The sequence below is a fragment of the Pseudoalteromonas sp. ABE4_541 genome (assembly GCF_056312285.1).
The window spans coordinates 517,845-563,272 of sequence record NZ_JBSVEM010000001.1 but is presented as its reverse complement, the minus strand read 5'-3'; the positions used below and the strand labels follow the sequence as shown (position 1 = coordinate 563,272).

35 protein-coding genes and 1 tRNA gene (1 of these 36 only partly in view) are annotated in these 45,428 nt (G+C 42.5%); 7 read left to right on the top strand and 29 right to left on the bottom strand.

All coding sequences use genetic code 11. The features are described 5' to 3' along the window. The first annotated feature begins 531 nt into the window (after nt 1-531). Entirely contained in the window at nt 532-1,950 is a 1,419-nt protein-coding gene (locus ACW689_RS02620; protein WP_476288288.1) for an alanine/glycine:cation symporter family protein, read from the top strand. A gap of 85 nt (nt 1,951-2,035) precedes the next feature. Here ACW689_RS02620 and ACW689_RS02615 read toward each other — a convergent pair whose 3' ends face one another. The 11 genes from ACW689_RS02615 to ACW689_RS02565 all read right to left on the bottom strand — a co-directional run bounded on the left by ACW689_RS02615 (nt 2,036) and on the right by ACW689_RS02565 (nt 10,207). Beyond that, nucleotides 2,036-2,371 (bottom strand): cupin domain-containing protein, encoded by a 336-nt coding sequence (locus ACW689_RS02615; RefSeq protein WP_476288286.1) that lies wholly within the window; start codon nt 2,369-2,371, stop codon nt 2,036-2,038. 64 nt (nt 2,372-2,435) lie between these two features. Then, nucleotides 2,436-3,257: a hypothetical protein gene (locus tag ACW689_RS02610; RefSeq protein WP_476288284.1), complete on the bottom strand. Its 822-nt coding sequence runs from the start codon at nt 3,255-3,257 to the stop codon at nt 2,436-2,438. Between the two features lie 41 nt (nt 3,258-3,298). Then, nucleotides 3,299-4,291 (bottom strand): hypothetical protein, encoded by a 993-nt coding sequence (locus ACW689_RS02605; protein ID WP_476288282.1) that lies wholly within the window; start codon nt 4,289-4,291, stop codon nt 3,299-3,301. Beyond that, nucleotides 4,284-4,865 (bottom strand): GNAT family N-acetyltransferase, encoded by a 582-nt coding sequence (locus ACW689_RS02600; RefSeq protein ID WP_476288280.1) that lies wholly within the window; start codon nt 4,863-4,865, stop codon nt 4,284-4,286. The genes ACW689_RS02605 and ACW689_RS02600 overlap by 8 nt, the downstream gene beginning before the upstream one ends. A 25-nt stretch (nt 4,866-4,890) precedes the next feature. Further along, complete coding sequence (locus ACW689_RS02595) at nt 4,891-5,637, bottom strand: thioesterase II family protein (RefSeq protein WP_476288278.1); 747 nt, start codon at nt 5,635-5,637, stop codon at nt 4,891-4,893. Further along, nucleotides 5,637-5,861 (bottom strand): acyl carrier protein, encoded by a 225-nt coding sequence (locus ACW689_RS02590; protein WP_476288276.1) that lies wholly within the window; start codon nt 5,859-5,861, stop codon nt 5,637-5,639. Before ACW689_RS02590 ends, ACW689_RS02595 begins: the two co-directional genes overlap by 1 nt. Nucleotides 5,862-5,939: 78 nt before the next feature. Then, entirely contained in the window at nt 5,940-6,851 is a 912-nt protein-coding gene (locus ACW689_RS02585; RefSeq protein ID WP_476288274.1) for a chlorinating enzyme, read from the bottom strand. A gap of 16 nt (nt 6,852-6,867) precedes the next feature. Next, complete coding sequence (locus tag ACW689_RS02580; RefSeq protein ID WP_476288272.1) at nt 6,868-7,104, bottom strand: acyl carrier protein; 237 nt, start codon at nt 7,102-7,104, stop codon at nt 6,868-6,870. Nucleotide 7,105: 1 nt separating this feature from the next. After that, nucleotides 7,106-8,581 (bottom strand): AMP-binding protein, encoded by a 1,476-nt coding sequence (locus tag ACW689_RS02575; protein ID WP_476288270.1) that lies wholly within the window; start codon nt 8,579-8,581, stop codon nt 7,106-7,108. Next, nucleotides 8,544-9,386: an alpha/beta fold hydrolase gene (locus ACW689_RS02570; RefSeq protein WP_476288268.1), complete on the bottom strand. Its 843-nt coding sequence runs from the start codon at nt 9,384-9,386 to the stop codon at nt 8,544-8,546. Before ACW689_RS02570 ends, ACW689_RS02575 begins: the two co-directional genes overlap by 38 nt. Nucleotides 9,387-9,397: 11 nt before the next feature. Continuing rightward, a complete protein-coding gene (locus tag ACW689_RS02565) occupies nt 9,398-10,207 on the bottom strand; it encodes a hypothetical protein (protein ID WP_476288266.1) in 810 nt (269 codons plus the stop codon). 1,037 nt (nt 10,208-11,244) lie between these two features. Here ACW689_RS02565 and ACW689_RS02560 point away from each other — a divergent pair. Further along, nucleotides 11,245-11,321 (top strand) — tRNA-Pro (locus tag ACW689_RS02560). A 387-nt stretch (nt 11,322-11,708) separates the two neighbouring features. On the opposite strand, the gene ACW689_RS02555 is transcribed toward ACW689_RS02560, so the two are convergent. Next, nucleotides 11,709-11,984, bottom strand: a complete 276-nt coding sequence (locus tag ACW689_RS02555) for a hypothetical protein (RefSeq protein WP_476288264.1) — start codon at nt 11,982-11,984, stop codon at nt 11,709-11,711. A gap of 153 nt (nt 11,985-12,137) precedes the next feature. Between ACW689_RS02555 and ACW689_RS02550 the strand changes: the two genes are divergently transcribed. The 3 genes from ACW689_RS02550 (at nt 12,138) to ACW689_RS02540 (ending at nt 15,519) form a co-directional block, all read left to right on the top strand. Then, entirely contained in the window at nt 12,138-12,536 is a 399-nt protein-coding gene (locus ACW689_RS02550; RefSeq protein ID WP_476288262.1) for a hypothetical protein, read from the top strand. A 64-nt stretch (nt 12,537-12,600) separates the two neighbouring features. After that, nucleotides 12,601-14,343: a peptidoglycan-binding domain-containing protein gene (locus tag ACW689_RS02545; RefSeq protein WP_476288260.1), complete on the top strand. Its 1,743-nt coding sequence runs from the start codon at nt 12,601-12,603 to the stop codon at nt 14,341-14,343. A gap of 12 nt (nt 14,344-14,355) precedes the next feature. Beyond that, a complete protein-coding gene (locus ACW689_RS02540; protein ID WP_476288258.1) occupies nt 14,356-15,519 on the top strand; it encodes a hypothetical protein in 1,164 nt (387 codons plus the stop codon). Here the strand turns inward: ACW689_RS02540 and ACW689_RS02535 are convergent. The 3 genes from ACW689_RS02535 to ACW689_RS02525 all read right to left on the bottom strand — a co-directional run bounded on the left by ACW689_RS02535 (nt 15,516) and on the right by ACW689_RS02525 (nt 18,272). Beyond that, nucleotides 15,516-17,147, bottom strand: a complete 1,632-nt coding sequence (locus tag ACW689_RS02535) for an ankyrin repeat domain-containing protein (protein WP_476288256.1) — start codon at nt 17,145-17,147, stop codon at nt 15,516-15,518. The two genes, ACW689_RS02540 and ACW689_RS02535, sit on opposite strands and share 4 nt — an antisense overlap. Nucleotides 17,148-17,181: 34 nt before the next feature. Continuing rightward, a complete protein-coding gene (locus tag ACW689_RS02530; RefSeq protein WP_476288254.1) occupies nt 17,182-17,706 on the bottom strand; it encodes a RipA family octameric membrane protein in 525 nt (174 codons plus the stop codon). Between the two features lie 203 nt (nt 17,707-17,909). Next, nucleotides 17,910-18,272: a VOC family protein gene (locus ACW689_RS02525; protein WP_476288252.1), complete on the bottom strand. Its 363-nt coding sequence runs from the start codon at nt 18,270-18,272 to the stop codon at nt 17,910-17,912. 196 nt (nt 18,273-18,468) lie between these two features. On the opposite strand from ACW689_RS02525, the gene ACW689_RS02520 reads away from it, so the two are divergent. Then, entirely contained in the window at nt 18,469-19,026 is a 558-nt protein-coding gene (locus tag ACW689_RS02520) for a TFIIB-type zinc ribbon-containing protein (RefSeq protein ID WP_476288250.1), read from the top strand. A 17-nt stretch (nt 19,027-19,043) separates the two neighbouring features. Continuing rightward, entirely contained in the window at nt 19,044-19,553 is a 510-nt protein-coding gene (locus tag ACW689_RS02515; RefSeq protein WP_476288248.1) for a hypothetical protein, read from the top strand. Between the two features lie 106 nt (nt 19,554-19,659). Here the strand turns inward: ACW689_RS02515 and ACW689_RS02510 are convergent, their stop codons facing one another. From ACW689_RS02510 to ACW689_RS02445, 14 genes are all read right to left on the bottom strand, one after another. Further along, complete coding sequence (locus ACW689_RS02510; RefSeq protein ID WP_476288246.1) at nt 19,660-26,907, bottom strand: amino acid adenylation domain-containing protein; 7,248 nt, start codon at nt 26,905-26,907, stop codon at nt 19,660-19,662. 3 nt (nt 26,908-26,910) lie between these two features. Then, nucleotides 26,911-35,967, bottom strand: a complete 9,057-nt coding sequence (locus ACW689_RS02505; RefSeq protein ID WP_476288244.1) for an amino acid adenylation domain-containing protein — start codon at nt 35,965-35,967, stop codon at nt 26,911-26,913. A gap of 101 nt (nt 35,968-36,068) precedes the next feature. Beyond that, nucleotides 36,069-36,827, bottom strand: coding sequence for an SDR family NAD(P)-dependent oxidoreductase (locus tag ACW689_RS02500; RefSeq protein WP_476288242.1), 759 nt, complete (start codon nt 36,825-36,827; stop codon nt 36,069-36,071). Between the two features lie 73 nt (nt 36,828-36,900). After that, nucleotides 36,901-37,626 (bottom strand): hypothetical protein, encoded by a 726-nt coding sequence (locus ACW689_RS02495; RefSeq protein ID WP_476288240.1) that lies wholly within the window; start codon nt 37,624-37,626, stop codon nt 36,901-36,903. Beyond that, nucleotides 37,623-38,342 (bottom strand): SDR family NAD(P)-dependent oxidoreductase, encoded by a 720-nt coding sequence (locus ACW689_RS02490; protein WP_476288238.1) that lies wholly within the window; start codon nt 38,340-38,342, stop codon nt 37,623-37,625. Before ACW689_RS02490 ends, ACW689_RS02495 begins: the two co-directional genes overlap by 4 nt. Then, nucleotides 38,335-38,754 (bottom strand): 3-hydroxyacyl-ACP dehydratase FabZ, encoded by a 420-nt coding sequence (gene fabZ / locus ACW689_RS02485; protein ID WP_476288236.1) that lies wholly within the window; start codon nt 38,752-38,754, stop codon nt 38,335-38,337. The genes ACW689_RS02490 and fabZ overlap by 8 nt, the downstream gene beginning before the upstream one ends. Next, the gene (locus tag ACW689_RS02480; protein WP_476288234.1) at nt 38,751-39,851 is read right to left on the bottom strand and encodes an ABC transporter permease; all 1,101 of its coding nucleotides are present in this window, start codon (nt 39,849-39,851) and stop codon (nt 38,751-38,753) included. Before ACW689_RS02480 ends, fabZ begins: the two co-directional genes overlap by 4 nt. After that, entirely contained in the window at nt 39,844-40,617 is a 774-nt protein-coding gene (locus ACW689_RS02475; protein ID WP_476288232.1) for an ABC transporter ATP-binding protein, read from the bottom strand. Before ACW689_RS02475 ends, ACW689_RS02480 begins: the two co-directional genes overlap by 8 nt. After that, nucleotides 40,601-41,146: a hypothetical protein gene (locus ACW689_RS02470; protein WP_476288230.1), complete on the bottom strand. Its 546-nt coding sequence runs from the start codon at nt 41,144-41,146 to the stop codon at nt 40,601-40,603. The genes ACW689_RS02475 and ACW689_RS02470 overlap by 17 nt, the downstream gene beginning before the upstream one ends. After that, nucleotides 41,147-42,853: a beta-ketoacyl-[acyl-carrier-protein] synthase family protein gene (locus ACW689_RS02465; protein ID WP_476288228.1), complete on the bottom strand. Its 1,707-nt coding sequence runs from the start codon at nt 42,851-42,853 to the stop codon at nt 41,147-41,149. Beyond that, the gene (locus ACW689_RS02460) at nt 42,840-44,378 is read right to left on the bottom strand and encodes a hypothetical protein (RefSeq protein WP_476288226.1); all 1,539 of its coding nucleotides are present in this window, start codon (nt 44,376-44,378) and stop codon (nt 42,840-42,842) included. Before ACW689_RS02460 ends, ACW689_RS02465 begins: the two co-directional genes overlap by 14 nt. Further along, nucleotides 44,375-44,854, bottom strand: a complete 480-nt coding sequence (locus ACW689_RS02455) for a MaoC family dehydratase (RefSeq protein WP_476288224.1) — start codon at nt 44,852-44,854, stop codon at nt 44,375-44,377. The genes ACW689_RS02460 and ACW689_RS02455 overlap by 4 nt, the downstream gene beginning before the upstream one ends. 14 nt (nt 44,855-44,868) lie before the next feature. Continuing rightward, a complete protein-coding gene (locus tag ACW689_RS02450; RefSeq protein ID WP_476288222.1) occupies nt 44,869-45,141 on the bottom strand; it encodes a phosphopantetheine-binding protein in 273 nt (90 codons plus the stop codon). A gap of 49 nt (nt 45,142-45,190) precedes the next feature. Further along, on the bottom strand, nt 45,191-45,428 hold the final stretch of the coding sequence (locus ACW689_RS02445) for an HAL/PAL/TAL family ammonia-lyase (RefSeq protein WP_476288220.1). Its footprint extends 1,379 nt past the window's final position; 238 of the gene's 1,617 nt are visible here — the last part of the coding sequence; its start codon lies beyond the right edge, outside the window; the stop codon is at nt 45,191-45,193.

Here is a 45,428-nt window from a genome sequence, read left to right as displayed (position 1 = left end):
CGAATTGACTATGAAGTCACTCAGTTACATTTGAGACTCTAAATTTGTTTGCATCCTCTAGCAATGCTAGATTTTGCTGTTAGAACTCAACCTGTACGAGTGCCCACACAGATGATTGCTTCATATTTTTAAAGAACGTTTCGAAACTGTTTGTTGTTTCGAGGGATGTGCATTCTAAGCACTCCCGATTTTTTGTCAACACTTAATTCGAAGTTTTCTTAGTAAGAAGTTTCAAGTTTAAGTTTTACTTGACCCTGACTCGTTTCGTTTTCGCTTTAGTGCGTAGCGCTCCGTGTCAGTGGGGTCGCATTATAGGGCGGCGAATTAAAAGCGCAAGCGTTTTTCTTAAGAAAAACACACTTTTTTTAATCCTTTTTACCTATACACATTTGCACACCAAGGCCACACAACTTACCCACAAAAATCTGTGGATAAGTAACTCTTTGTCGGTGTTTAAAAGACTCTTCTTTTTATATGTGTTAGATTACGCGCCCTGATTTATTCGTTCATATATAAGTAGGCTTTGTAGTTATGGCTGATTTTTTAAACTTTATTAGTGGATTACTTTGGGGACACGTTCTCATCTATCTATTAATAGCAGCAGGTTTGTTCTTTACTCTTCGTTTAGGCTTCATTCAATTTCGTCAATTTCCATACATGGTCAAGGTAATGGCAAATAGTCGCAGTGGCGCTGACACTGGGATCTCCTCTTTTCAGGCTTTCTGTACTTCGTTAGCTGCACGCGTTGGCACAGGTAATATGGCTGGTGTCGCAGTGGCGCTTTATTTAGGTGGCGCAGGTGCCATATTTTGGATGTGGCTTATTGCACTTATCGGTATGGCAACGAGCTTTGCAGAAAGTGCTCTCGCTCAGCTTTATAAAACGAAAGATGACGAAGGTAATTATCGTGGAGGCCCTGCTTATTATATGGAATATGGTTTGGGCAAACGCTGGATGGGTGTATTGTTTTCCCTGTGTTTGATCCTTGCGTTTGGTTTAGTATTTAATGCAGTACAAGCCAATTCAATTGCCGCAGCGTTTGAAGTCGCTTTTAACGTTCCCAAGTACGTAATGGGCATAGTGTTAGTTATTGGTTCTGCATTCATCATTTTTGGTGGTCTAAAAACAATCTCTCGCTTTGCTGAACTTGTTGTGCCGTTTATGGCCCTCGCCTATTTGTTAGTTGCACTATATATATGTGCAACTAACGTAGAATTACTACCCAGTGTGTTCAAGCAGATAATCTACAGTGCTTTTGGTATTGAACAAGCAGGCGCTGGCGCAATTGGCTATGCAGTCACGCAAGCGATGATCCAAGGTATTAAACGCGGTTTATTTTCAAACGAAGCTGGTATGGGTAGCGCCGCAAACGCCGCAGCAACAGCAACACCTAACCCTAACCACCCAGCATCACAAGGTTATGTGCAAATGTTGGGCGTATTCGTCGATACTATTGTGATCTGTAGTGCAACCGCTGCGCTCATTTTATTATCTAATCAGCTTGTGCCTGAATCTGGCATTACTGGTATTGCGCTCACACAAGCCGCATTAGTTGAGCATGTTGGCGAATGGGGCGCGACTTTTATTGCGATTGCGATTTTGTTCTTTGCCTTCACTTCGATTGTTGCGAATTACTCATATGCGGAAACCAACTTAATGTTCTTGGAACATAACCATCAACACGGCATGCTTATTTTCCGTTTATGTGTGTTGGGCATGGTAATGTTTGGTGCTGTAGGAGAGCTAGGTATTATTTGGACCATGGCCGATGTATCAATGGGTATGATGGCGATAGTAAATGTTGTTGCGCTGTTCATGCTTTCTGGCTTTGTAATTTGGTTATATAAAGATTACAACCAGCAATTAAAGTCAGGGATAGAGCCTGTATTTGATCCTGATACGAACCCAAAAATGAAAAAAACGCTGCCTAAAGGGAGTTGGGTTAAATAGCCATATAATAAATTGACGCTTATAGGCTAACAAGCTCATGGGGTATTCATTTGCAATGAAGATGATTGCAAATGAATACCTTTTATTAGTTTGGCTTACCACCTTCGGGTGTGGACGTAATATTTAATCCGACAATAAGAAATTTGGCCTCTTCAGGCGCGACCGCTCTGTGCTCTACCCCTTTGGGCACAATAAACATATCGTCTGGAAGCAATTCAACTACTTGATCCCTTAGTTCAATATTCAACAACCCTTCATAGAGAATGAATAATTCATCTTGATCATCATGCTTGTGCCAGTTTGTTGCCCCTTGACCCTTAGCTACTTTATACAATTGGCCATTCGCTTCACCTAGTGTTTGCTGTGACCAATACTCATGCACTCCCGCAAGCGACTCGCGAATATTAACTTTACTTCTCACTTCTTAAATCTCATTTTTTGTTATTCAAAGTAGCGGGAAGCACTATCACTTCCCATTTAAGCCATTAAGGTTTTACGCGAGGTTTTGCATCAAACTCAGGAAAGGCAGGATACTCATTTAGTAATGTTTCGGCAGGAAAGGAAATCACAGTTCTTGCATTTACTTTAATCTCACCTTCTGTTTTGTCATCCAGCAAAATGGTTGCCAATACCAGACCTTCACCAAACTCTTCGTTACTTAACAAGCTCTGTAGTCTAAAACCATCATCGTCAGCAATTGCGGGAACACGTGAACGATAGTCAATCACAATTTCTCTTTTCGGCTTGCCGCGCTTATTGGTGACAAGAATATTGTAGTTACCATATAAAAGCATTTCACCCTGACGTGCTACACGACCAGAAAACTCACCACCAAGTGTCACACCTTGCGGATCTGTAATAGATAGACTGAAGCCACCATCTCGTACAATCCACCCCTCATCTTGCGCCTTCATACCTGTTGCTATATGTAGACGATACTGAAAATCCGGGTTTAAAGTAAAGGAGCCAAATGTTGCTCGATTATTGGCAACCAAATCCTCTACATTTAAGCCAAAACGTTCCCAGAAAAATGCTTTCGCTTCGTCTTGTACTTGTGCTATTTGTTCATCAGTGCGACCCATAATGACTTTTTGGAAAAAGTCACCGTCACATAGCAAGCCTTGACAACCAATCACACCAGGTCGCGGCTCAGGGTTATGCGCATCAATTGTTCCAGTACCCATCAATACCATGACAGACTCAAAACCATCGGGTGTAGTCACACCTTTTTTTGCCAAAGCTACATTGCTACACAAAGCAAAACATGATGCTGCCAATATAGTCAGCAATTTATTTGGATTTCTCATTTATACTCCTTTAATAGATTTTTCTTTTTTAGTTCAAATGGCTAATCGATTTCCGCCGTAACTTGATGCCGTTCAAAATAATGGACTTGTTTTAATAAGCGGAAAATTTCCACGGGTTTTTTCTCCCCGGGTTTTATGTATTTGGGAAACAATAATGCGCCGTCTATTGCGACGGTGAATGGTGTATCTGACTGCGAATAACCTATCACCTGCCCTTGTTTCACTAATTCAAAATTTTTTAGTCCAGGTTTTAATGAAATGTATTGCTCTGGATATGCTTCAATATGCGCCCAAGTCCACATGGGGTTCATTGAACTAGGGTGATGAGCCTGAATAGCCGCCCATTGCTCTACTGCCAAAAGTGCACGGCTTGCGCACTTAAGACCAAATTCTATTCCTTCTTCATCATATCCTTTTTGACTGATCTCTAAAGCGATGGATACACAGCCACTGTGCGTGCCAAATTCATCACAACGCATCCCTCCCATTTTTGCAGCCGTACTTTGCTTATGTGTGATAACAGGGATCGTTGGCGCGATAAAATTGGCAAACAAAGCCGCATTGTCATTGTAGTAATAAACAAAGAACGGGGAACTTGTTGGCTCGATTGTTTGATGAAAATCCAGCACAAATCTAGAGCGCTTTAAAATAGGCTCAATTTCTTTAGCCCTTTTTTGCTCAATACTCTCACCCTGTGTCGACATGTAAGAACGATTAATATCTCGTTCAACAAATCGCTTGCTTACTTTAGCCGCTTCAACGTTACCCAGTAGCAACGCAATACGCTTATTAACAACCAACGCACCGCTTGCGATTTGAGCACACAAGCGATTTAGAACAACGATGCCACCGACTTCGTCACCATGATTAAGCGCCAAGATTGTTAAATCTACAACATCATCTGTATTCATTGAGTCATGCGGTAAAATCAACATACCCCATGCATCTATTCGCCTAACTTGATAGGCGCCAAGCTTATGAGTATTCAAATTTCTTTCAAAAGTAGCTAATTCATCAACAATACGCTTATCCATAAGCCCTCTCGGAAAGTTTATCTATCATGCTATTTTTATTGGCGTCGAAATAAGATTTGGACACTTCATACAGATATGCGTCTAGTGGTTGCTTAAATATAGGGAGTTCATATTTGCATTCCGACAGTTTTTTTATACCCAAAAACTGTTTGAGTTTATTGGCCCCTACATTGGTTTTCGGGGTCTTAAACAGGATGCGCTGCAATGCAAAATGGTCAAAATACCATTGCATCGCCTTGATGTAAGAAACCTTGCCTATTCCCTTGCCTCGATATTCATTCGACCAGATGTTTGCATGCATTACCGCACTGGCATCACTGGCAATATCAGTAATTTCATGCACCCCAATTGCCTTACCGTCGATTTCTATTGTCACTAATGTGCATTTGTGCGGCATTTTGTCGAGTACGTATAATAGCTGCTCTTTCATTTTATGCGCCGCAGCCAAACGATTGCGGTCCACGCCAAGTACATCTAAAAAGGTATTACTTGGGTTGTGCCAATAATCTAAGTGCATATCTATATCGGCATGGTTGAACGCTCGTACATTCACTCGTTGCCATAAATTATCCATGGTATGTCCTTATTGTTTTGCCTTTTTATGCTGCTGTAGAAGAGATCACGGCATTAAGTGTATTGAAGAACTGACTAGGCGAATTCAAATACTCTAAATGCCCGCCTGGCATATTGATCTGTTGGCATTGTCGATGCTTTTTACTGCGCGTCATCCACATGTGTACCTCATCAGGTACAACGAGTGAATCATCTTCCCAAGCCATCGTATGAATTGGAATATCAAGCTTAAACTCGCTATCTATCTGCCAATCTTCTTTGCAACGAATGTCTGCGAGTAAATAAGGTAAAATCAACTCCATGAGCTTTTTGTTTTCAGCTTGCGCTGGACTCAAGTAACCCCTGCGCATAAATGTATCAAGTACCGCTGACATATCTGCAATATCTATCGTATTTAAAAGTTTTACTTTTTCTAATGCGCTGGCCGATAAGATAAGTTTCTTGGGGCTATTCACACTGTTTTTCTTGGCACACAATGCAGCTATTTCATAGGCTAAAACGGCACCAAAGCTATGGCCAAATATGACGGTTGGTAACTTGGGGAGGTCATCGATCGCTTTAACAATATGTTCAACTAAAACGTTAATATCAGTAATAGGGGCTTCCTTTATGCGTTCACATCGCCCTGGCAAAGAGACCGCAATAACGTCTACTTGGCTGCCAAGGTGTTTATGCCACTGAGTAAAGTCAACGTAACTTGATCCGGCATGGCCACAGCATATGAGCCTAACGTTCCCACTTTGCTGCTCAGCATTTAGAGGCTTTAACCACATTACATATTCCTTGTTATATAGCGCGCTAAATCAGAGAGTGTTTCGCAGCTGTAGTATTCTTGCATAGGTAAAGACAATGAAAATTGTTCCTCAATCTGGCTCACCAGCATGACCGCTTGCATTGAGTTTGCGTTTAAATTGGCGATACCTGTGCTTAAATTTAGTTCAGTGTGTTCATCCATTACGGTTTTAAACACGGCAACGAGCTTTTCTTCTATCTCCATGTGACATCCTAGTTTGCTTACAAAAATAAGTAGCGGCTCTGTGAATTAAGCCGCTATATTTGAATAGTTTAATTTCGATTATTTCTTCGAAAAATCAAAACCACTTAAGCTTGTATCAAGGATACGGTTATGGCTTTCATCTCTGTTACCTGATACAGAAATAACACCGTATTTTTCAAGCGATAGCTCACTGCCGTACTCAACGACCTTGTCGGTATCCGGATAAATTTTTACTGACGCAGGAACATAGCGTGCAGCAAAACCCAATCTTGTTTGGTCTTTTGTAATATTAGGCAAAGACGAGTGCATTAGCGTTGACCAGAATATAACGAATTGGCCCGCTTTCATTTTGATTGGCACAGCTTGAGATTCATTTGGTTTCCAATCAGGATCTTTTTGTAAATTACGATAGTCGTAACCAAAGAAGCCTCTTTTTACGCCGTCTTTTTCTAACGCATTCACTTCGTCTGGCGTATATTGCATCTCTTTCGACTCGTCATAACACATTTCTTCATGTGTACCAGGAATGAAGCATAAGCAACCGGCCTCTTCAGGCACATCTGTTAGTGCCGTCCAAACGGTGATCGCGCCACCAAAGTCGCTATCTCCAGGCCATTGGATCTGCGGCGCTCCCGATGCATGCGCAAATGTATCAGCCTGATGCCAATCTGTTCCCTCATCACCAGGATACTTAGGGAACATTTCAGAGCGCCAACAGATCAGATCCGGACCCAAAACTGAGTTTACTTTATTAACAATAATTGGATTAATAACGTGCTCACTAAGCTCATCAATATCCAAGTGGCGGTCATAACCTGAAACAACACTTGTATGCTCTAAATCATATGCTGCATTTTTTCTATCGAATAATTTCGCTCGAATTTTACGATATTTTTCTAGTATTTCTTCTCTATCGTATAAATCAAATGGACCAATATAGCCATTCTCTCTCATTTGCTTTAGTTCATCTTCCGTTAGATAAAAACTCATTCCGACCTCCTTATTTTTATGCATTAGCGCTTTGGTATAACTCAACCCAACCATTTAAAGTTGAATTAATCATTAATTCTGATGTTTCAACAGTACGTTCAAGTGCTTCTTCAACTGCCATTTGTAACTTAACTACCGCTAAAGAACTAATACCAGCAGAGAAAAAATCTGTATTTTCATCAATTTCTACATTATTGAATGTTGCTTTCGCTTGTTCTAAAACTATATTTCTGATTTCACTATTGCTATTCATATTAAACCTCCATAATTTCCTTTTTAGAAATTTTTCCATTCTTGTTTAAAGTTAAACTTTCTTTCACCTCGATATAATCTGGTAGCATATATTTTGATAAAAGAATGCTTAGATCCTTTTTAATATCTTGAACCTTTACGGGGGAATTAACAGTAACCAATACCGCAAGTGCATTACTGCCAATCAAATCTTTTTTAAGATAAACGAGTGCATTTTCGATATAAGGTAGTTGGTATAGCTTCTCTGTCACAAACTCCAAAGAAACGCGATACCCCCTAATTTTGACTAAATTATCTTCTCGCCCAACAAAATGGATAACGCCGTTTTTGCGTAAAACTTTATCACCCGTTCTGTAAATCAAACCTTCACCAATTTGTGCGTTGTAAAAAAATGCGCCTTTACTATCTCGCTCTCCCAAATAACCCAAAGCCACGCCCTCACCTAAGGCGTAAAGAATGCCAACTTCTTCTTCACCCACTGGTGCTAACTGATCATTTAGGATGGCAACATGAGTTCCTTTAATTGGGTTACCAATAGGCACATTGTCACTTGGCAGGTTATTAATATCCATTTCATAACAGCAGGTAAATGTTGTGTTTTCCGTGGGGCCGTAGCCATTGATAATTTTCAGTTCTGGGCACGCTTTAATCACGGCATTAATCACCGAACTACTTAATACATCTCCGCCAGCAAGAAGCGCACGTAGCCCTTTGAAGATAAATGGCTTATCAGCACCTATCATGTGAAACAACCCAGATGTAAGCCATGCTAGCGTTGCTTTTTTTGCGCCAAGGTTGCGGATAAACTTAGTTGGATTAAATTCAGGGCCATCAATTATCAATCGAGCGCCATTAAGCAAAGCTCCCCATATTTCAAATGTCGCAGCGTCGAATGAAATGTCAGCAGTCATGTAAATAGCGTCTTGTGGCACAATATTTACAAAGTCGGCATCAACAACCAAACGTAATATCGCTCTATCTGGTATTTTTACACCCTTTGGCGCCCCCGTAGATCCAGATGTGTACATCACATAACTACAGTCCTCTTTCGACCTTTGTGGCCAATTAGGCTCGCTACAAATAGGCGAATTACTAAGTAAATCAAAGTTGAGTACATCAATATTTGATAAATCTGAACACTCATCACTATCCGTGATCAGGTACTTCGCTTGCGTTTCTGCAATCATAAATTGCAGCTCGCTATGGCTGAGCTTATTAGAAACCGGTAAGTATGTAGCGCCCACCTTTAGGATCGCCAATATACTAATAATAAAGTCGGGTGAACGCGCTTGCTTAACAAACACAATATCGTGCGCAGCAACACCTTGCTGTAACAAAGTCCCTGCGACATGCTCGACATTTTTAGCAAGTTGTTTGTAACTAATTTCACGCTGTTCGGAATCAATTGCAATACGCTCTGGATGAGCTAATACAATGTCATTAAACCGCTTGATCACATTGCTGGATGAGAGTTTCATTTACCAAATCCTTTTTCACTTGCCTCAATAAAGAAGAGCGCCTACAAAATGCGTAATGATCACCATAATCAGCCTGAAGCAACTCGGCTTGAGGTAGGTATTCACATAGCAGTTCTGAAGGAGCTGTACCGACGTGTAAGTCCTGATCTGAGCTGTAGACATATGTTTGCTTTTTGATTTTGCGCGCACATGCCAAATAATCATGACTAATAAAATCAACGTAATTCAGTGCGTAACGATGTAACAGCACGCCACTAAAATAGGGCTCGTTAAAGTAACTCGCCTCTTTTGCAACCGGTTTGGCTGATTGCGCTCCACGCATTTTGGTACTCAATAAAGTACTCAACTGCACGCTTTTAGCCGCCATTTTTAATATGGTATCTACTTCATGATAATGCTCGGGCACAATCGCTTTGTCGCTTAACACATATTCGCCACAGACCAGATACAACGCTTGATAATTATCGTTTTGTGCAGCAAAGCTCAGGGCGACAGCCGCACCGGAGCAATAGCCCACCACATATGGGTCTTGTAGATCAAAATGAGACTGCAATGCCTTTAGATCTGACACATGCCCCTTCATGTTCACTGCGCTATCATCCACTTCATCATGCTCATCAAGAATGTGCCTGCTTCTCCAAGTAAACACATTGAATTGATCTTGCATTAACTCCATAAAGCTATGTGCAGCATCTAGTTTCGCACCAAACGGCAGCACCAAAATAATATTCGGTTTGGCAGGGTCTATCGTTGAGTGCGCACAATGAATAGGCATGCCTTGGTTATCCAACTTACTTTTGAACATATTAGGCATACTCAGTCAAATATCCGCCAGCCATCTTGTTTGATGAAAAACGAACCAATCGTTTTCCTCAACGAATCACAAGTCTGGATCCCGTGCATTTTTCGACAATTGAAAATACACAACTCACCCTCTTCAGGCTTTATTTCCATGTGATTATACTGATTAAGAAAGTCTAAAGCTTCAGCCTCATCTTGGTTATACAAGCTAATAAAATCATCTAGCTTATCTCGACTCGGCGGAATGTAATCCCACATAACAAATCCAGCATCGTTATCAGAATTTTTCACCGTAATAAATGCCGCTGTTTGCTTATAATTGTCTTTTATTGGCCACTGCTCTTTTGCTCTTGCATAAGCGATTGAATCTGCATGTGGAGGAAAGCTAAAGTGCTTTTCATTCGATGGTGGATATTCTCGTTGTGATGCGATCAACATTTCGCGTTCAGCTTCAACTTCAAGTGTTCGTGCGTTAAGGCCTTGCTCGAAAAATGTGTAATATTGTGTTTGTTTTAGCGCAGCATTAACCACTTTTGCTGAGTCAAAATAAATTTGAGAAGTTGCATCATACTCCTCGCTTGATGCGCGCTGTAGTTTTCCTAATGTCATGCCACTGGTCGTAATGCCACTGTAGTAACGGTGGTGATTCATATCTAATTCACTTTGTTGGCCCCACCAAGAACCGATCCCAGATTCTGTTTCTACTTTTAATAGAATGACATCGTGCTCAGATTCATGAACTAAGTTAAAGGCTTCTTCCAATGACAATTGCTTCTGTGAAACATTTCCCACTAAATCATAAATTCTTGCTCTATATTCCTTCATAACACTCTCTCTTTTATTACAGAAATTAGCTAAAAAACAATGATATAAATTTATTCATATCCTTAAATGTCATCTAAACCAAAAAAACAAAATTAAAAACAAAAACAAAGCCTTTTCACGTCAAAACTGGGCAATAAAAATCAAACCAAAATATTAATTTAAAACACACCCAAGAATTCTCGCATTTAAATTAGGCGCTAGAATGTACCTTTTAGGTAAAATTTTCAACTCGATTTATTGCAGCAAAATGAACTTAGCTTGAAGGTTAGAAATAAAAAATAAAAACCCAAAAAACACAACAAACCACATAAAACAAAAACAAAACAAACGCCGACAACCAACTGAAAACAAATAATTAAAACTCAGATCGAAACAGACTTTAAAACAACACACTATTGTTAAAAACAAACAAAAACCCGTTTTGGAAACATAAATTACCGATTTTAAAAACTCAAAACAAAACACATTAATTTGCAACAAAAGAAACAGAAAAAATTAAAAATCGAATTAATAAAAGTGATTGATATCCATTTTAAATGGCACAGACAGAAGATATAATTCACAACAATTGAACAATGAAAAATCAGGAGATGCAATTTAGTCAACATTTAAAAATTTATAAAAAGCAAAATAACTTTTTGTCATATGGTATTACAAATTTGATACACATCATTTACAGAAACAATTAAATGACAAGATGATGAAATATCTGTAATGCTTATACTGTCATAGCCCACTTTGCCCCTCATTCGCACTTAACCTTTTGTATTTTGTCGACCTACCAGTGAATTTGGGTGCTGAATTTAGATACAGAGAAGGAGTAGGTGAAAATCAAACACGCACTTTGCTCTTAAAACAAAGCGACTTTTCTCGCTGATATGGGATTACTGATGAAGTGTAATAAAAAAAGATTAGTTATGCTCCCGTCACCCTATCTAACAAAAAGCATTAAATTTTAGATAAATGCGCATTAAACATCCAAACAGACCGCTAAACTATTGCCTTTGAAAAAAAAATCATTATAGTGAGCAGCAAGTCGGCATATAGCGCAGCTTGGTAGCGCACTGTCATGGGGTGTCAGGGGTCGCAGGTTCAAATCCTGCTATGCCGACCAGCTTTTCCTTACCCTATTCAATAAGTTATATCATTTCCACGTCTTATTTTTCGCACTAAGCGTCAGCAATATCTAACTCTATATCGCACATTTATCGCACCATATTTATCTAAAATTATTTTCTCATTTTTAGGTTGGATTAGGAGTTGATTGGGGGGATATATAGGAAAACAGCTAATGGCACTTTACTTCACGCAGTAATCTCTAACTGGGTCTTCACATACTAGATGGGCTGTTGATAATGTAGGAGCTATAACACTCTACTATGTATGCAAAGGAAATATTTCTGAGATGAGTAACGACGTGACAAATAAATTGGAATTTAAACTCTATGAAAATCTGCCTTTTAAACAGTTGTTACAATTTGAAAGTGATAAAACTGTATATTTAGGCACCCCGTTCTATGGTTACTTTGGCCGCTTTTTTCTGCCTTTGCTTTATTTCATCACTTGATAACATAACTTTGGGCGTCGTACACAAGTATTCAGGGCGGTAGTCAAGTAAGCCTTCTAGGTATTCAGCTAGCGTGTCTTTTTTGTATTTGTAGAAAGTGCTTTTTGCCGTTTTTGTCAGTCCGTCTAACCCTTCGAGTGAAAAACCTATCAGCTCATCATTTATTTTTACCAGCTTTTCAAAAGCAGTGTCTTTATTTAAATGTTGCAAGGCAACAAATAGAATGAATGCTGTTTGTTAAAAAATAATCAGTATTGTGCAAGTCACAAACTTTGCTTATAGTGGGATTGCAAAACGTAAGGTATCAATTATTTATCAATCAGTTGGCATTCAATAATAACAACTCATATAAGGAATATGATTATGTCGGGCGACACAACTAAAGCCACCTTTGGCTCTATTCTAGAAAACCTCAAAGACACAGCCGTCGATTTTTCAACATTGACTGTAACAACTGCCACCGGCGATATTAACGCCGCACTTTCAAGTGAGGTAGAAGGTGATGATTTAAATAATGTGAACATGGAAGAGCTGTTCAAAAAAGCGGCAAAGGGTGAGATCACAAGCGGTATCACCATCGCTGCGATTGATAGCTATAAGTTAGACGGTGATGCTTTTATATTTAGAAGCAATACCGTGCCAAACGATGACATGAAAACACTTGAGCAAGCGCATAGTAATGCCGTGTTAGCGGGGCAAGCGCTCAGATCGGGGATTTTTGAAATTTTTAAAGACAGCATTCAAGGTTTGGTAAAAAAGTAGCAACGCCAAATCAATATATCCAATTCAGTGACTTAGATAAAGTTAACCAACACATAGAGCGACGATGCAAGGGATCAGTAACGCTGGGAGCGTACTTAAACTCGAACAAGAAATAGCCCGTGGTATTCAAGATGGTTATTTGCCGCATTTGCCAAATACTAAGCCAGGTAAAAACAAAATAGGCATGAATGATGAACTGCGCAAAGTGGTTATCGACAGGCTTGTACACCTGCAGTATTTGGATAGCCGAAGTAAAGTTTCTAACGCAAGGTTCACACAGGCCGTTCGTCAGCTGCAAAGAGAAGCTGGCCTGCACGAAGATGGTTGGTTAGGATTCCAGACTTGGCAGGCAATTCAGCAGGTATTTACCTTTGAAGAACCCACACAATTAGAAAAATGGCTAGATGATGAACGGCCCTGTGATTTTATGTTACGTGCCGCCTATGTTCGCCTACGTGCCCTAGGCATTATTGAAGATAGCCGAATGTTTTTTGCGCAGGCTGCGGTGAATGACAAAGATAACCCTCTGCCCGTCACCCAGCGCGAACAACAACTAAGAAGAACCACAGTGGATGCCGGTTTACGCAAATTCCATCAGTTACTACTTGCGTTGGCACTTGACGCACAAGATCTTCCTCAAGGTAATTCAATCACAGCCCCATTAATGGCGATGTTATTTGATCAAGATCGATTAGTTAAACTCGTTTATGAGCATCGCATAAAACTACGCGCACAGTTAATGAACGTGCCTTTGTATGAAGCGCAATCCGCAGATAAGCACGCGCCTGTATTGAGTCATGCATTGAGGTTTTTAGGCCATTTAGCGAAAATTGAGTTATGGCTGCACGGTTATCACAAAGGTAGTGACGACGACCCAGACAGTACCGTCATCAGCCCTGGTGATGAAAAGCTGATTATTTGCCGCACCTTGTCACAAAAAAGAACCAAGCTCGACAAACATGGCTTTAGCAGACCAAAAAGAGTTTCAAGTGCTGATAAGGTAAGACTCGGCGGCCTACTCTCATTAGCTCGCAGCTTTTTTAGAGAAGCCAGTGTTAATCGTCAGCGCATCGCCTGTTTACACTTGTCTTTAGCAAAAATGCGCCAAGCAATTTTTAATGGCCAAGTAACAAATGCACTAGTGATCATCGATATTTTAGTGTGTGCCCATGCTGAAGAAGAAGCTCTTGAGCCTTCACAACAAAGAGCCATAAACATGGTTAAAGTACTGAGTAATCAAGACAATAAAATTACAGATAAGGATTGGAAGTCTGTTGGTTTTGGTAACTTTTTACTCGATGGTGCCAAACGTATATGGCGCATAATAAAAGGCACGGTAGACTGGGTCGTCAATAAGGTGCGAACCATTGTTGGCAAACTCAGCGATACTGTGGTGCGGGTTTTAAAACTTGCTAAACAACTGGCCTTTAAAGGAATGTTGATTTTTGAGCGTGCAAGTGCCGCGATGTCAGAGGGCTTTAGTTTATTGTTTAATACACTTGTTTCTGGCTCCAATAAGCAAATAGCCATGAAGCGACAATGGGATATGGACTACTACGTCACGATTGACAAAAGCACAACTCAGCACACAATTGCGTCATTTGTGAGTGCGTTATCCATTAAAATTAAAGGCTTTGAATTTTCGGTTGTGCTTTTCAAACTCATTCATGACGTGATTACTTTGGTCAAAAAGCTGCTTGTGAATCCGATTTACGGCGGCCTGTCGTTATTTAGCTACCTTTTAACATTTGATGCCCATATTGATGAAAAGGACGCACAAATACTCCACCAGTCCTTAATGACGTGAGACGATAACAATATGGATAATTTAACAGCACGGTTCAAACATTGTGATTTAAGCCGCTTAGACATAGCGACAAGGGTCGACCAAGCGATAAATGATGGTTTCAGACAAGACGAAATCCTAGGCGTTTTAAACCAACTTGCCCTTGGTCTATCTGCAAGCAAAATTGTGCAACGTGTTGTTGATGCCCAAAACCTTTCAAATTTAGCTGCAAAAATGCGCGAACTTGAACTGGCGGATTATCGCTTAGCTTCTGAACAAGTACTTTCACAGCAATTGCAAAAAGGTCGCTCAGAGCAAGTATTACAAAAACTTGCTCATACTTTACGCCTCAATATTGATTTTCAATCTAAATACCCAAAAAAACTTGAGTTACCTTGTGAGCTATTTCTTAGCGAACGACTATATACACCTAATATGCTTAGAGATCTTAGACTACTATGTGAGTTGCTCTGGTATAAAAATTATCACAATTTAGAATTTGATTTAGAAGCAGAGCTACTTAATGAAGCAATTTCACCCGCTGTTATCAACGAATTTATAAGAACCTCTCAAACAGAAAAAATCACCACCGGCCATGGTAGTGATGAAGCATTGGCTTTACTGCGCAAAACCAAAAACCCGATTCTTTATCTGCGCTCATTTGAAGATGACCAAAAACAACCCAACCTGCTAGATAAAGCTAAAATAAAACTCGGCATGGGCACATCAGAAAAAACCATTGTCAAACAATTGCAAGCCCATGGCGAATTCATCGCACTGGGGGTACCCGGCGAGTCAGGGCAAAGAAAGGCAGAATCTGCGCGCTTATATCTTCCTCACGATAGCTGGCAGAATGTGGTTCGACACCTGCTTGTTAGAGCAAACAAAGTAATACTCAGAGTCAGTGACACCCCCGGCATATTGTGGGAGCTGAATGAATCATTAAAACTAGTTGAACCGCACAGACTTATTATTGTGACACCCCAAGCCAGTGAAGTTAAAAATCAAAGTTACCTCAAAGAGAGCATCATTCAAGCCATAAAACGCATTCATGGTAATGAGTTATCTAAAAACCACTGGCCAATGGTGTTAGCTTTTCAGGCAGATAAATTCCCCAAACATATAAGCAGCTACAAACACCTTCACATGGCGCTGTCGCACAGTGACGCAGAGCAACTCAACAAATTTTTAATCTAAGCTGATTGAGGTTCAGCGTTCCCAACCTCAAAAAAGCCAGCGCTAAACGTTTCAAGTACACCTGGAAACACATCAAACTTTAACCAAGCTCTGAGCAGTACTTCTTCTTTTGTTATTCCAGACATTTGTGCGTCATCAAGTAAATTTAACCACGCAAATCTATTAATATTATTAAATGGCTCTATTTCCTCCATAGGGGGTCCAAAATCTGGGAGTAAACTTGCTCTATCCTCATTTGAGGCCATATCTAAAGATTGAAACCCCGCTTTTTCTATTCCATGTTGCTTTAATTTTTCAATAAATTGCGCTCGGTTATTTGGTTGCGTTTTAACATCAACTAACAGCTGTTTGTAAATTTCATCATTCGTATCCAAACAGTGATAAAACTTATCAACCCCGACAAAAAGCATGGCCTTCAAACGCGCTTCTTGATTTATGATTGCCATATTTACTGAAGCAAGAGCATAATCAAACAATGCGTTAGCATCCTTTTTGCTAACACCTCTACTTATCAAATCATCCACAACGGACAGTTTGCAATCGTCAAGGTTACATGTAATACGAGGAATGATCATATCGAATAGTTGCGATGCACTCACCGGTAAATCACTTATCGTTTGTGTAAGCTTTTCCTTAATAACCTCTTTAAAGATGTCTTCACTTTTTAGCCCTTGTTCGCTACTCCTCAATATTAAAGCTGGTAAATCTAGCGCCTTAACTCTTGCCATATCTTCTAAATAAAGCGCTACAAACAACCTCTCTTCCAAATGCTCATCTTGATCATCTACCTGTGCCCCATTCTTTAACAGTAACCTAACTTTGGCTTGTTTTTCTTCAAGAATATCGTCTTCTTGACTTAATGCTGCCAGCAGTGGAGATAGCTCACCGTGATATTGATTTGGATCTGCCCCCTGACTCAGTAACACTTCCAAACTAGCACTGGTTGCTGCCGACGCTGCAATAACCAGTAAATCTATTGTTTCGTCATATATTTGTGCACTTAATTCAAGCTTTGCGCCGTATTCAAACAGCAGTTTGATAGTCTGTTTTTCTTGTTGCTTAATTGTCTCTAAACACGTCTCACCCATCGCCTCGATAAGCTCACTATTAATTCCTCGGGCAGCGATAAATAAAGGTGTTGCACCATTATTTGAAGGCGCATTGACATCGGCCCCCATGTCTAAGTACATTTTTACGAGATCGACACGCTTCAATATCAGCGCAGCCTTAAACCCATTCATGCCCTCTTCTGGAGAACTCACATCTTCAACATTGTGTTCAATAAGAAATTGTGACAAAGCCATATAATCATCACAGCCCGCCGCCAGCATTAAAAAAGGCGTGTCTGGTGAGTTTAATGACTGTAAATCAACACCTTTTTCAACTAACAGGCGCAAAAGTTCAATATGAGAATTAAAAATACATTCTCTAACAATCTCATTAATATAAGGTGACTCAAGTAGTGCGGGCCGATCTCCAAGTATCTTTAAAAACGCTTCTGTGCTTATTTCTTTGTGTCGGATAAGTGTGATTAACGCACTTTTTATTTTACTCGTGCTTTTATAAAGCATCGGCCCTATGGTTAGAGCCACAACTATCATGATCAATAGTATTTCTTCGCCTTGCATAATCACTTCCTTATCGACGTGTGTTGATGGTGCGCTATGACACTAATTTGCTCAAACGTTCAACGAGAGTAGTATTGGTCAGCAGTATTAACAAATACAAAATTGCGAATGTTAAAGGCACTAGTGTTTCCAGTGGACCCAAAGGAATGTGCTTTTTCCAGCTTTTACCCTCTCCAAGCGCATACCACTCGGCACGCCAAAACATCGAAGCGGGTAACTTTTCTTCTATTAAGCCAATCACTTGAAACTTAGCGGAGTTTAGGTTTCGATATGAGCGCAATAACACTGCCCACACAATACACATCAGTATTCCGGCAATGGAAAGTACATAATCATTATCTGATTTATTGGTAATAAAACCCACTATGGCTGTCAAAAATGCCGTGTTAAGTGTGGCAAAAAAAGTATTTGTCAGCCCTCGGCGGTTGCTTATCCGATCGGCCATTTCGACGTAAAGCTTATATTGCTCTAACAGATGATTTTGATAATGTGAGTCCGTATAGTTTTGTTCTGTGAGCGAATCGCTAAAAAGTCGTTTTTGTAATTCGTTGCCGTGCATACTAATCCTTTTACAAGTTACCATCCCAATTTACATTACCGCATAAAACAAAACAGTCAATCGATAATGGCATTGGCGACTAGGGTTAGTGAGCATTTTCTAAGCAGCGTATTTTACCACTTTCTTGAAATATAATATAAAATGCCATGGCGCTATTTTATTGCAAATAGCGCTTTGTTAATTTAAACGCATTTGTTAACGAGCTAATCACCAAACACCAATTTATTGTTATCTAAGTCTCGTACGTATGCTGAAAACTTTGGCCCCCGCTGCCTAGGCTCTCCTTCGCACTTTCCCCCAAGCTCCAGTGCCTTATAATAAAGCCTAGCAACCTCTTCGGCCGAGCCCACATTAAACCCTAGCATGGTCCCATTGCCATTCGTTGCTTGTTGTTCATCGAACGGTAGCGCAACAGCAAATGCGGCATCAACATCCTTGCCTTGCCAAAATGTCATGCGCTCATTTGCAAAAGTTTGTTTAAACTCAGTTTGCGCAAAAAGCGCATCATAAAAGTTAACTGCCGCTTTCATGTTGTTTGTACCAACAACAAAGTAGTTCATCTTCATTTTTGTGTTTCTCCATTAATTCTACTTACAAAATATATCCTATGATGCTGACAATGAATGTCAGTAGTAACAACACTTTCATTTCATACAACACTATGCCTGAAATGCGGTATTGACGACTTTTTGGTGGCTGACAGATACAAAAGTCGTTAGTATAGGGATTTTTGTTAATTATCAGTACGAAACGAAGACGCATATGAACTGTACAAGCTGTAACAACGGTAATTTAGTACCCAGCTTTATAGAGGGGTTATTCCGAGCCCACACCTGTGACCAATGCGGCGGTAATTGGATCCTCATCGTAGATTTTGTTTCTTGGAAAGAACGAAACCCACAGTATCAATTTACCTCCGATGTGAGCTTTGAAGCAGACGATGTAACCGACACAAAAGCAGCGCTCATTTGCCCTATTTCCCGCACCATCATGCGTAAGTTTAAAATCACCGCAGAGCATGAACACAGACTCGACTATAGCAGCGCCACAGGGGGATTATGGCTGGATAAAGGCGAGTGGGAGCTGCTCAAACAAGAAGGTATCGCTGGTTGTTTAAACGCCGTCGTAACGCAAAACTGGCAACGCTGGATAAGACAAGATAGTGCTAAGCAGACTTTTACCGATAGCTACCGTGCTAGGTTTGGTGATGACGTATACGAAAAGGTCAAAGACATGCGTATGTGGCTTTTATCGCAAGAGCAAAAAGCAGATTTAAGAGCTTACCTATTGGCTGAAGACCCGTACTCAGCTGAGAAGTAGATTTAAAAGAAACATTTATGCAAAAAGTAAATAAGCTCATAACTTATAAAGAATTTAGGCTTGTATTAATTCTAATAATCTCTCTAGCGGTTGCTATTTCTATAGTAATTGGGGGCCGACAATATCACCCTGTTTACCGTCCATTCGTACAAGATCTCCGACTCGTTGACTCGGTGCAAATTGCAGATGCCTTGGACCAAGAGCACCTTAATTATTATGCTGATGTTAAGAATCATATGCTTTATGTGGATCAATCTCAGTCTAAACAAGCGCGGCTCGCGCTGGCCAAAATCGGCTTGATTATCGAATACCCAACCATCACTAAACATAGTGACCTAAGTAAAGCATATGAAGCCTTTTTAGAACAACAAGAAGAAAAGCAAACGTTTGCTCCAATATGGGAGCAACCTTGGTTTATGCAATTTACTCAATTAATTTTAAGTGGACTAGTTTTGATAGTTTGGATATTAGCTGTAGTTCGTCCTGCCTTGCGTGAGCTTATTTATGGTAATGATGAATTAGAATAATAACCCTACAAAGCGCTTGGATTTTTACTCACCGACTATTCACGCAAACATATAAAAAAACCCCGAGCTTAGTCGGGGCTTTTGGTGCAGCTTATAAATATTAAACCTATTTGAATGCGTGTTCTAACGCCTCTTTTATCAATGCAGTTTCTTGCAAAATATCACCATGGTGACGTTCCTCAACAAGTTGTGTGGTTATCTTCTTACCAATAAACTCACGCACATTGTTATCTGCTGTTGCCGTTAAGATTTCAGTCCATTCATGCGCTAATTGCGTGGCCACATTCAAGTCAAACAAACCCGCTTTAAGTAAGTGCACTTGTGTGTGCTCAAGCGCACCACTTAGAGAGCATAAGTCCAACTGCCCATCGGCCTCACGCGCAAGTAGCATAGCTTCAACATTCGCTTTATCGTGACCAAGCTCCAGCATTCGCTCAACCAACTGTTGCTCGTTATCGGCTTCAAAGAGGTGGGTTAATTCTCTTAGTCGGCCTGATTTCACAATGGTATCTAACAACAATACGTTCGCTTTGGTGCCATGGTTATGCTCAAGGTTATAGGCTATCTCAAGGGCAATGTTGCCGCCAAGCGACCAACCCAATAAAGTCAGGTCTTCAAGCTCTATATTTGCTTTCAGTTCGGCGTAATAAACCTCTGCCAACTTATCGAGTTCACTGATTTTATCTGCTTTTAACAAGTTATAGTTATCAATACCAAAACAGTTAAACGACCCTGTCAGTTCATTGGCAAGGCCCTGATATACCTCACATCCGGCACTACCTGCATGGACCATAACTAAAGTTGGCAACCCTTCTTTAAAGGTATTTAATCGTTTAAGCAATCGGCCATCGCGGGTTTGATTGCGCAACAGGTTGGCAAGCCCTGCGATGGTGCGCTCGGTGAATAAGTCCGCAATCGACAAATCGCAATTAAGTTGCTGATTAATGAGCTTCATCAACTTGATGGCTGCGATTGAAGTGCCACCCAGATTGAAGTAATCGTCTTGAATACCAATTTGGCTACGTACTAAGGTATCTTGCCAAATGTCACACAACTTTTGCTCCAATGGGTCACGTGGCGCAACATAGCTGCTACCACCCACAAACTCTGGCTCTGGCAGTGCTTTTCGATCTAATTTACCGTTGGTATTCAGTGGAATACGGTCAATCAAGTTAATTGCCGATGGCACCATAAAATCAGGCAGTTGATCTTGCAACATTGCAATAATTTGCTCACCACTGAGTACGCTATTTGGCTGTGTTACCACGTAAGTCGCAATGTATTTACCCGCGTCATTTTCACAGGCAATCACTGCCGCTTGTTCCACGTCTTCAATGGCCGTTATTGCACTTTCAATTTCGCTTAATTCAATGCGAAAGCCACGAATTTTCACTTGATTATCATTACGGGCAATGTATTCAATGAGGCCATTTGGCAACCATTTTACAATATCGCCAGTACGATACATGCGTGTTTCTTCGCCTGAATGCTCATCAGCAAATGGATTGGCGACAAACTTTTCACGGGTCAACTCAGGGCGATTTAAATAACCGCGGGCTAAACCCAAACCGCCTATATATAATTCACCCGGCGTGCCTGCGGGTACAGGGTTGCCGTGCTCGTCTAACACATACAGTGATTTACCCATCAAGCCATGGCCAATTGGTGCGTTTGTCATGGTACTATCTAAATGGCAAACCGACGCAAACACTGTGGTTTCAGTAGGCCCATACACATGGCTAAGTTTAACTTGTGGCGTGGTTTGCATAAATTCGCTTACCACACGTAGGTTCACCGCTTCACCACCAAACAAAATATGCTTTAGTTGGCTATCTTTAAGGCAATCGCTGGCTGCCAAGGCATTAAATAAAGCGGTAGTCATAAAGCTGGCGTCAATCTTGTTTTGCGCTATGTATTGCGCAAACAATAACGGTGATAAGCGGGTATGCTTATCAGTCAGGTGAACACATAAGCCATTGAGCAAGCTGAACATGGCATCAAAAATAAAGCCATCAAACGCATACGATGACATGCTGACAATGTTGCTCACTTTGCTCGCATCAAGATAATTGTTATTTAGCGCAAACGAACTCACCGCGTGATGTTCAATCTCTACCCCTTTCGGTTGCCCTGTAGTGCCAGAGGTATAAATAACATACGCTAAATCGTGTAATTGGTTGTCTATATCAAGATCTGTGTCATTTTCGGCAACATCTTGCGATTCAACCAATACAACGGGCGCAGCACCACCGTCAAACCAAGCATGTACATCGTTTTCAAGCTCTGTTTCAGTGATAATAAGATTGACGTGAGCATCATCCAAAATAAATCGGGTGCGCTCCTGTGGGTTATCGGTCGACAGCGGTACATACGCCGCACCAGCTTTGAGCACAGCAAAGGTCGCCACAAGCATTTCGATACTTTGCGAACAATATAACGCAATCAGTGTATCTGGAGTGATAGCACAGTGATGGTGTGCTTCATAACGTTGACGAATGTGTCGAGCTAATTTATTCGCTCGTTGATTCAGCTCTGCATAACTCAACTGTTCATCATCACACACCACCGCCACTTTATCCGCATTTTGTGCCACTTGTTGCTCAAAGATACGCTGGATAGACAACGGGCTTTGCATTGCAACACGTTGCTCATTCCAATCATACAGCACACATTGACGCTCTTCTTCACTGAGCATGTCATAGCAATTTAAAGATTTGTTTGGGGCACTAAGCATACTTTCTAACAAGCGGATATATCGCTTTGCCATCGCTTCTATTGTCGGCCGTTCAAACAAGCTGGTGGCAAAATTAAATTGCAGGCTAAATTGCTCGGCTGAATCGTCCACCAGCAAAGTTAAATCATGCTTGGCCACATGAGCGTTCAATAGCTCACCCATTACAGGCTCTAAGGTCACGCCTTGTGTAGCAATAGCTTTTGCATCCACACTTTGCACGCTGAACATCACTTGAAATACAGGATGACGTGACGCATCACGCTCTAACTCTAGCAACTCAACCACACGCTCAAACGGCAGTTCTTGATGAATTTTTGCCTGCGTGACCAACTCATGTACTTGTTTGATAAACGCATCAAAAGAGGCGTTTTTATCGACATAGGTGCGCAGTGCCAATGAGTTCACAAAAAAACCAACCAAGGCTTGCACTTGTACATGATGGCGATTATCTGATGGTGTGCCGATCACAATGTCTTGCTGACCCGAGACACTCGCCAGCGTCACATAAAATGCGCTCAACATTACCGTGTATATGCTGGTTTGCTGCGCTTTAGCGCACTGACGAACAAGCTCAGATAGCTCTGTCGTTAATCCAATATCAATATTTTGCCCTTCATAACGCACATTTTCAGGCCTTACTTTGTCATAGGGTAATGCTAATGTTTCATGATCTTTTAATTGGCCCAGCCAATAATCTTGCAAACGTGTTAGACGCTCACCCTGTAAGTAGTCACGTTGCCAACTGGCATAATCTGCGTAACTAATGCTTAGCTCTGGCAACGTTAAGCGTTCACCCTTTAAATTGGCTAAATAGAGTTTCGTTAACTCTTCGGTAAACACAAAGGTCGACCAGCCATCAAAGGCAATATGGTGCCAAACAAACAATAAATAACGCTCATCACCGCTTTGAATGTGATACACACGCATGGGGCTTTCGTTGGCTAAGTCAAACGCGCTGTTAGCAAAGGTTTGCACAACATCTACCAATATTTCTGGCTCCGATAGCACATGTTTTTTAATCAACACAGGTGTATCTAGGACATGCTGGCTATATGTGTCTTCATCATTGGCTTTAAATACGGTGTTCAGCACGCTATGACGACTTACCACTTGATTTAACGCTTGCTGCAATAAATCAAGATTTAAATCATCACCCACTTTAAATAACGCGGGAATATGATAAGCACGTCCACCACGTTCAAAGGCATCAATAAACAACAAGCGTTCTTGTGCGAACGACAATGGCGGCATTGCCTGCTCACTGCGTGGGATCACCAACGCTGCTTGCGATTCAATTACCTTGGCAAGCTTAGCGACAGTGTTGTTTTTGAATAGCATTTCCAGCGGTATATCACGCTTAAGACGTTTGCGACTTTGGGCTGATAGCCTAATTGCGGTAATTGAGTTGCCACCCAATTCATAAAAATTATCATGTATGCCGACCTTGTCCACCATCAGCACTTCTTGCCACAACTGGCATAACTGGCGTTGCAATTCGTTTGTTGGTGCCACATAGTCACGAGTTTGCGTTTGCTCTGGTTTGGGAAGCGCATTTTGGTCAAGTTTGCCGTTTGCGGTCAGCGGCAGCTGCGCAAGCTCTGTAAAACTACTCGGCACCATATAATCGGGCAGTGACGCATCCGCAGTTTCTTTAAGAGACTGCACGTGAACTTGCGCATTTGGCTCACTCACCCAGTAAGCGCGTAAAACGGCCTCTTGCCCTGTTTTATCAGCGACCACCGCCACATTTTGCACACCCTTTGTGGCGCCGAGTACACTTTCTATTTCACCCAGCTCAATACGATAACCACGCACCTTCATTTGGCTGTCGTTACGTCCCAGATACTCCATCTCACCATTTGCTAACCAGCGAACTAAATCGCCCGTTTTATATAAACGTTGGTTTGCTGCCTCGCCTTGCTTGGCGAATAGATTAGCAATAAAGCGCTCCTCGGTTAAGTCATCACGGTTTAAATAACCTCGCGCCACGCCCGCGCCACCAATATACAACTCACCTATGGCACCCACGGGCACTGGCTGTAAACCTTCGTTGAGAACGTACAAAGTCACATTAGCATAGGCTTGACCAATACCATTCACTGTTTTGTTGGAGTCAACAAGCTTGTGCATCGCCCCCACAGTGGCTTCCGTTGGGCCGTATTCATCTATGATTTGCTCACTTACGCAAGCAAGCTTATCAATCACCTGCTTCGTCAGTGCTTCACCGCCGAGCATTAAGCGCTTAAGTATAATGCCGGAGTCAGCAAGTAGAATGCTTGCAAGACTTGGCGTGGTTTTTACAAAGCGAACTTGATTATCTCGAATATGCGCTTGATAGGCGGAGACATTGCCGATGTCATCTTGATAAATACACACCGTGCCACCTGCCATTAATGGGCAAAGCGTGGTCGTCACCGTTAAGTCAAAACAATAGTTGGTTGAAAAGTCTGTCACTTCTAGCGCATCACCCAAGGTTTGCTGCACGGCATTAAAGTAATTAAGCAACTGACCTTGCTCTATCATTACCCCTTTTGGTGTGCCTGTCGTGCCCGAGGTATAAATAACATACGCAAGACTACTTAGGCTTACGGCTGAGCGCTCAAATGTGGACGCTGTATCTGCGTGCTGCGCTTCTCTGTCACAAGCAATATGAGCGACGTCAGACTCGGTTAGCCAATCCGTTAGTTGGCTGTCAAATTGCGACTGCGACAACACTAATCGCGTGTTGATATCTGTGAGCATAAACAACACACGCTCTTTTGGCGCATCTGGAGACACTGGCACATAACCAGCACCCAGCTTCAAAACGGCAAACATGGCGACCAGTGTTTCAATACTAGGCTTTAGGTATAACGCCACAAGTGTATCAGGCTCAATGCTCAACCCTTGGCTTGCATAGTGCTGTTCAATTTTCGCGGCTAATGCATTTGCACGGTTATTCAACTGTTCATAACTTAAGCTAACACTGCCCGCTTTTAAGGCCACTTTATTTGGTGTGTTGCGCGCGTGTTGCTCAATGAGTCCAGCTGCATCTGTGTCTAGGTTATATGTTGCTTGGCTTTGCTGCCATTGCTCAGTTATTTGTGTTGTTTGTGCCTTATCGAGCAAACATAACGCGAGATGCTTTTTACTTGGTGAATAGCCCAGTTGTTGTAGCAAGCTATCTAACTGGGCAATTAATGCTTTGGCTTTGATAGCATCCAACCAATTAGCGCTGTAGTTTAGGGTAACCTCTAACTCCTCCCCTTGCTCCGTCGCTACAATTGATAATGGATAATCTATCTTCTCAACCACCTTTCTCATTTGCCATTTACGCGTGTCACCATGATGACTAATTGGGTAGTTTTCAAAGGTAAATAAGGTATGGAATAAACGCGTCCCTTTTGGCTGTAGCTCTGCCAAGGCGATACTGCTAGCACTGTTTAGCGAAGCAATCGACAGCTGGATCTGAGCCATGACTTGCTCACAGGTCGCGTCACTTGGCCACTCAACATGTAAAGGTAAGGTGTTGATAAACAATCCAACACTCTGTTCAATACCTTCAACTGGCAAGTTACGACCCGACACAACCGTGCCTACAATCGTTTGCTCATCGCCCGCATAAACTTGAATAAGCTTGTGCCAGCAAAATTGCAATGCCACATTAAGCGTTACGCCACTGTTTTGGCACATGGTTTTTAGTGCTTTGAAACGCTGGCCTTTGATAAGCAAATGCTGTGAATCAGGTTGAGTCACTTGCAACGGTGCAGACAAATCAAGGGGGGCGCTAAGCATGCCATTGATGTCGTTAGCACTGCCAAAGCGCTGCTTGGTTGCTTGCCAATATTGCTGCGTTTGTGCTTGCGTATCCTGATAGTACTGCTGAGTCGCTAAATAAGCCGTTTCAACTTGTACTTTAGGCGTTTCGCCTAAAAGTAATTGGTGATAGTACTCATGTACACTGCGCAGCAGTAAAGGAGCACTCCAGCCATCACTGATGCTGTGGTGCTCGGTTTTAAGCATAGTGTATAACTGCTCCGACTGCTTTATTAACGTGATACGCAGCAAACCCGGTTTGGATAAATCAAAGCCTTGTTGGCGGTCTTGTTGTTGTAACTCATCGATTTTTACATCGCGCTCTTGCGCTGGGTAGGCACTGAAATCAACAAACTTAAAATTGCTTTCATCTATGCTCGGTTTGGCTGTAACCACCTGCAATAAAGACTCGTCCCAGTTAAAGAAGGTGCGCAACGCTGGAAAGCGCTGCAACGTGAGTTGCCATGCCTTTTGATACAGAGGCACATTGATAGGTTCAAGGTAATCAAGCATCATCTGCACCCGGTACGCATCGTCATCCGGCTGATTCAGGTGATGATAAATAAAACCTTGCTGCAAACTATTTGCTGGACACACCGAAACAATGTTGTTCGCTGGCTTATTCAGGCTTTGCATAAAGCTTTTAAACGCCTGAGCAGAATCAATATTTTTATCGGTTAAAAACGACACTAACTCGTCTTTACTAGCCTTGATCTGTTCAACCAGTGAGGCTTGAGGAGATTGCTCTCCAAAAGCCAGTTTTAATTTTCCTTGCTCAGCCCAAATAGATAGGTTTTGCGCGCTAATTTCCTTCATTAATAACATCGCTTAAAACTCCATGATGTTTTCATTATCGCAAGTGCTTTCTTCTTGCTCTGGCTGCGTGGTTTGCTCAAGCACAGTGTTTAAATGTGCAAGGTGCTCTACGGATAAATCTTTGGCAATAAAGTCGCTTGGGGTAGCAACCGCACCTTGCTCTGCCACGTTCTTGGTATGCTCGATCACCATTTCCAAACACTGTTTGAAACGACGCACAAACTCGCCACTGAGCGCCTCACCTAATCGAGATTGCACCGAGAACATTAGCTGCTGGCCTTTCACCGCACCGTTTATGTTCAGCGCCAGCGCCATCTCATTTTGACTGCCTATGGTTTGGCCACTGTTTTCATTAACGATTTGCCACTCGGCCGTGTTATTTGGCGAATTAAACTGACCCAGGTAGTTGAAGCTGACCAAAGGTAATTTTTGCTCTAATAGGCCCGCCTGATAAAACGCCCCATAGCCAATCCCTTTGTTTGGAATGCGGCGCAGCATCTCTTTGGTTTGAATAATGGTGGTTGCTAAGTCTTGAAAGTCAGTCAGCTTCACAGGATACAAACTGGTAAACCAACCCAAAGTACGTGACACATCAATCGTCGATGATATTTCCTCACGACCATGACCTTCGAGCGTGATCAAGTGGGTACTACCTGAAAGCACCTGTGACAAGGTCATGCTAAGCGCCGAAAGCAACAAGTCATTAATTTCGGTGTTATAACCCGCATTTGATTGTCTTAGGAACATTTGCGTATGTTCGGCTGATAACGCCAACTCGTGCTCAGAAACTTGGGCTTCAATGGCAATATTTGCCTGGCTATCCAAAGCATTTTGGTCCAACGTATTTTGCCAATAAGCAAGCTCTGAACTATGGCTGTGTGGATAAGCATGCATCACATCAACCCACTGACGGTAGCTGCTGGTTTTGTTACCTAAGGTTTTACCCGTCAGCAGCGATTGCATATCCTGAGATAGAATTCGCCACGACACGCCATCAATAATGAGGTGATGGAAAATAAAGCACACTCTGGCCAAACCATCGCGATAACCATGTAGGTGAACCAATTTAAATAGTGGCCCTTGGGCTAAATCAAGCGACTGCTGCACCTGTGTTAACTGCTGGCCAATTCGAATATCATCCAAGCCATTTACATCGATGCTTGCAACCTGACTCCACTGTTCAAGCTCCGCTTCTTCAAGCACTAAATAGCGCTGTTGATATTGCTTATTCACGTTATCAAAGCGCACGCGCATCATATCGTGATGCAACACTAACTCACGACACGCACTCGATACTTGTTCTGTACTCACTGAACTTGGCACCGTCATCATAAATGACTGGTTCCAATGTGAAGCATCGGACAACTGTAAATCAAAAAACCATGACTGAACTGGCAATAGCGAAAACTCGCCGCTTAATACGCCCTGCTCCGTTTGCAACTGTTCAGACTGCGGTAATTGGGCAATGTGTTTGGCCAGTTGCGCGACCGTTGGAGACTCATATATTTCTTTAATTTTCAACGTGTAACCAAGCTGGCGCAATTGCGAGGTGAGCTGAATACTAATAATTGAATCGCCACCAATACGGAAGAAATGATCTTCAACACCGACTTTTTCTATGCCTAGTAACGCTTGCCAAATTTCACACAGTTGCGACTCTAGTTCATTGGTCGGCGCAACATAGTCTGTCTCATCATTAAATACGGGCTCAGGGAGCGCTTTGCGGTCAATTTTGTTATTCACCGTCAATGGAATACTGTCGATCACCATGATGGTACTCGGCACCATATATTCTGGCAGCTGCGCGGCAAGGTATTTAATCGCATCGTCGTTGCTAAACTCTGCACTTGGATGCAAAACAACGTAAGCAATTAGCTGCGTATTCCCCTGACGTTTGTATGGCACCACGACAGCTTGTTTCACCGGCTGATGGGCAATAAGTACATTTTCAATTTCGCCCAATTCAATACGAAAGCCTCGAATTTTAACTTGCTCATCGTTACGGCCAATATATTCCAACTGACCATCTGGCAACCAACGTACTAAGTCACCACTACGGTATAAACGGCGCTCAGTAAGCGCTTCAATTTTGTCGGCAAAAGGGTTATCAATGAAGCGTTCGTTCGTAAGCTCTTCCCGATTCAGATAGCCAGTCGCTAGACCTGCACCACCCACATACATTTCACCAACAACGCCCACAGGCACCAAATTTTGGTTCGGGTCCAGCACATACGCTGCCATATCTCGAAGTGGACGACCGATAATTGACTGATGACGGTTATTCTCGGGCGTTAACTCCTGATACGTTACATGTACCGTTGTTTCCGTAATACCATACATGTTGATGAGCTTGGTTTGCGTATCACCATAGGCTTGCCACCACTCATCCAAACGCGCCAGATTAAGTTTATCGCCACCGAAAATAACATAGCGTAGCGCTGGTAACTGAGCATCAAGCGCAACTGCCATATCGGCGAATGAATAGAATGCGCTCGGTGTTTGGTTTAAAACCGTCACGCCCTGTGTTTGGCACAAAGTAATAAACTCTCGAGGGTCACGAGTACAAGCTTTATCTGGCACGACCAAGCAACCGCCGTTTAATAACGCGCCCCAAATTTCCCAAACACTAAAATCGAAAGTACAAGCGTGATACATCACCCATACGTCTGAGTCGTTAAACTGGTACTCAGGCTCACTGGCATCAAACAAACGCACCACATTGTGATGTGACTGCATGACCCCTTTGGGTTGACCTGTGGTGCCCGAGGTATAGATAACATAAGCTAAATCATCAGCGCTTAAGGTCACGTTGTGTAATTGTTCAGGTGCATTATGTACGCAAAGCTGCTCATAACTTAACACTTGAGGAGGTGCTTTGAGCTCTTCAGTTATTTGCGTTAATTCCTGAGTCAAATCGTCGCTACACAACACAATCGGTGTTTCAGTGTCTGACAAAATAAACTGCGTTCGAGACTTCGGATATTCCGGCGTTAGCGGTACATAAGTTGCCCCCAACGTCAAAATAGCCAGCATACTGATCATCAATTCAAGGCCCGGGTTAAAGTTCAAACCGATGAAAACCGGATTGTCAGTTGACGCCTCAAGGACCTGCGGATAATGTGCAATGATGGCATTGGCTAATTGGTTGGCTTTGTTGTTAAGCTCTTGATAAGTCAACGCCTGATCTTGGTATTTCAATGCGATGTTATGCGGGTATAACTCAACCTGCTTAGCAAAAATCTCGCTAAGTGCGCCCCGCTTTTGCGGTATTTTTATCTCTGGCTGAATGCCCATCAGCAATTCATTGGCCTGCTGCTCGGTCAACAATGAGATCTGACTATGTTGCTGCTGTGGCGCGGTAATGATAGCACTGACGATCATTTGTAACTGCGAGATCAAACGCTCAGCTTGTTGTGGTGCAATTTGTTGCTCACAATAGTTTAGTGAAAACTCAACTTGCTCTGGGGTTGCCGTCACAATAACAGTGATCGGGTAATCACTTTTCTCACGCGTTTCTCGATAACGCATGGTGTTTTCAATACGCTCAGGGTGGCTATCATCCGCAGTTGGGATCGGGTAGTTTTCAAACACAAACAAAGTATGGAATAACGCCGCACCTTGACTTTGAATACGCGATAACTGCGCCCCACTGTGTGTAGTTACATCTGCAATTTCCAATTGAATATGTAACATCATATCCGCAATACTGTGCTCTGGCTGCCAATTTACTGCCAGTGGTAAGGTATTAATAAACAAACCAACACCTGCGTGAATGTCGCTCACTGGTATATCACGCCCTGAGACAGTTGTACCCACCAAGGTTTGCTTATCTTGGCAGTAACTTTGAATGAGCTTATGCCAAGTAAACTGCATTGCTGCGTTTAGTGTTACACCCGTATCACGACACACTTTACTCAATTGTGTGAAGTCATCACCCTGGATTTCAAAGCAGCGTCTCGCCGGTTGCGCCACCAAGTTTGTTTGCGATAAATCCTGTGACTGACTGAGCAAATAGTTTATGTCGTTCGCATGTTCAAACTGTTTGACTTTTTGTTGCCAAAAATCGCTAGTTGCTTGCTTGTTTTCAAACAGATATGCCTGCGCTGCCAAGTAGCCATTTTCGACGTCCAGTTGTGGTAAATGGCCTTGATTTAGCGCGTTATAAAAGGTGTTTACGGTTTCAAGTAAGTTGCCCACGCTCCAGCCATCACCAATACTGTGATGCTCTGTTTTTAATACCGTATAATGTGTATCACTTTGTTTGAATACCGTGATGCGGAACAAACCCGGCTGCGCCAAATCAAAGGCTTTTAGTCGGTCGTGAGCAAGCCAACTGGCTAGTTGTTGCTCACGCTCATCGGGAGTTAACTCGCTTAAATCAACCAAATTAAAATGCTGGGCATTCAGTTCAATGTCTTTACACACAACTTGTAATAGTTGCTCTTGCCAGTTAAAAGCCATTCTTAGAGCTGGATGCTTAGTAGCCGCCAACTGCCACGCTTTTTTGTACAAATCAACATCTAACGCTGTGTGATAATCCAGTACCAGCTGTACACGATATGCATCGTCATCTGGCTGATTAAGCGCATGATAAATAAAACCTTGCTGCAAACTGTTGGCTGAATAAAGCGCTTCTACATTGTAACGCGCGTTGAGCTCTTGTAATAATGGGAAGCTTAACTGAACATGTGCATAGTCGCTTGGCGTAGCAACGCCGCCTGCTTGAGCAACTTTCACCCCCTGTGCTATTACTTGCTCAAGTGCACGCTCAAATGCGCTTATGAACTGCTGACCCAACTCTGTAGGCAGCTTTGACTCAACTTCGACACTTAGCTGCTCGTTTTTCACTAAGCTCAGAATGTTCAGCACCGTATCGGTGTGGTTTTGTGAGTCGCTCAGTGCACCAACAGACTCACCTGTGATCTGCCAATCTCGCGCCTCTGTACTGGCTTTAAACTGACCTAAATAGTTAAAACACACCTTAGGCAATTCACTTGGCATTTTTGCAACGTCAAATTGATATAGAGCACCAAAGCCAATTCCTTTGTCTGGGATAGCGCGCATCATCTCTTTGGTTGAAACCAGTGTTTGCTCGACGTTTTGCTCGGCAGTGAGTTTGACCGGATAAATACTGGTAAACCAACCTAAGGTTTGGCTCACGTCTAAATCAGCCGCAATGGCTTCACGGCCGTGCCCTTCAAGCAAAATAGCGTGAGACTCGCCGCCCAATACGGTCTCCATCGCAATCACCAAGGCACTTAACAGCAATTCTTGGGTTTGTGTTTGATAGCCTAAATTAGCTTGCTGTAATAAGGCTTCGGTTTGTGCTTTTTCAAGCGTTAACGAGAGTTGCTGCGATTGTTGAACAGCCGGATAGCTCGATGCTGTACTTAACACATTTTGCCAATATGCAGTTTGCTGCTGATTGGCTGACGCATACTGATTTAAACCTTCAACCCACTGACGATAGCTGGTTTGCTTATCAAGCAGTTTTTGCCCAGCAACTAACTGTTGTAAATCCCCTAGCAGAATTGACCAAGACACAGTATCGATGATCAAGTGGTGGAATATAAAACACAGACGATCTTGGTTATCAGCATGGCCAACTAACTTACACACTCGCCATGTAGGTCCGTGATGAATATCGAGCGTACCTTGCAGCTCACTCAGCCACTCTTTAAATTCATCGTCGCTAAGGCCAGAAATATTAAGCTCTGTCAGCTCGAATAAACCTGTGTCGGTATATTCGTTGTCAAACTCTGAGGTAAATCGGCAGCGCAACATGTCATGTTGAATGCTCAATTTCATTAATGCATCGGCTAATGCATCCTGTGACAAACCTGCGGGGCAATATGCGATAAATGCTTGATTGAAATAATGCGGATTATGCAACTGCTGTGCAAAAAGCCATTTTTGAGTTGGGTGCTGCGCAAACTGGCCTGATAATAAACCTTGCTCAGTTTGCACGCTGATCACAGCATGACCACCCTGTTGCTCTATCAATGTTGCCAGTTTCGCCACCGTTGGCGCGGTAAACATATCTCTCACCTGCAATTGGAAACCTGCTCGACGTAGCGCCGAGATCAGGCTAATACTGACGATAGAATCGCCACCAATTTGAAAAAAGTTATCTTTAACACCAATGCGCTCCATGCCAAGTACTTGCTGCCATACATCACACAGCTGTGCTTCAAGTTCAGTACTTGGCGCACAATATGCCTCGCTCGCTGAAAAGTCAGGCTCTGGCAATGCTCCTCGGTCTAATTTGCCATTTAAGGTTAAAGGTAACGCATCAATCACCACAAGTGCCGCAGGTACCATGTACTCTGGCAATTTCGCGGCTACAAACTGACGTAACAAGTCAACATCCAGCGTGCTTTGTCCTTCTGGCACTAAATAGGCAACGAGGATTTTTTGTCCATTGTGCGTTTTGTCAATCACTGCAACATGTTTGATGTCATCACGTTTTAGTAAACAATGTTCAATTTCCCCCATCTCGATGCGAAAACCTCGGATCTTAACTTGGAAATCTTTACGCCCTTTAAATTCGATATAGCCTTTGGCATTCCATGCGCCGTTATCACCCGTGCGATATAAACGACCCAGTGTTGGATGCTCAAAATATTGCAACGCTGTGCGCTCTGGGTCGTTAAAATACCCCTGCGCGACTCCGATACCACCGATATGGATCTCGCCCATGATCCCAGGTGGGCAATGATTACCAAACTTATCCAACACCCACATCGCTTGGTTCGGCATAGCTAAACCATAGGGAATGCTTTGCCAGTTTGGGTCAACCGCTTTTACAGGATACCAAATTGACCAAATACTGCCTTCTGTTGCCCCGCCAAGACTCATTACATCCGCTTGCGGATTAATCGCTAAGAGTTGCTCAGGTAATCTTAGTGGGATCCAGTCACCACTCATCATATAAACGCGAATGTTTTGTGCTGAGAATTGCTGCTGACCTTGCTCATCTGCTAGCAACTGCGCAAGCTGTGGCACGGAATCCCAAATCGTCACTTGATGCTCATCCACCATTTGCAACCAATGATGCGTGTCTTGCACTTTGTCTTGATCTGGCATCACCATGGCAGCACCCACCGCCAATGCACCGAAAATATCGTACACCGATAAATCAAAGCTCAAATCTGAAATGGCAAAAATACGGTCTTTGTCAGTGACGTTAAATCGCTCATTGATAGCAAAAATCGTATTCATGGCACTTTCGTGCGTGATCACCACCCCTTTTGGTTGGCCTGTACTGCCAGAAGTAAAAATAACATAAGCAATTTCTTTTGTTGCAGGTGGCACAAGCGCTGCTTGCCACTGTTCATTGGCAAGCTCACTGTTTTGTGCAGCCGCTTGCACATGCGTAATCTTAAAATCTGCAAGCCAAGGCTCGTCTTTTAAACGTTCATATAACGTATCGCTCACCAGAAGATGTTCAACACCACCAGCCACCAAAACTTGGTGAATACGAGAGTTTGGCCAAGCCACGTTAATGGGTAGGTAAGCGCATGCCACCGTGTTAATGGCCAGCAGTGACGCAACTTGATAAGCGCCTTTTTCGCAAATAACAGCCACTAGCGACCCTCTGCTAGCCGACTGCTCAGTTAGCGCATGGGCGATACCAAATCGATATGCACTTAATGTTTGATAATCAGTTTGTTCCGTTGAAGTGATCACTGCGATATGTTTGGGGTGACTAGCCACTTGCTGGTTAAACCCATCAATCAAGTTGTAAGTAGGATATTGGCGTCTATCGCCATTCCACAATTCTTCTATTTGTAGTTTTTGCTCATCAGTCAACGTACTGATTTGGCCGCATACTTGAGCTTTATCTTCGGCTAGATGGGCAATGAAACGAGTTTGTACATCGCCAATTTGTGCTAAGTTTTCGCAGCTAAATTGGTCCGCTTCTGCTACAACCTTACGCCACAAATTTGAGCCTGCTTCAAACAAGGTAAAATCTAAATCAAATTGCGCAGCCACCGGCGTAAGTGGAACGCCTTCAATGACCATATCTTGCTCATCACCAATCACGATTTGATGATCTGGTAATCCTGCGAGCACGAGCATCAACTCTGGAATGATGTGAGCGGTTTTAAGTTGCGCTAGATAGTTACATACAACATTGATGTTCTTGCTGCTTAATGTTGAAGACGATTTGGTCAATAACAAAGCGCTGAGCTTGTCATTTACCGTATTTAGCAACTCAAGTAAGGTTTTGTCATGAATGTTTTCAACGGTGAGCGCTTCAAGGTCAACAAAGTGGCCCAGCAAGTAACGATTTTTTCGGGTTCTGCGGGCAATCGGCACACCAATGGTGATGTCAGCGTCATTCGTTAAGCGACTGACCGTTAATAAGGTGCTTGCCAAAATCACACAATAAGGGCTGATCCCATGTTCGGCGGCCACTTGTTTAATTGCGCCAATGCTATCGGTGGCATTGTCCAGTAGCACCGACACTTTGCCTGCAAGTTCTGGATTGTTAGACTTTCTATTTATAAAATCAACAGGATAAGCGCTTGCATCAGAAGGTGCGAATTCTTTACTGGTATAGTACTCAATATCGGGCTCGAGTGTTTCATCTTCGTTTTTAAGCACCAATAGTCTGAGTAAATCGTTGATTAAAATTTGTAGTGACCACTGATCGCACACAATATGGTGGCCTTTTACAAGCACTAAAACATCATCGTTTTGTAATGCTTTGTAATAAAACTCAAAATTATTACTTTTTATGTCAATCACTTGGCTGTTATACACATCACATAACTGCGCATCACTCATGTTTTCCCCAACCATGAGTTGCCAACACACAGCCGTGGATGTAGCCACATTAATCGCCAATTGTGCCTCAATACCTGAATTATCAATTCTGCTATCAATAACAGGATGACGTTCAATGAGTTTTCGCAAAATGCTCTCAAGCTGAGCAATACCATCTGTGAGCGTAATTTTTAATGCACAAGAGACATTAAATACTGGATTATTTGGCGCAATTTCCTGACCTTGCCACACCTGTACTTGTCGCTGAGAAAGTGATTGATAATTGTCGTTACGCATGGGGTGCATACTTCCTTTATTTTTATAAAACTGCATAAAACTTTAATCAGTAAAAATCTGATAACACTGTTTGTGACTGTTCGATAAACTAACGAATTAAACTAGATGCATGTGTATCCACCATCTACAAATACTGAACTTCCAGTCGTCCACTCACTTTCTAATAAATGAATAATTTCTTTTGACACATGCTCTGCTGAGCCAAAACCGAGTGGGTGCATATTGGCGAGTTTTTCGAAGTGACCTGGAGGAGCCATATCTTGGTAACCCGTATTTAACTTAGTTTCGATCATGCCGGCCGCTACACAGTTAACCAGTACTTTGTCTCTAGCAAGTTCCAACGCCGCACATCGACACAAGCTTGCCAATGCCCCTTTACTGGCGGCATAACCGGAAATCGCTTGTTCGCCAACGGCTTGACTTACCGAAGAAAGCAGCACCAAGGAAGTAACTGCATCTTTAACTCGAACACTTCGACGAGTGAACGCTTTGATCATGGCCAAAGCGCCACCACAATTAACGCGATAAATTTGCTCAAAGTCCGCATAACTGGCTTGGCGAAGCGTCGTCATTGCATGCACTCCGGCACAAAACACACCGCCTTTGAATGGCCCAAATTGCTTTGCGTTATCAATAATAATGGGGGTTAAGTCGTCAGGTTGCTCCAAGTCAACAACGGCAAATTTGTGCTCACCGGGTAACGAATGAGACAAAGATGCCAGCTTGTCTGCATTGCGACCTAAAAGCAGTAGTTCATAGCCTTTGTTGGCCAAATCTAAACATGTTTGTTTGCCGAGATCTGAGGTCGCGCCAAGTACCAACACGCGCAACGCTGTGTTGTCTTTTTGTATCGTTTCCATACCGAATTTCTTCTATATTATTTTGCTACACACACACTGCTTCACATCAAACTTTATCTGTATTCATATGAAGTTAAACGGTAATTTCCGTGTTAGGAGATAAAGTCAAACATTGCGCTGTCATCATTTTGTTGTATCGACTGAAGTCAGCAATAAACGCTATCAACTGCTGCTCCAAAAACACCGTTGGTCGCATACCAAACACCGAATGCTTCAACTCTCTGCGCATTGTTTTACGCATTTTGTCATCCTTAGCCAGATAGGGAATTGTCACCGCATTGATGAATACCTTGTCGCTCGTCAGCTCTTTGGCAAGTGTTTTCATAAACGAATTCAAGGCGTGATTCGCAACCGTGTTTACCGCCTTACCCAAATAATGTGAACTGTCAGAATGAAGCGGAAAAATCACGTTGCACCCAACACCTTTAATGAACGTGGCGAGTGATTGATAGATTAGAAACACGCTATCGAGATATGACATGGTGTTTTCAATACATTGCGAGCTTTCAAATAATGGCTGCTCATTGGCCTCTAGCACGCCTTGTACCAACAACAAAGGCTGGCCTTCAACATCGATGTCCAACAACTCAAGTGCTTGCAAAAATGTTGGCATTTGCGTTTGTGCCATCTCTTGCAACTGCGCTAATTCAAATACTGGTAAAGCCGCATTGTGTTGCTTTAACTGCGCACTTGGCTCAATCAATACAACGGGGTTGCCTGCGTCACGATAGAAATTGATCAATGCTTGATCAAGTTCGCTGCTTGGCTGGATCACGATAAGTGTTTGTCTGTAGCTCATAGTAAAAACCCTCCATCTAAGTGAATAACTTCACCATTTTGGTAGCTCGGGTCTTCACAGCTTAAGTGCAGCACAGCACGCGCAATTTCACTGCATTGCGCCATGCGTTTTACACTAGTACATTCAAGAATAGGCGCGATAATTGACTGCTCAGCGTTATCGACCATTTGCGTTTCAACCAAACCTGGGGCAATGGCATTGCACACAACATTGTATTGACCATAGTCTCTGGCAATTCTACGTGTCAGGCCAATAATTGCGCCTTTAGAAGTCGCATAGTTCAACTGCCCCTCACGGCCAGTCACGCCACTTTTTGATACCATATTAACAATGCGCCCAAACCGTTGCTCCTTAAAAGTCGGCAACACTTGTTGGCAGAAATTAAACGTGCCTTTTACATTGGTACGTAACACTTTTTGCCAGTCTTCAAGTGCCAACAGCTGCACCAGTCCATCGTGATTAATACCGGCATTATTAACGAGCACATCAATGCGTTGATGTTTGAGTGTGATACGCTCGATGCTATTGGTGACAAAACCTTCGTCACTCACAGAGCCTTGCAGCCAAGTAAAGTTTTCATGCACAGATAAAAGCTCCGTCACTTGCGAACGTGCAACACCGTAGACTTTTGCCCCTTGCAGCAAATATTGCAGGCAAACTTCTTCGCCAATACCTTTAGAGCAGCCTGTGACAATCACCACTTTGTCTTTAAACATGTGCGGCTCCTACGCTTTGCAAATATCGGATTGCAATGACGGCAGATGCAACCTGTTCATTGTTCACATACGCTGCCACTTTGAATTTCACCAGTTCACCCAAAGACACATCCACGTTTGAGCGAACTTCTAAAATTTGCCCCGGCATGACAGGTGTAAGAAACTTCACTTTGTCGATACCCGCAATCACCCCTTTGGATTTACCTGTGATGCACAGACCACTGGCTTGTGCCATCGCTTCTAAGATCAACACGCCAGGAAATATTGGCTCATCTGGAAAGTGACCTTCCAATCCGGGCTCGTTATAGCCGATAAACTTTTGCGCCACGATATACTCGTTTTCTTGAACCTCAACGATGTGATCAACAAACTTGAACGGCGGCTTATGCGGTAAGTTGTTTGGTGAAATCATTTTTCATCTCCCCAGTCAAATAGGAAGAAAATCAACACCAATAATGCCAACGCAAAACCAATTAGAGTGTTAAGCTGCGTGCTCACTTCAGCCAGTGAAGCACCTTGGTTTGCCGTCAAACGAAACGCATCTAAAAACGCGGTTGACGGTAACCATTGCACAACACTTTGAATGGCTTGAGGGAAGTTAGAGATATCAAAATAAATGCCTGACAAAAACATCAAAGGAAAATACAACAAGTTAGATATGCCGGTTGCCACTTCGACTTTCTGGCTGCGGGCACCAACCAACACGCCAAGCAGACACAACACTATGGATCCCAATAACAACACAGTGAGAATGTTTAACCAATTCCCCAATGGCTGATAACCAAATAGAAAGTAAAAAGTGATAAACAAGGCTACTAACTGGAAAACGAGTAAGAATACGCGGGCAAAGACAATACCAATCACATAATCCAAGCGGTTAAATGGTGATAGCTTCAAACGTTTGAAAAAGCCTTGCTGACGGTCAGACACTAATCCATTTGAAATAGAAGTAATGCCAATACCAATGATCTGCAGCACGATAATGCCAGGGATCAACCAATCGATATACCTGAAGCCCTCTAACGACACCACTCCATCAATGTACGAGTCATGATCTTCTTTGCTTTTAAGCGCGGTCACATAGCTAAATGCAATGGCTTGCTCATGGCTGTTACGGGTTGAAAACAGTCCCTCTGGGGTTAAAATCAACACATCACTGTAGCTTGATAAAATGGATTTTAACGCACTGCCCGGCGCTAACTCAGAGTTATCCTGCTGCGTGTGTTCCGTCAGCTTTACAATCAGCAGTGGGTCTTCAATCGTCAGCAGATTAATTTTTTTGTCTTTCGCGATTGATTGATACCATTGCTCGTCAATTTGCGCAGAATCAACTACCGCTAAGTTAATGGACTCAAGCGGCTTCTCACCTGAGAATGCCTGCACCAGCAACAATGCCATAAAGACAGGAAAGCCAAAGGTCCAAAATAACGTTGCTGGTTCACGGAAAAATGGCCTGATGTTAAGTAACATCAATTGCCAAAACGGTTTTCTGGTAAGTATGTTAGGCATGAGCTTGTTCCTGTTTAATAATATCGTGACCCGTCAGCTTCAAAAACACATCATTTAGCGTTGCTTTGCGTGGCTCGCGTATAACTGGATCAGCAAAGGTTCGGTGGATGATGGCGTCCGGTGTACCAGACTCAATGATCTGTCCTTTTTCAAGGATCAGTAATTCATCACATAAGTAGTCAGCTTCATCCATATAATGAGTCGTTAAAATAACAGTCATGCCTTCGTTTTTGAGTGTTTTAATGATTTCCCAGAAGCTTTGACGACTGGTTGGATCAAGGCCTGTTGTTGGCTCATCTAAAAAGATAAGCTCTGGCTTGCCCACGATGGTCATGGCAAGAAAAACTCGCTGTTTTTGCCCACCACTTAAATTATCTAACCAAGCATCTGCGTGATCACTTAAGCCAAATCGCTCAATAAGCTCATCCACATCCATCGGATCTTTGTAAAAGCTGGCAAACAGTCGCACAGCCTCTTTTATCGTTGTACGACCATACAAGCTATTCGCTTGCATCAAGCCACCGATCTTCTTTCTGATCTGTTTTTCATTATTTTTCCATTCCAAACCAAACAGTGAGACCTTCCCTGATGTCGGCTTTTTCAAACCTTGAAGAATTTCTAAAGTGGTCGATTTGCCCGCACCATTTGGGCCCAAAAGCCCAAAACACTGCCCTTTTTTGACTTGAAACGATAAACCTTTCAATACGTTAACCGCATTTTTGTCATATGACTTTTTCAGATCTACAACATCAATGATCACTGACATGGGTATTCCCTTTTATCTTAGATACAACACATACTGATGCGCTTTTTTGCACATTCACACTCATGACTAATACCGTTTGAGGTTCTTTTACTGATAGGTCGATTTGCTTGCCCATAACAGACTTTTCAGATACCAATGCAGTTGCCACATTCACTGCATCCAAACTTTGACAACTCAGCCCTGATTGCTTAATTTGCCTAAAGTTAAGCACTTCAACATTGGCAAATTGGCGCTTTAATGACGCCGCATACAAATCAAACAAACTGGTATCAACCATCGCAAGTACAACAACGTCAGGCAGCACTGAGTAGTCAGTCAGTGCATGACAGTGCCATTGCTGTTTGTTTTCGTCGTAAACCCAGCGACCCGCATTGAAGTGGCTCAACTTCGCCAACGCACGAGCACTGCGAGAATCACTTTCATTCACCACTAACATGGCATTTGCGTTGGATGCTAGACACTCGTCAGCAACGTTAAATTGCTGCCATAGTTGATCGGATGTATCGCTTTTATCTTCAGCGCTACTCACCTATGCACAAGAGAGTTTGTTTTCGGCCAAATCGGTGTATGCGTGCCATAGACCATGCATGCCCTCATTACCTAAGTCACTGAAATTGGCCGAACAGCCATTTAAGCCAAATGCCAGCGCCAGATTACCCAAAGGAGCATTCAACACGGTGTCTGGGAATAAGGTACTTTTTACCCCGCCTGGGCCGCGCTCAACGAGATCGTTTAAGTTACGTTGCTGTACCTGAGAAGCCCCTGTACTGGTGCCAAAATACGCACCGATTGTGCTTTTCTGTTGATCAGTGTAATCAATGTCTGCGGCACAAAATGCAAGATGTGATGCCCCAATGGCATATTGGCCTATGGTGCTCATGCGTCTTCTAAACAAGCTTGGTTGAAATGCATTAAGCGAAAACCCATCTTCGTACGTTAATTGCGCATCTGGCGCCGCACTTGAATACCCCGTGTTATCAGCAATATTGGCATAGCTGAGCACGTACACTTCTTGCTTTACCTCGATTGCGATGTTCTTAACTTCCTTGCGTGCAAGCAACGTGGTGTTATGACCACCAAATGCCGAGTTTGTGGCAGCAAAACAATTAACAGCGTGTTTTCTCAAACCATTGACAACAATGTCATAACCCAAGCAGTCTTCACGAATATCTTCCCCATTGAGTGTTGATGGAATTTCATCATGCTCAATCGCTACCAGCGCAGAGATAAACTCAATCGCGCCTGCAGCGCCTAGCGTATGGCCAAAATATGATTTTGAACTTGATACTGGTAAAGATGCCTTATGACGACCATCAAGAGATGCAAAAATACCGCACAGTTCAGCTGAGTCATTTGCAGGCGTCCCCGTGCCATGCGTATTGATGTAATCAAGCTGCATAGGCGATACATCGCAATGGGCTAGCGCCGTGGTAAATGAGCGCGTCACTCCAGCTCCATTTGGTTCTGGCGCGGTTGCATGGTAGGCATCTAAACTTGATGCAGTGCCCGCCAATTGCATTACAATTGATGCATCGCGTGCCGTTGCATGCGCATAATTTTCCAGTACTAAAAATCCTGCACCTTCACCTAAGCTTAAGCCCATTTTTACATCATATGGTGAACACACCCCTTCAGCGACGGACTGTAATGAGTGAAACCCAGCGTAAATTGTTTTTGCCAAGGCGTCGGTACCACCTGCGATCACGAGGTCTACGATACCTTCATCTAATAACTGCTTTGCAAAACCAATTGCGCTACTGCTTGATGTACAGGCCGTAGTAAACGTCAACACAGGGCCTACAATGCCAAAATATTTGGCAATGTTGTCGCTTTGCTGATGCGCAGGGTATTCCCTCAGCGCTTCAGGAAGGCCATCAATAACGCCCCTTTCAAGCTTTTCCATGCCTGTGTTTGCATTACCAACGCACAAAGCAACACGCTTATTTGCTAAAGACTCTTTTGAAATATCCGCCGCTTTTAGCGCTTCTTCTATCGCTTCAATAGCAAATAATGTTGAAAAGTCGGGTAAGTTATCACGCTCTGCCGCACTCTTTTCCCGTATAGTTCTGACGATCCCTGCTTTATCACTGGGCAATCCCGTTGTATCAAAGCAATCCAATGATTCAATACCTGACTGTAATGATTGCATTGATTGATACAAGGCCTGTGCATTATCTCCACACGAAGAAATCACTCCGTATCCGGTTATCACAACCTGTGATTTAAACTCGGGCATTTTTAACCTTCTCCTGTAAACCTTGCAGTGTGACCTTCCCCATCGCATTGGTTGGTAACGTTTCTAAAAACTCAATGGTTGGAATGGGTAAGTCTTGAAATAAGTTTTTGATATTTTGGGTTACTTCAAAGCTGCTTTGTGCTTTTGCGACAAATGCAATTAACTCCCCGCCACGCTTATTGTTTTCTTCTTCTATGAAGTAAACACGCAGCGCACAACCTGGAAATAATTGAGTGAGCTTGTCTTCTATTGCTTTAAGCGAGTAACGCTTGCCTTTAAATTTAAAAATGTTGTCTTTGCGACCTAAATGTTTAATTTGCTTGTCTGACAAGATTTCTATTTGATCGTCTAAACTGACGGTATCTGTGCCATAGGGTAAAAACGCGGATTGAATAGCAAAGCCTTCACCGACTGACTGCAGAACAACTGTGGGTAACAAGTTGTAGACATTGGTTTGAGCATCGCCAATAAAGCGATAGCCCATTGCACCTGTCTCAGTACTGCCCAATACGTCAATACCTAACAACGACAACGAGCCTTGTTGTACTAAACGCGCAAATTCATTATCCCTTTGTTCGCCAAATTTGCCGCCAGAGCTGACAACATAAGCATATTGATTTGATAAAGCAGCTGACAGGCTTTGCCAAATGGTCGGCACTATCACCGCCATCACGCGAGACTTATCCCGAGGTATAGAGCGGAGCTGCGTATTTGACTGATACATCACCCCACAATTGAGTTTAAGTGGCAGCAAAAAGCACCAAATAAACCCATACATGTGCACTGGTGATACATAAGCATCAATCAAATCGAGTGAACCAAGTTCCAGTAATTGCGAAATTTCAGCTACTTCACGTAACGTGCTGGAGAGTGACTTTTGGATCACAACAGGCTTGCCTGTACTGCCCGATGTTTCAAATGCAATGATGCTATCGCTTGCAAGATGTTCCAATTGAGTGAGCAAACTCTTGGTCGATTCGGCTTGCTCTTTATTACTTTGTAAGGACATCAAAGTATCGAAAGCAATCGCGTTATCGCCATCAGGCTGCGCACTGATCAGTGGTATGTACCCGGTAAGTAACAAAGCACAAGAAAGCGTCATCATTCTCACCGGCTCACTGTCTAACACTCTAACAGGTAAGTGAATATCTAAGTGTGCTTCAACCAAGCCCAGTTTTAGCTGTTCAATCGTTTGTTCAAATTGCTGTAAGCTGTAAACGTTGCCATTAGGTGAATAAAAAAACCCGTTTTCAACGGTAGGCTGTGCATTATGTTGACTTTGAACAATGCGCTGAACAATCTTGTCTACCGTATGCTTACCGGTATATTCGGCATTATTGAAAGTCACATTAAATAGTCGTTGGCAATCCGCATAAACTTGCAATAAATCCACCGAATCAAGAAATAAAGGGCTACCCAGCAAATCATCTTGGTTTTCTAGCCCTTTAATTTCAGAAGGCTCTAGTTCCACAGACAATGATATTTGCTTACGAACCCGAGCGGTTAAATCTTCAATCTCATTCATAGATTTACCGATTCCTTCAAATCTATTTCCGCGACACGCTTTTTGAATGATGCTTTGGGTGGCAAAACATCAACCTCACCACTACAGATCAGTACTTGATGCTGATTCAAAATAGTGATGGCTAAGCGAACTTGTCGATTTTCTAGTTTTTGCGCCACCTTGACGTGGGCGTAAACTGTATCTCCAATATACAAGGGCTCATGATTCTCAATGCTCAATTTAGTGACGATAGAGCCAACCCCAGGAAGCGTCATGCCAATGACTTGCGCTATCATGGCTGGCGCTATCCCTGCGTGAGCGATCCTGTCTTTCATTCCCATTTTCTGAGCAAAAATACGATCTACGTGTAACGGGTTAAAATCACCCGTTATCCCCGCGAAGTTGTAGACATCAGATTCGGAGATTGTTTTGCTGTGTACAGCACAATCTCCTTCGCTGATTTCTCTAAATGTTTTACCAGCCGTGTAGAGTGTCATATTACAATCTACTTTTATGCTGCTACTTGTTCAGAAACGAATTCACTTAGCGTGTGAATTGACGCCATTTTTTGTTTAACTAAATCACTTGGAAAGTCTTTAAACTTAAGCTGGTATTTTTTCTCTACCGCAGCAACTAAATCCAATAGCTCAATGCTATCTAAATTTAATCCAGCACCGACAAGTTCTGCGTGCTCATCGATCTCTTCGACTGAATCTGCAACCTCTAACTCTTCAACTAAAATGTCATGTTTGATAAATTCGATAATATCTTCGATAGTATTCATCATTATTCCTTAATATTTTCCGACTTAATTTTTATTTGTTTTTTAGAAATTAATTAAAAAGATAATCAACCATTTGTTTAATTTCTTTATCCATGGCTCTATCTTCAATAACTGGATTAAATTGAGATGTTAGAGAATCAAAGAATGGACGTGATAATTCATTAAGTTTTTCCGCCGACTGATCTTTATCAAAAACATAATAAGCTTGACGAATTGCCATAGCTTGAATAGCAATTACCGATTTGATAAGTGACATGATATTTTTGAGATCGCGTGCTGCGATAGTC

Excerpts from the sequence above, each read along its gene's own strand:
- ACW689_RS02620 (WP_476288288.1), top strand. The coding sequence starts at position 532 with ATGGCTGATTTTTTAAACTTTATTAGTGGATTACTTTGGGGACACGTT.
- ACW689_RS02610 (WP_476288284.1), bottom strand. The coding sequence starts at position 3,257 with ATGAGAAATCCAAATAAATTGCTGACTATATTGGCAGCATCATGTTTT.
- ACW689_RS02605 (WP_476288282.1), bottom strand. The coding sequence starts at position 4,291 with ATGGATAAGCGTATTGTTGATGAATTAGCTACTTTTGAAAGAAATTTG.
- ACW689_RS02600 (WP_476288280.1), bottom strand. The coding sequence starts at position 4,865 with ATGGATAATTTATGGCAACGAGTGAATGTACGAGCGTTCAACCATGCC.
- ACW689_RS02595 (WP_476288278.1), bottom strand. The coding sequence starts at position 5,637 with ATGTGGTTAAAGCCTCTAAATGCTGAGCAGCAAAGTGGGAACGTTAGG.
- ACW689_RS02590 (WP_476288276.1), bottom strand. The coding sequence starts at position 5,861 with ATGGAGATAGAAGAAAAGCTCGTTGCCGTGTTTAAAACCGTAATGGAT.
- ACW689_RS02585 (WP_476288274.1), bottom strand. The coding sequence starts at position 6,851 with ATGAGTTTTTATCTAACGGAAGATGAACTAAAGCAAATGAGAGAGAAT.
- ACW689_RS02580 (WP_476288272.1), bottom strand. The coding sequence starts at position 7,104 with ATGAATAGCAATAGTGAAATCAGAAATATAGTTTTAGAACAAGCGAAA.
- ACW689_RS02575 (WP_476288270.1), bottom strand. The coding sequence starts at position 8,581 with ATGAAACTCTCATCCAGCAATGTGATCAAGCGGTTTAATGACATTGTA.
- ACW689_RS02570 (WP_476288268.1), bottom strand. The coding sequence starts at position 9,386 with ATGTTCAAAAGTAAGTTGGATAACCAAGGCATGCCTATTCATTGTGCG.
- ACW689_RS02565 (WP_476288266.1), bottom strand. The coding sequence starts at position 10,207 with ATGAAGGAATATAGAGCAAGAATTTATGATTTAGTGGGAAATGTTTCA.
- ACW689_RS02550 (WP_476288262.1), top strand. The coding sequence starts at position 12,138 with ATGTCGGGCGACACAACTAAAGCCACCTTTGGCTCTATTCTAGAAAAC.
- ACW689_RS02545 (WP_476288260.1), top strand. The coding sequence starts at position 12,601 with ATGCAAGGGATCAGTAACGCTGGGAGCGTACTTAAACTCGAACAAGAA.
- ACW689_RS02540 (WP_476288258.1), top strand. The coding sequence starts at position 14,356 with ATGGATAATTTAACAGCACGGTTCAAACATTGTGATTTAAGCCGCTTA.
- ACW689_RS02535 (WP_476288256.1), bottom strand. The coding sequence starts at position 17,147 with ATGCAAGGCGAAGAAATACTATTGATCATGATAGTTGTGGCTCTAACC.
- ACW689_RS02530 (WP_476288254.1), bottom strand. The coding sequence starts at position 17,706 with ATGCACGGCAACGAATTACAAAAACGACTTTTTAGCGATTCGCTCACA.
- ACW689_RS02525 (WP_476288252.1), bottom strand. The coding sequence starts at position 18,272 with ATGAAGATGAACTACTTTGTTGTTGGTACAAACAACATGAAAGCGGCA.
- ACW689_RS02520 (WP_476288250.1), top strand. The coding sequence starts at position 18,469 with ATGAACTGTACAAGCTGTAACAACGGTAATTTAGTACCCAGCTTTATA.
- ACW689_RS02515 (WP_476288248.1), top strand. The coding sequence starts at position 19,044 with ATGCAAAAAGTAAATAAGCTCATAACTTATAAAGAATTTAGGCTTGTA.
- ACW689_RS02510 (WP_476288246.1), bottom strand. The coding sequence starts at position 26,907 with ATGTTATTAATGAAGGAAATTAGCGCGCAAAACCTATCTATTTGGGCT.
- ACW689_RS02505 (WP_476288244.1), bottom strand. The coding sequence starts at position 35,967 with ATGCGTAACGACAATTATCAATCACTTTCTCAGCGACAAGTACAGGTG.
- ACW689_RS02500 (WP_476288242.1), bottom strand. The coding sequence starts at position 36,827 with ATGGAAACGATACAAAAAGACAACACAGCGTTGCGCGTGTTGGTACTT.
- ACW689_RS02495 (WP_476288240.1), bottom strand. The coding sequence starts at position 37,626 with ATGAGCTACAGACAAACACTTATCGTGATCCAGCCAAGCAGCGAACTT.
- ACW689_RS02490 (WP_476288238.1), bottom strand. The coding sequence starts at position 38,342 with ATGTTTAAAGACAAAGTGGTGATTGTCACAGGCTGCTCTAAAGGTATT.
- fabZ (WP_476288236.1), bottom strand. The coding sequence starts at position 38,754 with ATGATTTCACCAAACAACTTACCGCATAAGCCGCCGTTCAAGTTTGTT.
- ACW689_RS02480 (WP_476288234.1), bottom strand. The coding sequence starts at position 39,851 with ATGCCTAACATACTTACCAGAAAACCGTTTTGGCAATTGATGTTACTT.
- ACW689_RS02475 (WP_476288232.1), bottom strand. The coding sequence starts at position 40,617 with ATGTCAGTGATCATTGATGTTGTAGATCTGAAAAAGTCATATGACAAA.
- ACW689_RS02465 (WP_476288228.1), bottom strand. The coding sequence starts at position 42,853 with ATGCCCGAGTTTAAATCACAGGTTGTGATAACCGGATACGGAGTGATT.
- ACW689_RS02460 (WP_476288226.1), bottom strand. The coding sequence starts at position 44,378 with ATGAATGAGATTGAAGATTTAACCGCTCGGGTTCGTAAGCAAATATCA.
- ACW689_RS02455 (WP_476288224.1), bottom strand. The coding sequence starts at position 44,854 with ATGACACTCTACACGGCTGGTAAAACATTTAGAGAAATCAGCGAAGGA.
- ACW689_RS02450 (WP_476288222.1), bottom strand. The coding sequence starts at position 45,141 with ATGAATACTATCGAAGATATTATCGAATTTATCAAACATGACATTTTA.